This is a genomic window from Amycolatopsis sp. NPDC003676, from assembly GCF_053587275.1.
Map to the genome: position 1 here is coordinate 1 of NZ_JBSFNS010000043.1, position 57379 is coordinate 57379.

48 protein-coding genes (1 of these 48 cut by a window edge) are annotated in these 57379 nt (G+C 69.9%); 26 read left to right on the top strand and 22 right to left on the bottom strand.

Annotated elements, in window-relative coordinates:
- Positions 1–94: 94 nt before the first annotated feature.
- Genes ACWDNU_RS24195 through ACWDNU_RS24205 form a run of 3 tightly spaced genes read right to left on the bottom strand, consistent with a single transcriptional unit; the run spans position 95 to position 3054 of the window.
- Positions 95–901 carry a hypothetical protein gene (locus ACWDNU_RS24195; protein WP_449670559.1) on the bottom strand — a complete coding sequence of 269 codons (807 nt, stop codon included), beginning with the start codon at positions 899–901 and terminating at the stop codon, positions 95–97.
- Between the two features lie 15 nt (positions 902–916).
- A complete protein-coding gene (locus ACWDNU_RS24200) occupies positions 917–2671 on the bottom strand; it encodes a hypothetical protein (protein WP_449670560.1) in 1755 nt (584 codons plus the stop codon).
- A 41-nt stretch (positions 2672–2712) separates the two neighbouring features.
- Positions 2713–3054 (bottom strand): hypothetical protein, encoded by a 342-nt coding sequence (locus tag ACWDNU_RS24205; RefSeq protein WP_370939150.1) that lies wholly within the window; start codon positions 3052–3054, stop codon positions 2713–2715.
- Positions 3055–3450: 396 nt separating this feature from the next.
- Here ACWDNU_RS24205 and gltB point away from each other — a divergent pair, with 396 nt between their 5' ends.
- From gltB to ACWDNU_RS24220, 3 genes are all read left to right on the top strand, one after another.
- Positions 3451–7992 carry a glutamate synthase large subunit gene (gene gltB, locus ACWDNU_RS24210; RefSeq protein WP_449670561.1) on the top strand — a complete coding sequence of 1514 codons (4542 nt, stop codon included), beginning with the start codon at positions 3451–3453 and terminating at the stop codon, positions 7990–7992.
- Positions 7985–9493 carry a glutamate synthase subunit beta gene (locus ACWDNU_RS24215; RefSeq protein WP_449670562.1) on the top strand — a complete coding sequence of 503 codons (1509 nt, stop codon included), beginning with the start codon at positions 7985–7987 and terminating at the stop codon, positions 9491–9493. Before gltB ends, ACWDNU_RS24215 begins: the two co-directional genes overlap by 8 nt.
- Before the next feature lie 64 nt (positions 9494–9557).
- Positions 9558–9929, top strand: coding sequence for a MerR family transcriptional regulator (locus ACWDNU_RS24220; RefSeq protein ID WP_370939147.1), 372 nt, complete (start codon positions 9558–9560; stop codon positions 9927–9929).
- On the opposite strand, the gene ACWDNU_RS24225 is transcribed toward ACWDNU_RS24220, so the two are convergent.
- Positions 9926–10813 (bottom strand): NADP-dependent oxidoreductase, encoded by an 888-nt coding sequence (locus tag ACWDNU_RS24225; protein ID WP_449670563.1) that lies wholly within the window; start codon positions 10811–10813, stop codon positions 9926–9928. The genes ACWDNU_RS24220 and ACWDNU_RS24225 overlap by 4 nt on opposite strands.
- Positions 10814–11026: 213 nt before the next feature.
- Here ACWDNU_RS24225 and ACWDNU_RS24230 point away from each other — a divergent pair, with 213 nt between their 5' ends.
- Positions 11027–12418, top strand: a complete 1392-nt coding sequence (locus tag ACWDNU_RS24230) for a class II 3-deoxy-7-phosphoheptulonate synthase (protein WP_354747996.1) — start codon at positions 11027–11029, stop codon at positions 12416–12418.
- A 44-nt stretch (positions 12419–12462) separates the two neighbouring features.
- Here the strand turns inward: ACWDNU_RS24230 and ACWDNU_RS24235 are convergent, their stop codons facing one another.
- The 5 genes from ACWDNU_RS24235 to pknB all read right to left on the bottom strand — a co-directional run bounded on the left by ACWDNU_RS24235 (position 12463) and on the right by pknB (position 18319).
- Positions 12463–13743, bottom strand: a complete 1281-nt coding sequence (locus tag ACWDNU_RS24235) for a wax ester/triacylglycerol synthase domain-containing protein (protein WP_449670564.1) — start codon at positions 13741–13743, stop codon at positions 12463–12465.
- 117 nt (positions 13744–13860) lie between these two features.
- Positions 13861–14544: a hypothetical protein gene (locus ACWDNU_RS24240; protein ID WP_370939144.1), complete on the bottom strand. Its 684-nt coding sequence runs from the start codon at positions 14542–14544 to the stop codon at positions 13861–13863.
- On the bottom strand, positions 14544–16019 hold the full coding sequence (locus tag ACWDNU_RS24245) for an SPFH domain-containing protein (RefSeq protein ID WP_449670565.1): 1476 nt from the start codon (positions 16017–16019) through the stop codon (positions 14544–14546). The genes ACWDNU_RS24240 and ACWDNU_RS24245 overlap by 1 nt, the downstream gene beginning before the upstream one ends.
- A gap of 66 nt (positions 16020–16085) precedes the next feature.
- Positions 16086–16295 (bottom strand): hypothetical protein, encoded by a 210-nt coding sequence (locus ACWDNU_RS24250; protein WP_037809693.1) that lies wholly within the window; start codon positions 16293–16295, stop codon positions 16086–16088.
- The gene (gene pknB, locus ACWDNU_RS24255) at positions 16292–18319 is read right to left on the bottom strand and encodes a Stk1 family PASTA domain-containing Ser/Thr kinase (protein WP_449670566.1); all 2028 of its coding nucleotides are present in this window, start codon (positions 18317–18319) and stop codon (positions 16292–16294) included. Before pknB ends, ACWDNU_RS24250 begins: the two co-directional genes overlap by 4 nt.
- Before the next feature lie 92 nt (positions 18320–18411).
- Between pknB and ACWDNU_RS24260 the strand changes: the two genes are divergently transcribed.
- From ACWDNU_RS24260 to ACWDNU_RS24270, 3 genes are all read left to right on the top strand, one after another.
- Positions 18412–18780 carry an Rv2175c family DNA-binding protein gene (locus ACWDNU_RS24260; protein ID WP_370939139.1) on the top strand — a complete coding sequence of 123 codons (369 nt, stop codon included), beginning with the start codon at positions 18412–18414 and terminating at the stop codon, positions 18778–18780.
- A gap of 152 nt (positions 18781–18932) precedes the next feature.
- The gene (locus ACWDNU_RS24265; RefSeq protein WP_449670567.1) at positions 18933–21101 is read left to right on the top strand and encodes a hypothetical protein; all 2169 of its coding nucleotides are present in this window, start codon (positions 18933–18935) and stop codon (positions 21099–21101) included.
- On the top strand, positions 21098–22213 hold the full coding sequence (locus ACWDNU_RS24270; RefSeq protein WP_449670568.1) for a S53 family peptidase: 1116 nt from the start codon (positions 21098–21100) through the stop codon (positions 22211–22213). Before ACWDNU_RS24265 ends, ACWDNU_RS24270 begins: the two co-directional genes overlap by 4 nt.
- Here the strand turns inward: ACWDNU_RS24270 and ACWDNU_RS24275 are convergent.
- On the bottom strand, positions 22191–23342 hold the full coding sequence (locus ACWDNU_RS24275; RefSeq protein WP_449670569.1) for an MFS transporter: 1152 nt from the start codon (positions 23340–23342) through the stop codon (positions 22191–22193). The genes ACWDNU_RS24270 and ACWDNU_RS24275 overlap by 23 nt on opposite strands.
- Positions 23343–23364: 22 nt before the next feature.
- Here ACWDNU_RS24275 and ACWDNU_RS24280 point away from each other — a divergent pair, with 22 nt between their 5' ends.
- Together ACWDNU_RS24280 and ACWDNU_RS24285 are read left to right on the top strand one after the other, a co-directional pair.
- Complete coding sequence (locus ACWDNU_RS24280) at positions 23365–23913, top strand: CGNR zinc finger domain-containing protein (RefSeq protein WP_449670570.1); 549 nt, start codon at positions 23365–23367, stop codon at positions 23911–23913.
- 5 nt (positions 23914–23918) lie between these two features.
- Entirely contained in the window at positions 23919–24338 is a 420-nt protein-coding gene (locus tag ACWDNU_RS24285; RefSeq protein ID WP_449670571.1) for a pyridoxamine 5'-phosphate oxidase family protein, read from the top strand.
- Here the strand turns inward: ACWDNU_RS24285 and ACWDNU_RS24290 are convergent.
- The 4 genes from ACWDNU_RS24290 to merB form a co-directional block, all read right to left on the bottom strand.
- Positions 24319–25236 (bottom strand): phytoene/squalene synthase family protein, encoded by a 918-nt coding sequence (locus tag ACWDNU_RS24290; protein WP_449670572.1) that lies wholly within the window; start codon positions 25234–25236, stop codon positions 24319–24321. The two genes, ACWDNU_RS24285 and ACWDNU_RS24290, sit on opposite strands and share 20 nt — an antisense overlap.
- Positions 25233–26708 carry a phytoene desaturase family protein gene (gene crtI / locus ACWDNU_RS24295; protein ID WP_449670573.1) on the bottom strand — a complete coding sequence of 492 codons (1476 nt, stop codon included), beginning with the start codon at positions 26706–26708 and terminating at the stop codon, positions 25233–25235. Before crtI ends, ACWDNU_RS24290 begins: the two co-directional genes overlap by 4 nt.
- Positions 26708–27799 carry a polyprenyl synthetase family protein gene (locus ACWDNU_RS24300; protein WP_370939131.1) on the bottom strand — a complete coding sequence of 364 codons (1092 nt, stop codon included), beginning with the start codon at positions 27797–27799 and terminating at the stop codon, positions 26708–26710. Before ACWDNU_RS24300 ends, crtI begins: the two co-directional genes overlap by 1 nt.
- Positions 27800–27870: 71 nt before the next feature.
- Positions 27871–28515 (bottom strand): organomercurial lyase, encoded by a 645-nt coding sequence (merB, locus tag ACWDNU_RS24305; RefSeq protein ID WP_370939130.1) that lies wholly within the window; start codon positions 28513–28515, stop codon positions 27871–27873.
- Positions 28516–28619: 104 nt separating this feature from the next.
- Here merB and ACWDNU_RS24310 point away from each other — a divergent pair, with 104 nt between their 5' ends.
- The 5 genes from ACWDNU_RS24310 (at position 28620) to ACWDNU_RS24330 (ending at position 33942) form a co-directional block, all read left to right on the top strand.
- Positions 28620–29504 (top strand): methylenetetrahydrofolate reductase, encoded by an 885-nt coding sequence (locus ACWDNU_RS24310; RefSeq protein WP_370939129.1) that lies wholly within the window; start codon positions 28620–28622, stop codon positions 29502–29504.
- A gap of 42 nt (positions 29505–29546) precedes the next feature.
- Positions 29547–31226, top strand: a complete 1680-nt coding sequence (locus ACWDNU_RS24315; RefSeq protein ID WP_449670574.1) for a DUF885 domain-containing protein — start codon at positions 29547–29549, stop codon at positions 31224–31226.
- 52 nt (positions 31227–31278) lie between these two features.
- On the top strand, positions 31279–31794 hold the full coding sequence (locus tag ACWDNU_RS24320) for a GNAT family N-acetyltransferase (RefSeq protein WP_449670575.1): 516 nt from the start codon (positions 31279–31281) through the stop codon (positions 31792–31794).
- Positions 31795–31974: 180 nt separating this feature from the next.
- Positions 31975–32871, top strand: coding sequence for a DMT family transporter (locus tag ACWDNU_RS24325; RefSeq protein ID WP_370939126.1), 897 nt, complete (start codon positions 31975–31977; stop codon positions 32869–32871).
- Positions 32872–32946: 75 nt separating this feature from the next.
- Complete coding sequence (locus ACWDNU_RS24330; protein ID WP_449670576.1) at positions 32947–33942, top strand: DUF3558 family protein; 996 nt, start codon at positions 32947–32949, stop codon at positions 33940–33942.
- A gap of 86 nt (positions 33943–34028) precedes the next feature.
- On the opposite strand, the gene ACWDNU_RS24335 is transcribed toward ACWDNU_RS24330, so the two are convergent.
- Positions 34029–34604 (bottom strand): GNAT family N-acetyltransferase, encoded by a 576-nt coding sequence (locus ACWDNU_RS24335; protein WP_370939123.1) that lies wholly within the window; start codon positions 34602–34604, stop codon positions 34029–34031.
- Positions 34601–35125: a YbaK/EbsC family protein gene (locus tag ACWDNU_RS24340; protein WP_449670577.1), complete on the bottom strand. Its 525-nt coding sequence runs from the start codon at positions 35123–35125 to the stop codon at positions 34601–34603. The genes ACWDNU_RS24335 and ACWDNU_RS24340 overlap by 4 nt, the downstream gene beginning before the upstream one ends.
- A gap of 1291 nt (positions 35126–36416) precedes the next feature.
- On the opposite strand from ACWDNU_RS24340, the gene ACWDNU_RS24345 reads away from it, so the two are divergent.
- From ACWDNU_RS24345 to ACWDNU_RS24355, 3 genes are all read left to right on the top strand, one after another.
- Complete coding sequence (locus tag ACWDNU_RS24345; RefSeq protein WP_449670578.1) at positions 36417–36830, top strand: SAV_6107 family HEPN domain-containing protein; 414 nt, start codon at positions 36417–36419, stop codon at positions 36828–36830.
- Positions 36820–37584 carry a maleylpyruvate isomerase family mycothiol-dependent enzyme gene (locus tag ACWDNU_RS24350; protein WP_449670579.1) on the top strand — a complete coding sequence of 255 codons (765 nt, stop codon included), beginning with the start codon at positions 36820–36822 and terminating at the stop codon, positions 37582–37584. Before ACWDNU_RS24345 ends, ACWDNU_RS24350 begins: the two co-directional genes overlap by 11 nt.
- 168 nt (positions 37585–37752) lie before the next feature.
- Complete coding sequence (locus ACWDNU_RS24355) at positions 37753–38454, top strand: VOC family protein (protein ID WP_449670580.1); 702 nt, start codon at positions 37753–37755, stop codon at positions 38452–38454.
- 287 nt (positions 38455–38741) lie between these two features.
- On the opposite strand, the gene ACWDNU_RS24360 is transcribed toward ACWDNU_RS24355, so the two are convergent.
- Entirely contained in the window at positions 38742–39095 is a 354-nt protein-coding gene (locus ACWDNU_RS24360) for a hypothetical protein (RefSeq protein WP_449670581.1), read from the bottom strand.
- Between the two features lie 549 nt (positions 39096–39644).
- Between ACWDNU_RS24360 and ACWDNU_RS24365 the strand changes: the two genes are divergently transcribed.
- Complete coding sequence (locus ACWDNU_RS24365; RefSeq protein WP_449670582.1) at positions 39645–40442, top strand: N-acetyltransferase family protein; 798 nt, start codon at positions 39645–39647, stop codon at positions 40440–40442.
- Here the strand turns inward: ACWDNU_RS24365 and def are convergent.
- The 3 genes from def to ACWDNU_RS24380 form a co-directional block, all read right to left on the bottom strand.
- Positions 40375–40875, bottom strand: coding sequence for a peptide deformylase (gene def / locus ACWDNU_RS24370; RefSeq protein WP_370939116.1), 501 nt, complete (start codon positions 40873–40875; stop codon positions 40375–40377). The genes ACWDNU_RS24365 and def overlap by 68 nt on opposite strands.
- 190 nt (positions 40876–41065) lie before the next feature.
- Entirely contained in the window at positions 41066–45727 is a 4662-nt protein-coding gene (locus ACWDNU_RS24375) for an ATP-dependent helicase (protein WP_449670583.1), read from the bottom strand.
- Between the two features lie 78 nt (positions 45728–45805).
- Positions 45806–47014 (bottom strand): hypothetical protein, encoded by a 1209-nt coding sequence (locus ACWDNU_RS24380; RefSeq protein ID WP_449670584.1) that lies wholly within the window; start codon positions 47012–47014, stop codon positions 45806–45808.
- 141 nt (positions 47015–47155) lie between these two features.
- On the opposite strand from ACWDNU_RS24380, the gene ACWDNU_RS24385 reads away from it, so the two are divergent.
- From ACWDNU_RS24385 to ACWDNU_RS24400, 4 genes are all read left to right on the top strand, one after another.
- Entirely contained in the window at positions 47156–48985 is a 1830-nt protein-coding gene (locus ACWDNU_RS24385; protein WP_370939114.1) for an Hsp70 family protein, read from the top strand.
- Between the two features lie 34 nt (positions 48986–49019).
- Positions 49020–49214: a DUF3046 domain-containing protein gene (locus tag ACWDNU_RS24390; RefSeq protein WP_370939113.1), complete on the top strand. Its 195-nt coding sequence runs from the start codon at positions 49020–49022 to the stop codon at positions 49212–49214.
- Between the two features lie 250 nt (positions 49215–49464).
- Positions 49465–50508: a recombinase RecA gene (recA, locus tag ACWDNU_RS24395; protein ID WP_344268023.1), complete on the top strand. Its 1044-nt coding sequence runs from the start codon at positions 49465–49467 to the stop codon at positions 50506–50508.
- Positions 50509–51095: 587 nt separating this feature from the next.
- The gene (locus tag ACWDNU_RS24400; RefSeq protein ID WP_370939112.1) at positions 51096–51614 is read left to right on the top strand and encodes a regulatory protein RecX; all 519 of its coding nucleotides are present in this window, start codon (positions 51096–51098) and stop codon (positions 51612–51614) included.
- Between the two features lie 64 nt (positions 51615–51678).
- On the opposite strand, the gene eda is transcribed toward ACWDNU_RS24400, so the two are convergent.
- Positions 51679–52302, bottom strand: a complete 624-nt coding sequence (gene eda, locus ACWDNU_RS24405; RefSeq protein ID WP_449670585.1) for a bifunctional 4-hydroxy-2-oxoglutarate aldolase/2-dehydro-3-deoxy-phosphogluconate aldolase — start codon at positions 52300–52302, stop codon at positions 51679–51681.
- The gene (gene edd / locus ACWDNU_RS24410) at positions 52299–54239 is read right to left on the bottom strand and encodes a phosphogluconate dehydratase (protein ID WP_449670586.1); all 1941 of its coding nucleotides are present in this window, start codon (positions 54237–54239) and stop codon (positions 52299–52301) included. The genes eda and edd overlap by 4 nt, the downstream gene beginning before the upstream one ends.
- Before the next feature lie 338 nt (positions 54240–54577).
- On the opposite strand from edd, the gene ACWDNU_RS24415 reads away from it, so the two are divergent.
- The 4 genes from ACWDNU_RS24415 to ACWDNU_RS24430 all read left to right on the top strand — a co-directional run.
- Positions 54578–55477, top strand: coding sequence for a helix-turn-helix domain-containing protein (locus ACWDNU_RS24415; protein WP_449670587.1), 900 nt, complete (start codon positions 54578–54580; stop codon positions 55475–55477).
- 290 nt (positions 55478–55767) lie between these two features.
- Complete coding sequence (locus tag ACWDNU_RS24420; RefSeq protein WP_037809740.1) at positions 55768–56055, top strand: hypothetical protein; 288 nt, start codon at positions 55768–55770, stop codon at positions 56053–56055.
- The gene (locus ACWDNU_RS24425; protein ID WP_449670588.1) at positions 56052–56882 is read left to right on the top strand and encodes a hypothetical protein; all 831 of its coding nucleotides are present in this window, start codon (positions 56052–56054) and stop codon (positions 56880–56882) included. The genes ACWDNU_RS24420 and ACWDNU_RS24425 overlap by 4 nt, the downstream gene beginning before the upstream one ends.
- 58 nt (positions 56883–56940) lie before the next feature.
- Positions 56941–57379: the 5' end (the start) of a fumarate reductase/succinate dehydrogenase flavoprotein subunit gene (locus ACWDNU_RS24430; protein WP_449670589.1), read on the top strand. The gene runs 1478 nt beyond the window's last position; 439 of the gene's 1917 nt are visible here — the first part of the coding sequence; the start codon lies at positions 56941–56943; its stop codon lies off the right edge, out of view.

A 57379-nucleotide genomic window follows, 5' to 3' on the forward strand; every position in this document is an offset into this window, starting at 1 on the left:
GGCGCGGATGGGACCGGAAGACGCGGCTGGGCTGGGGCGGCGGACGGCTGGGCAGATTCCCTCAGGGTTCCCCTCACGTACTTCGGAGCGGGGCTCAGCTGAGGAACGAGCCGCCGAAGTAGTCGTCGTCATCGCCGGAGTCCTGACGCCGGGCACGGCGGCCCGGCGACGGCGGCGGCTGGGGCGCGGACCGCTTCGGCCGGTCGCCCCGGTCGGCGAGGGGATCGGCGAAATCGTCCTCCGGCTGCGGTTCCGGCGCGCGATGCCGAGGCGGAGCGGGAGGAGCGGGCGGTTCTTCCTTCGGCGGAGCCGGGGGAGGAGGCGGAGTCCGGTCGGCGAGCGGATTCTCGTTCGAGTACTCCGCAGGCCCCGGCGAGGGCGCGGGTGGGGCCGGGGGCTGCGGGCGGCCGCTGCTCGCCAGCGGGTCCTCGGCGGAGAACCCGGCGGGCTTGTCCGGCGTGTCCGGATAGGTCGCGCGACCGGTGTCCGACAACGGGTTCCCGGCGCCGCCGGTGCGTGCCTCGAGGATCTCCTCGGGGGACTGGCCCTCCTCCAGCTCCTCGAGGATGTCCTTGGCCTCGCTGAGCTTTTCGTCGGCGAGCGCGCGGACCTCGGGGTCGGCGAAGGCCCGGCCCGCGGCGACGTCTTCCCAGGTGAATTCGCCCGCGTCGACCTTCCGCTTCACCAGCCGCAGCTGGGCGGGCGCGTCCGGACGCGAGGCGGCCTTCTTGATCGCCTCGATCCGTTCCGGAGTGTCGGTTTTCGGCAGCGGGCGGAGCTTGATCTTCTCCAGGTCCTTCAGCAGCTGCTGGGACTTGCGGACCGTCCGGTCGAGCGCGGCCTCGGCCTCCCGCAGCTCGGGCGTCTTCCACGAATCGTCCGCGGTGACGGGCTGGGACATCTCGGCAGTTCCTCCTTAGTCGATGCGGCCGTGGATCCGGCCACTTGCCGGGCGCCGGGGCGGATGGGACGGCGGATGGTTCGCGGGCGGGTGGTTCGGCTGGGACGGCGGGTGATTCGGTTGCTGGGGCGGCTGGTGGTTCGGCTGGTTCTGCGGGGGCTGGTGCTGCGGACCGTCCGGTTGGGACCGCTGGTCCTGCCCGCGTTCGCCGGAACCCTGCGACCGGTCGCCCTCGTCGCCGGAGCGGCGGTTGCCGTTCTCGCCGGAATTGCCGTCGCCGGACGTGTGGTCGCCTTCCTCGCCGCCTTCGCGCGAGCGCCGGTTCTCCGCGTGCGCCTCGCGCGACTCGTTGACGCCGTCCTTGCCCGCTTGCACGGCGTCCTTGGCGTCCTGGCCGATGCCCTTGGCGTTCTCCTTGATGTCGCCGACGTCCCCGCCGATGTTCTTCGCGATGTCGACGAGATCGCCGATGCTGCCGACGTCCTTGATCTTCTGCAGCTGCGACCCGATGTCCTTGATCGAGTTCCAGATGTCCTGGACCTTCGTGATGATGTCCTGGATCATCTCGATGATCGAGATCAGCGCGTTGATCAGCGGCAGCAGTTCGCTGAACGCGGTGATCGCGTCGGCGATCCAGCCCGCGATCGGGACGCACGCCTCCGCGGCCATCACCAGCAGCCGGTCGATCAGGCTCTTCAGCAGGTCCAGGGCCTTGGCCGCGAGCTTCTTCGACGTGTCCGCCAGCAGGTCGAAACCCTTGGCGATCAGCGACGCGATCCCGGCCTCGGCGGCGAGCCCGGCCCGCCATCCGGCCTGCACGTAAGCCTTGTGCTCCAAGGAAGCCATGCCGTGCCAGGAATCGCTGACGGTCTTCTCGTTGGCGACCATCACCTCGGAGAACGCCTTCATCGCCTCGGAGATGTTGCGCCACGCCTCGGCGTCGGCCGACATCTTCGAGAAGTCGCCGGTGAGCGGTTCGATGAACTGCTGGGTCAGCGTCGTGCCGGTGAACTTCTGATACACCCACTCGACGGCCATCACCTCGACGCCGGCGTCCTTCACCAGCGCCTGGACGTCCTCGCCGGAGGTGTCTTCCGGCGGCTGCAGCAATTCGACGATCGAGTCGCCGCGGTCGAAGTCGCCGGTGCCGCCGGGAACTCCGCCGGGGTCTCCGCCCGAACCCCCGGTGTTGCCCTCGCCGCCGTTGCCGCCGCCTTCGCCGCCCTCGCTGCCTTCGCTGCCGGAGCCGCCTTCGCCGCCCCCGTCGCCGCCTTCACTGCCGGAGCCGCCCTCTTCGCCGCCCCGGCCGCCGCCTTCGTCGCCGCCCTCGTTGCCGCGATCGCGACCCCGGCCGTCGCCGCCTTCTTCGCCGCCGTCCTGGCCATCGCGACCGTCACGGCCGTCTCGGCCGTCCCGACCATCGCGGCCGTCTCGACCATCCCGACCATCCCGACCATCCCGGCCGTTGCCGTCGTTGCCGGAGTTTCCCCCGGTGCCGCTCGGATGCGTCTGGTCGTCCCCGCCGGAGGGACGACGCCCGTCCGGACCGGTGCCGCCCGGATGATTCCCGCCCGGATGGCCGGGCTGATTCCCGCCCGGGTGATTCCCGCCGGGCGGCGGCTGATTGCCGGGATGCGGCTGATTGCCCCCGGGGTGCGGCTGGTTGCCGCCGGGGTGCGGTTGGTTGCCGCCGGGGCGGGACGGCGGATGCGTCGTCCCCGTTCCCCCGGGGTGGTGGCCGCCGCCGTGCCCGCCGCCGTGCCGTGCCATGTCTTGTCCCCCTCGTCAGAACCGTGTGGTGCGGATGCGCATCAGGCCGCGCCGCGGCCGGAGTCGATGCCGTCGAACTGGTCGATGAACTTCTGGAGCAGCTGCGCGGAATTCGCGTCGTGGTGCGCGTAGGCCTGCGCCGCCTGCTTGACCCCGTCGGACAGCGAGGTCAGCCGCGAGTGGCCGAAATCGAGCGTGCCGCCGTAGAGGTTCCCGACCAGCTGCACCACCGGCTGCAGCACCATGAACAGACCGGTGAAACCGGACGTGTCGCACGCGGTGGAGCGCATGTAGTCGTTGATCTTGCTGATCTTCTCGTGGAGGCTGTCGAGCACCTCGGCGTACTGGTTCATCGTCTCGACGTCGACTTCTATGCCGGACATGAAAGAAACCGCCCTCCCCGTGAGCTGTTGGTTGCCGAACACTATGGCAACCGACGATCACCGAGTGTGGGCGGTTCCCGGAAATTTGTGCGATTACCTGGGAAGATCGGGCGAAGGGGACGAAGCGGGCGCATCGACTTCGTCACGCGACAGGTGCGCGAGGCCGCTCCGGGGCTTATGCTTCGCGGACCGAAGCATCGGGAACCCATCCGGAACTACGTCGTTCCGCGCTGCCGGATCGTTACCGTTCTTCCCCGTTCGGGGAGCTCCGAGGCGCTGCTGGGGTGTTTCCCAGGTGTTAAAGTCGCGCTAACAAGCGGGCCATCGTCGTCCCGTGCGCTCCCCGCGGCCGGTTCGCCGGCCACCGCACGAAACGACGAAGGAGGTCCCTTTTCCATGATCTTCTCCGCCATCCCCGGCAAGCAGGGTCTGTACGACCCGGACACCGAGCAGGATTCCTGCGGCGTCGCCATGGTCGCCGACGTCCAGGGCCGCCGCACGCACGGGATCGTCACCGACGGTCTCGCCGCGCTCACGAATCTCGACCACCGCGGAGCCGCGGGAGCCGAGCCGACGAGCGGCGACGGCGCCGGGATCCTGCTGCAGCTGCCCGACGAACTGCTGCGCGCCGAGGCGGGATTCCCGTTGCCCGCCGGCGGCGGATACGCCGCCGGGATCGCGTTCCTTCCCGCCGAGGACGAGCAGCGCCGCAAGGCGATCGGGCTCACCGAACGGATCGCGGCCGAAGAAGGGCTCACCGTCCTTGGCTGGCGCGAGGTTCCGGTGGACACCGACGGCGCGGAGATCGGCCCCACCGCGCGTTCGGTGATGCCGCATTTCGCGATGCTGTTCGTGTCGTCCCCGCACGGCGAAACCGGCCTGGAGCTGGACCGGCTGGCCTTCTGCCTGCGCAAGCGCGTCGAGCACGAAAGCCTCGCTTCCGGCTGCGGCACGTACTTCCCTTCGCTGTCCGCGCGCACGATCGTCTACAAAGGCATGCTCACGCCCGAGCAGCTGCCGCGGTTCTTCCCGGATCTGCGCGATTCCCGGCTCGCCAGCGCGATCGCGCTCGTGCACTCCCGGTTCTCCACCAACACTTTCCCGTCGTGGCCGCTCGCGCACCCGTTCCGGTTCGTGGCGCACAACGGCGAGATCAACACGATCCGCGGCAACCGCAACCGCATGCGCGCCCGCGAAGCACTGCTCGAATCGGACCTGCTTCCCGGCGATCTTTCGCGGCTGTACCCGATCTGCTCGGCCGACGCGTCGGACTCGGCGTCCTTCGACGAGGTGCTGGAGCTGCTCCATCTCGCGGGCCGCTCGCTGCCGCACGCGGTGCTGATGATGATCCCGGAGGTGTGGGAGAACCACACCTCGATGGATCCGGAACGGCGGGCTTTTTACCAGTTCCACGCCAGTTTGATGGAACCGTGGGACGGCCCGGCGTGCGTCACCTTCACCGACGGCACGCTCGTCGGCGCGGTGCTCGACCGCAACGGCCTGCGCCCGGCGCGCTGGTGGCACACCGCCGACGGCCGCGTCGTTCTGGCGAGCGAGGCCGGAGTCCTTGACGTAGCACCGGAAAACGTCGTCGCGAAGGGCCGGCTGCAGCCCGGCCGGATGTTCCTCGTGGACACCGCGGCGGGCCGGATCGTGGACGACGAAGAGGTCAAGTCCGCGCTGGCGCGCAAGCAGCAGTACAGCGACTGGCTGCACGCCGGGCTGCTCAAGATCGCCGAGCTGCCCGACCGCGACCACGTGGTGCAGAGCCACGATTCCGTGCTGCGCCGCCAGCTCGCTTTCGGCTACACCGAAGAAGAACTGAAGATCCTGCTCGCGCCGATGGCCGCCAACGGGGCCGAGCCGATCGGGTCGATGGGGTCGGACACCCCGGTCGCCGTGCTGTCCAAGCGGTCCCGGCTGCTGTACGACTATTTCAAGCAGAACTTCGCGCAGGTGACCAACCCGCCGCTGGACGCGATCCGCGAGGAGCTCGTCACGTCGATGAGCCGGATCATGGGGCCGGAGCGCAATCTGCTCGCTCCCGGACCCGCGTCGTGCCGGCACCTGAACCTGCCGTACCCGGTGATCGACAACGACGAGCTGGCCAAGCTCATCCACATCAACGACGACGGCGATCTGCCCGGTTTCGCCTGCAGTGTCCTTTCCGGACTGTACGAAGTGGACGGCGGGGCAGAAGCGCTGGCGGCGGCGATCGAGCGGGTGCGGCGCGACGCGTCCGAGGCGATCGCGGCGGGCGCGCGCACGCTCGTGCTGTCCGATCGCGATTCCGACCACCGGATGGCGCCGATCCCGTCGCTGCTGCTGGTTTCCGCGGTGCACCACCATCTGGTGCGCACCAAGGAACGGCTGCGCGTCGCGCTGGTCGTGGAGACCGGCGACGCCCGCGAGGTGCACCACATCGCGCTGCTGCTGGGCTACGGCGCGGCGGCGGTGAACCCGTATCTGGCCTTCGAAACCATCGAAGACATGATCAGCCAAGGCGCGATCACCGGCATCGAACCGGCGAAGGCGATCCGCAGCTACGTGCAGGCGCTCGTCAAGGGCGTCCTGAAGATCATGTCCAAAATGGGCATTTCCACGGTCGGCGCGTACACCGCGGCGCAGGTGTTCGAATCCCTTGGCCTGAGCCAGGAACTGCTCGACGAGTACTTCACCGGAACGTCGTCGAAGCTCGGCGGCGTCGGCATGGAGGTGCTCGCCGAAGAGGTCGCGGTGCGGCACCGCCGGGCGTACCCGGACAACCCGACCGATCGGGTCCACCGTGGACTCGAGACCGGCGGCGAATACGCGTACCGCCGCGAGGGCGAGCTGCACCTGTTCACGCCGGAGACGGTGTTCCTGCTGCAGCACGCGTCGAAGACCGGCCGCGACGAGGTGTACCGCCAGTACACCGAAGAGGTGCACCGGCTTTACCGCGAGGGCGGCACGCTGCGCGGGCTGTTCAAGTTCCGCGACGGCGCGCGCGAGCCGATCCCGCTGGACGAGGTCGAGCCCGCGTCGGCGATCCTGCGCCGGTTCAACACCGGGGCGATGTCGTACGGCTCGATTTCGGCCGAGGCGCACGAAACTCTCGCCATCGCGATGAACCGCATCGGCGGCCGGTCCAACACCGGCGAGGGCGGCGAAGACCCGGAACGGCTGTACGACCCGCAGCGGCGCAGCGCGATCAAGCAGGTCGCGTCGGGCCGGTTCGGGGTCACCAGCGAGTATCTGGTGAACGCGGACGACATCCAGATCAAGATGGCGCAGGGCGCGAAGCCGGGCGAAGGCGGGCAGCTGCCGCCGAACAAGGTGTACCCGTGGATCGCGCGCACGCGGCATTCGACGCCGGGCGTCGGGCTGATTTCCCCGCCGCCGCACCACGACATCTATTCCATTGAGGACCTGGCGCAGCTGATCCACGACCTCAAGAACGCCAACGAGAAGGCCCGCATCCACGTGAAGCTGGTGTCCTCGCTGGGTGTCGGCACGGTCGCGGCGGGCGTGTCCAAGGCGCACGCGGACGTCGTGCTGATTTCCGGGCACGACGGCGGAACCGGCGCGTCGCCGATGAACTCGCTCAAGCACGCCGGAACGCCGTGGGAGATCGGGCTCGCCGAAACGCAGCAGACGTTGCTGCTCAACGGTTTGCGCGACCGGATCACGGTGCAGGTGGACGGTGCGATGAAGACCGGCCGCGACGTCGTGATCGCGGCGCTGCTCGGTGCCGAGGAATACGGCTTCGCGACGGCGCCGCTGGTGGTCGCGGGCTGCATCATGATGCGCGTCTGTCACCTCGACACGTGTCCGGTCGGCGTCGCGACGCAGAGCCCGGAGCTGCGCAAGCGCTACACCGGACAGGCCGACCACGTGGTGCGGTATTTCGAGTTCGTCGCCGAAGAAGTGCGGGAAACCTTGGCACAGCTGGGATTCCGCACGCTCGACGAGGCGATCGGGCACGCCGAGATGCTCGACACCGACGAGGCCGTGCAGCACTGGAAGGCCTCCGGGCTCGACCTCGGCCCGGTCTTCGACATGCCCGCGGAAACGCCGTACGGCGGCTCGAAGCGGCGCGTGCGCGAGCAGGACCACGGCTTGGCGCACGCACTCGACCGCACGCTCATCCAGCTCGCCGAGGCGGCGCTGGAAGACGCGCACCCGGTGCGCCTGGAACTGCCGGTGCGCAACGTGAACCGCACCGTCGGCACGCTGCTGGGCTCGGAAATCACGCGCCGCTACGGCGGCGAGGGCCTGCCGGACGGCACGATCCACGTGCTGCTCACCGGTTCGGCCGGGCAGTCGCTCGGCGCGTTCCTGCCGCGCGGCATCACGCTGGAAATGGTCGGCGACGCCAACGACTACGTCGGCAAGGGCCTGTCCGGCGGCCGGATCGTGGTCCGCCCGCATCCGGACGCGAGCTTCGCCGCCGAACAGCAGACGATCGCGGGCAACACGCTGGCCTACGGCGCGACGTCCGGCGAACTGTTCCTGCGCGGGCAGGTCGGCGAACGGTTCTGCGTCCGCAACTCCGGCGCGACGGTCGTGGCCGAGGGCGTGGGAGACCACGCGTTCGAGTACATGACCGGCGGCCGCGCGGTGGTGCTCGGCCCGACCGGGCGGAACCTGGCGGCCGGGATGTCCGGCGGCAGCGCGTTCGTGCTCGATCTGGACCGCGCGAAGGTCAACCAGGACATGGTGGACCTGCTTCGGCCGGACCCGGAGGATCTGGCCTGGCTCAAGCAGATCGTGCAGCAGCACCACGACCTCACCCGCTCGGCCGTGGCCGCGTCGCTCCTGGGCGACTGGACCCGGCGCTCGGCGGCGTTCACCAAGGTGATGCCGCGCGACTACCAGCGGGTCCTCGATGCGGCGAAGGCGGCGCGTGCTGCCGGCCGCGATGTCGACGAAGCGATCATGGAGGCAGCTCGTGGCTGACCCCACCGGTTTTCTGAAGCACGAACGGCAAGAGCCGAAGAAAAAGTCTTACGAGGAACGGCTTTCCTCGTGGGGCGAGGTCTATGCGGACGTCTCGCCGGAAGAGCGCAACGAGCAGGTGCGCACGCAGGCGTCGCGATGCATGGACTGCGGCATCCCGTTCTGCCATTCCGGCGGCTCCGGTTGTCCGCTGGGCAATTTGATTCCGGAATGGAACGACCTCGTCCGCCGCGGCGACTGGGCGGCGGCCAGCGATCGCTTGCACGCCACCAACAATTTCCCGGAATTCACCGGGAAATTGTGCCCGGCGCCGTGCGAGGCGGGCTGCGTGCTGTCGATCTCGCCGCTGTCCGGCGGGCCGGTCGCGATCAAGCGCGTCGAAGAGACGATCGCGACGCAGTCGTGGGAAGCCGGATACGTGCAGCCGCAGGTGGCCGAGGTGTCCTCGGGCCGCAAGGTGGCCGTCGTCGGCTCGGGTCCGGCCGGGCTCGCCGCGGCGCAGCAGCTGACCCGCGCGGGCCACGAGGTCACCGTGTTCGAGCGGGACGACCGGCTCGGCGGCCTGCTTCGGTACGGAATTCCCGAGTTCAAAATGGAGAAGAAGGTCCTCGACCGGCGCCTGGCGCAGCTGCGCAAGGAGGGCACGAAGTTCGTCACCGGCTGCGAGGTCGGCGTCGACCTGTCGGTGGAAGACCTGCGCGCGCAGTACGACGCGGTCGTGCTCGCCGTCGGTGCCCTGCGCGGCCGCGACGACCGCACCACGCCGGGCCGTTCGCTCGACGGGATCCACCTGGCGATGGAACATCTGGTGCCGGCCAACAAGTTCGTGGAAGGCGACGGCCCGTCCCCGGTCGACGCGAACGGCAAGCACGTCGTGATCATCGGCGGCGGCGACACCGGCGCGGACTCCTACGGCACCGCCACCCGCCAGGGCGCGCTGTCGGTCACCCAGCTCGACCAGTACCCGACGCCGCCGCAAACCCGCGACGACGAACGGTCCCCGTGGCCGACCTGGCCGTACATCCTGCGCACCTATCCCGCGCACGAGGAAGCGGGCGAGCGGAAGTTCGCCGTGGCGGTCAAGCGGTTCGTCGACGACGGCAACGGCCGCGTGAAAGCCGTGGAACTGCAGGAAGTCCGCGTGCAGAAGGACCCGGAAACCGGCCGCCGCGAGGTGCTCCCGGTGAACGACGAGGTCGAAACGCTGCCCGCGGACCTGGTCCTGCTGGCGATCGGCTTCGAAGGCGTCGAGGAAATGCCGCTGCTGGAAGGCCTGGACCTGACCCTGACCCGCCGGGGCACCCTGTCGTGCGGCTCGGACTGGCAAACGGAAACCCCAGGAGTCTTCGTCTGCGGAGACGCCCACCGCGGCGCCTCGCTGGTCGTGTGGGCCATCGCGGAAGGCCGCTCGGTCGCGGCTGCCGTGGACACCTTCCTGACGGGCGCTTCGGATCTTCCTGCTCCCGTGCACCCGACCGCATTGCCGCTCGCGGTGGTGTGATCGAACCCTGGCTCGGGCCCCGGCGCAACGGCGCGCCGGGGCCCGTTTCTTTAAGCTGGGTTCTGTGCGGATTGGCGAATTAGCCCGGAAGACCGGAGTCAGCGCCCGCTCGCTGCGGTACTACGAGCAGCAGGGCCTGGTGCAGAGCACCCGGTCCGCGGGCGGACAGCGGCACTACCTCGCGACGGAGGTCGAACGGATCGAACTGATCCGCCGGCTGTTCGACGCAGGCTTGAACAGCAAGGTGATCGCCCGGCTGCTGCCCTGCGTACACAGCGACGACGAGGGCGTGATCGAAGACGCTTTCACCACGATGGTGGGGGAGCGGGACCGGCTGACCGCCGACATGGCCCGCCTCGCCGAGGCCCGGGATGCCCTGGACGTGTTGATCGAGGCGAACACGCGATACCGGCAGGGCGCGGGGAGTTCGTGCTAGACGCTGATGACCAGCTTGCCTTTTGCGTGACGGGACTCGACAAGCGCCAGTGCTTCCTGCGCTCGCGCGAGCGGGTAGGTCCCGGTGATGTGCGGATCGAGCCGCCCTTCGACCATCAGCTCCGCGACCCTCTCCAGACTTGCCCGATCGAGGCGACGATGGACGAACTCGCCGCCGAGTTCGGTCACTGAGGGGTCTCCGACCGCGATGAGCTTCTTTCCCAATGGCGCGACTTCGCGCAGGGACTGACCGCCGACCGTGTCGACTACGGCGTCGAAGTTGCCCACGACGCTGCCCGCCGTGTAGTCGACGAAAGCCGCGCCGTACTTCGTCGCGAGATCGCGCTTGGCTGTGCTGCCCGTACCCGTCACGACGAGCCCGCGATCCCGCGCGAGCTGCGCCACCGCGATCCCGACTCCGCCGCCGATCCCGTTCACCAGCAGCGACGCGCCCTTCGGCAGGTCGAGCTGGTCGAGCACGTCGAGCGCGGTGGTGCCCGCGACGGGGATAGTCGCCGCCCAGGCCCACGGCAGCGAGTCGGGGATCCGGGCGGTGGATTCGCCGAGGAGCAGCGTGGTTTCCGCGTAAGTGCCCGCCCCGGTCAACGCGAACCCGGTGACCCGGTCGCCGATCTCGAGCCCGGTCACGTCTTTCCCCGTTTTGAGCACGGTTCCCGCTGCTTCCATCCCGATGACCTGAGGAAACGGCAGATGGCCGTTCAGATCGGGGACCTGTCCGGCCCGCAGGAGATGATCGAGCGGATTCACTCCCGCGGCCGCCACCCGGACCAGAACTTCCGCGGGACCGGGCGTCGGATCCGGCCGTTCGAAGAACTCCTGGACCTCGGCCGCGCCGAACGATCGGTATCCCAAGGCTGTGCTCATCTGCCGGTTCCTCCCGCATCTCGGTCTGTCCGAAACCGACGCTATTCGTTGACACCGATGTCAACTTCCAGCCGATGTGACCCGGCCGACACGGTTCGCGGGAAACTGGAGCCGCCGACCGATTCGGCACCCGCTCCCGCCAAGACTCCCCGGACGCGTGACCCTCGACGCCCACCGCCCCGGGCAAAGGCGGCAGACCCTATCCTGAGACGCGTGAACTGGACAGTCGACGTTCCCGTAGACACTCTCCCCGAGCTGCCGCCCCTGCCTCCTGAGCTGCGGGACCGCCTCGACACCGCCTTGTCGCTGCCTGCCGCGCAGCAGCCGGAGTGGCCCGACGTCGCGCTGGCCAAGCGGGTGCGCGGCGTGCTGGAGAGCGTGCCGCCGATCACCGTGCCCGCGGAGATCGACCGGTTGAAGAGCCGGCTCGCCATGGTGGCTCGCGGGGAGGCCTTCCTGCTGCAGGGCGGCGACTGCGCGGAGACGTTCGAGTCCAACACCGAACCGCACATCCGGGCCAATCTGCGCACGCTGCTGCAGATGGCCGTCGTGCTCACCTACGGGGCCAGCCTGCCGGTGGTGAAGGTCGGGCGGATCGCGGGCCAGTACGCGAAGCCGCGTTCGTCGGGCACCGACGCGCTCGGGCTGCCTGTCTACCGGGGCGACATCATCAACTCGCTCGTCGCCAAGCCGGAGCTGCGGGTTCCGGACCCGGGCCGGATGATCCGCGCCTACGCGAACGCCGGCGCGGCGATGAACCTCGTCCGGGCGCTCACCGGGGCGGGCATGGCCGACCTGCACCAGGTGCACGACTGGAACAAGGACTTCGTGTCCTCGTCGCCGGCGGGGGAGCGGTACGAGGCGCTCGCCGCCGAGATCGACCGCGGGCTGCGGTTCATGAACGCCTGCGGCGTCACCGACACCTCGCTGCAGTACACCGAGATCTTCGCCAGCCACGAGGCGCTGCTGCTCGACTACGAGCGCGCGATGCTGCGGCTGGACCAGGCCGACGCGGCGAACCCGAAGCTGTACAACCTGTCCTCGCACTTCCTGTGGATCGGCGAGCGCACCCGGCAGCTCGACGGCGCGCACATCGCGTTCGCCGAGCTGCTGTCGAACCCGATCGGGCTCAAGATCGGCCCGACGACCACGCCCGAGCAGGCGCTCGAGTACGTCGAGCGGCTCGACCCGCGCAACGAACCGGGACGGCTCACGCTCATCTCCCGGATGGGCAACGGCAAGGTCCGCGAGGTGCTGCCGGCGATCGTGGAGAAGGTCGAATCGTCCGGGCACAAGGTCATCTGGCAGTGCGACCCGATGCACGGGAACACGCACGAGTCGTCCACCGGCTACAAGACCCGGCACTTCGACCGCATCGTCGACGAGGTCCAGGGCTTCTTCGAGGTGCACCACAAGCTCGGCACCTACCCCGGCGGCATCCACGTCGAGCTGACCGGCGAGGACGTCACCGAATGCCTCGGCGGGGCGCAGGAAATCTCCGACGTCGACCTCTCCGGCCGCTACGAGACCGCGTGCGACCCCCGGCTCAACACCCAGCAGTCGCTGGAGCTGGCCTTCCTGGTCGCGGAGATGCTGCGCGGCTGAGACAGCTCGTGAGTGTTTATCCCGGTTCTAACCGGGATAAACACTCACGAGGCGTCCAGCAGTTCCGCCGCCGATTTGGCCACCGCGTCGCGCAGCGAACCGAGATCGGCAACCGCGTCCGCGTTCGCCTGCAGTCCGATGTGGACACTGTCGCGATAAGGCGCCACCGCGATGCCCACCGCCTGATGCGGGGCCAGCGGCACGAACGGGTAGACCTCCGTCAGAGGTGCTCCGGCCAGCGCGTGCCGGGCGGGCGGCACCGGAACGGTCGTCACCACCAGGTCGAACAGCAGCGGCGCGGCCAGCCCGGCGGTTCGCGTGCCCAGCCAGTGCAGCGCGGCGGGCATCCGGTCGGCCAGCAGCGGGAAAGCGCCGGCGCCGCGGGAAGGCCCGGCGGCTTTGTTGCGCGTCATCTCGGCGCGCACTTCGGCCAGCCGCCGCACCGGATCGTCCATTCCGATCGGCAAATCGCACAAATAGCCAGAAAGCTTGTTCCCGCCCCATTGCTCGGCCGCTCTCCCGCGCACGCTCACGGGAATCAGCGCGCGCACGGAACGTCCCGCCGCGCGAATGCCGCGATTGATCAGCCATTCGCGCAACGCGCCGGACAACACCGCGAGCACGACGTCATTCGTGGTCCCGCCGTGCGTTCGCCGGATCCGGCGAAGATCGGCTGAGGCCAGCCGGGCGAAACCGAGGCGCCGTTCGGCGGTGGCGGGTGCGGCCAGCGGCAGGCACGGCGGACGGGCCGCGCGGACCACCGACGACGCGATTCCCGCTGTCTCCAACGTATCCCGCACCGCGTCCATCGGCGAGCGCGGCTGCGGGACCGCCGGCGCGGGCTCGGGAAGCGGCAATCCGTCTAGGAGTCCTACCGTGACGGCGTACGCGCCCGCGCCGTCGGTGAGCGCGTGGTGGAGTTTTAGCAAGATCGCGAAGGTTCCGTCCGGAAAACCTGTCACCACAGTGAGTTCCCACAACGGACGGTGCGGGTCGAGCGGTTCGGCGATCCACCTCGCCGCGAACTCCGGGAGCGGGTCCGGGTCGTACAGCGTGGTCAGCCGGTGGTGGTGAATGTGTTTCACTGCCCGGAAATCCGGGTCGTCCACCCAGGTCGCGGAGCCGGGCGGGAACAGCCCGGCGCGGATTTTCCGGCGCAGCGGCGGAATCTCCGCCGCCCGGCGGGCGAGCAGCGCGGCCAGCCGGTCCGGATCGATCGGCTCCTCCGGCGCGAAGACCAGGGCCACGCCCATCTGCATCGGCGCGGTTTCCCTGGAGAGGCAAAGAAAAGCGACATCGAGCGAGCTGAGCGAAGCAGCTGCCATGGTCCACCTTCCAACGTCCGGCGTCGAGTGCGAATGTCGAGGGCGAATGTCACGACACTACTCGGGTATGACCGGCGGACGGCCGTTATGTTTCGGGGACGCTAATTCCCCGGGATTTCACTCGCCCGGGGCACGCCGCGGCTGCCGCTGCGGCAGGCCGGGCCCGGCGGAGTCGTTGACCTCGGCAGCGATCTGGCGCATCGCGACGCCGTTGCCCGGCCGCTTCGGCAGCCCCGGCCACAGTTCGCTGGCTTCGTGCGCCGCGGCGCGCAGCCGTCCGCCGTCGAGTTTGGTGTGCGTTTCCGGGATCTCGCGGTCGAGCCACTGCACGATCAGCTTCACCGGACCGGCGCTGGGCAGCGGCCACACGAAGACCGGGTGCTCGTAGCGGAACTCCGACCCGCTGCCGTCCTCGACGCGCAGCACCGGTTCGTGCGGTTCGCCCGCGCTCGGCACCGAAACGGTTTCGGAGCTGGCCCGGCCGCCGTCCGGGAACAGCACGCCGACCAGCAGCGAGTTGTAGTCCGGGATCCGCCGGTGGCCGATCAGCGGCGCGCCGTCCATGCGGTCGCGCGAGTACACCGCGATCCGCAGCGTCATCGCCTCCGGCCACACCTCGATCGCGCGCAGCGCCACGATGGTGCGCTCGGACCGGCCCAGCGGCGTCGGCCACGGCACCAGCGCGGGCACGATGTGGTCGGCGGGCGGGCCCGTCCACGGACGGCCCTCGTAGCCGAACAGTTCCTGCTCCCGGACCGGGAACAGGGGTCGCTCGCGAGGACCGTCCGTGAAGAAGCTCATCAGTCCTCGCGAGGGGCGAGACTGCCGTCGGAACCGGACTGCTTGGTGCCCATGGCGTCCATCAGCTGGCGGGCGAGGCCGAGGCCCGTGCCGCCGAGGGAGAGCGCCTTGGTGAACATGTCCGACATCCCGTCCGCGCCGTTCAGGACCACCATGTGGTCGACATTGCTGAAGGCCTGCGCGCCGGCTTCGACGATCTCCGGCCAGCGCTCGGCCAGCTGTTGTGCTACCACAGCCTCCTGGTTCTCCGCCAGTGCGGCCGCGCGCGCCTTGATCGCCTCGGCCTCGGCGAGCCCCTTCGCTTTCGCCGCTTCGGCTTCGGCCAGACCCTTGGCCTTCGCCGCCTCCGCGTCCGCGAGGCCCTTCGCCTTGGCCGCGGCCGCTTCGGCCTCACCAGTGGCCTTCGTCGCGCTCGCGCTGGCTTCCGCGCGGGCCTTCGTCGCCTGCGCTTCGGCGTCCGCCGCGGTCTTGACCCGGGTCGCGTCCGCGCCCGCCCGCAGCTCGGTTTCCTTCGCCTGTGCCTGCGCGCGGGCGATTTGCGCGTCGCGTTCCGCGTCGGCCGTGGTGCGCGTTTCGTACGCCTTCGCGTCGGCCGGTTTGCGGACTTGCGACTGCAGCCGCTGCTCGGACAGCGCCGCTTCCAGCTCCGCGGCCCTGGTCTCCTGGACCACGACCTCCTGGCGCGCGGTCGCCTCGGCCAGCGGACCGGACTGGCTCGCCTTCGCCTTGGCCTGGTCCACCTCGGCCTGGTAACCGGCCTGCTGGATCTGGCTTTCCCGGATCGCGCCCGCCTTGCGCGCGGCGGAGATCTGCTCGGCCTCGGTGGCCTCCTGGTCGCGCTGCGCCTCGGCGATCCGCGCCGCGGCGGCGATCGCGGCCGCGTGCGGTTTGCCGAGGTTGACGATGTAGCCGGACTCGTCGTCGATCTCCTGGATCTGCAGCGAGTCCACGATCAGCCCGAGCTTGATCATCTCGGTCGCCGACGACTGGCGGACCTCGCCGGTCAGCGCGTCGCGGTTGTGGATCATCTCCTCGATGGTCAGCCCGCCCACGATCGAGCGCAGATGCCCGGAGAACAGCTCGTGGATGGTGTCGTTCATGCCCTTCTGCTGGTCGAGGAACCGGCGGGCGGCGTTCGCGATCGAGGCGAAATCGTCGCCGACCTTGTAGATCACGACCGCGCGCACGGTGACCGGAAGACCCTGTTTCGTCACGCACGAGACCTGCAGGTTCACCCCTCGGGTGTCCAGCGACAGCCTGCGCGCGGTCTGGAAGCCCGGCAGCACGTTCACGCCGCGGCCGGTGATGATCTTGAACCCGAGGCTGTCGGCCGTTTCGGTGCGCTCGACCCGGACGCCCCAGCCGGAGATGATGAGCGCCTCGTTCGGCTCCGCCACCTTGTACAGGATCCGCAGGAGCCCGAACAGCAGGATCACGGCCACGACCGCGATCACCACGATGACCCAGATTTCCATAGCCCTCGCCGCACTTTCCGTATTCAGCTGGCACGGCGCTCAGGCGCCGTCAGCACTGCGACGCGGTCAAGCGCGCAACGGTTGCCACCTTTCCACGTAGACCGTGCGCGGAGGCTCGAAATCGACCACCAGAACGGGTGTGCCGACGGCGAAGGTGGTGTCCGGCTCGGCCGGGTAGGCGTAAAAGGCCTCGGTGCCGCCGCGGACGCTGAGCAGCACCTCGCCGATCAGCCCGGGCCCGACGGTGCCGGTGACCCGGCCGCGGCTGCCGATCATCCGCCGATCCCCCGGATCTTGACCTTGGTGCCCTTGGGCACGAACGAGCCGGGGGCCGGGTCCTGCTCCAGGACGAAGTTGAAGCCACCGCCGCCGTGCCCGTGGCCGTTGCCGTCGCCGCCCTTGCGGTCGACGTCGAGCCCGGCCTGCTTGAGCAGGTCCGCGGCCTGGTCGAAGGTGCGGTACCGGACGTCCGGGACCTGCACCGCGTTCGAGACGTAGACCTTGACCTTCTTGGTCCCCGCCGAGCCCGCGCCCGGGTCGGTGCGGGTGACCGCGCCCGCGGGCACGCTCTGCGAGAACTCCTCGCCGCCGTCCTGCGGCTGGAATCCGGCCTGCTGGAGGATCTGGAACGCCTCGGCCTTGGACCGCCCGGTGACGTCCGGGACCGGCGGAAGCGGCTCCGGGCCCTTGGACAGCACCAGCGTCACCTGGCCGCCGATGTCCACCGGGGTGCCCGCCGCCGGGCTCACGCTCACGACGGTGCCCTGCGGCGCGGTGTCGCTGTACTCCGGAGTGCCCTGGACGACGGTGAGCTTCTGCTCCTGGATCGCCTTCGTGGCGGTGTCCAGCGCGGTGCCGACCTGGATGTTCGGCACCTTCGGCTTGCCCTTCGACACGACCACGGACACGGTGGCGTCCTGGTCGAGCGTGGTGCCCGGCGCCGGATCCACCTTGATGACCTTGTTGGCGTCGACGGTGTTGTCGAATTCCTGGCTGTAGCGCGGGTTCAGCTTCGCCGCGCGCAGCTGGTCGCCCGCCTCGGCCTGGGTCAGCCCGGCGAGCTTCGGCACGGTCGTGGTCGTGACCTTGGAATCGCTGAGGATGAACGCGAACGCGCCGATCAGCCCGCCGAGCACCAGCACCCCGGCGATCGCCAGCGCGATCAGTTTGCGCTTGTCACGGGGTTTCCGCGGCTCCTCCGGAGCTGGGACTGGCGGCCCGGCGTGCGGCGGCCCGGCCGGGGGAGGCGCGGCGGGCACGGCGCGGGTCATGGCGCGCGTGCCACGCGGCCCGGAGACCGGCATGGTCTGCTGGCCCAGCGGGACGTTCTGCTGGACCGCCGGGATGTTCGGGAGCGTGCGTTCGACGTCCGACACCCGGTCGCCGTCCGGCGGCGGGGGCACCGGCACCGCGACCGGCTGCAGCCCCAGTTCGGCGCGCGCGGCCTGCAGCTGCGCCAGGAACTCGCCGGCGTCGGCCGGGCGCTGCTCCGGGTCGCGGCGGGTGGCGCGCAGGATCAGGTCGTCGAGCACCGGCGGCAGGTCCGGGCGCAGTTCGCTCGGGCGGGGCACGTCGTCGTTCACGTGCCGGTAGGCGACCGAGATCGCGGTGTCGCCGGTGTAGGGCAGGCGGCCGGTGAGCATCTCGTACAGCAGGATGCCCGCCGAATAGACGTCGCTGCGGGCCGTGGTGTCGCCGGTGGCGACCTGTTCGGGGGCCAGGTAGCCCACGGTGCCGAGGATGACGCTCGAGCTCGTGGTGCCCGCGCTGGCCACCGCGCGGACCAGGCCGAAGTCGCCGACCTTCACGACGCCGCCCGCCAGCTGCCCGCTGCGGCCGATGAGCACGTTCTCGGGCTTGACGTCGCGGTGGACCAGCCCGGCGGCGTGTGCGGCGGCCAGCGCGGCCAGCACCGGCTCCGCGACGCTCAGCGCGAGCGAGACGTCCAGCTGGCCCTGCTCGTCCAGCAGGTCGCGCAGCGTGCCGCCGTTGACCAGCTCCATCACCAGGAAGGCGAGGCCGGTGTCCTGGCCCGCCGGGGTGTCGAAGCCCTGGTCGTGCACGGCGACCACGTTCGGGTGATGCAGCTGGGCGGCCGAACGCGCTTCGCGCACGAACCGGTCGACGAACGACCGGTCGTCGGCGAAGCGCGGATCCATGATCTTGATCGCCACCGCCCGGTCGAGGCGGGTGTCGAGGCCCCGGTAGACGGCCGACATCCCGCCCCTGGCCAGCAGCTGGTCAACGCGGTACCGGCGTTCGAGCAGGGTGCCGACGAGGCTGGGCTGGGTGCGCGTCACGGTGGGCAATCGTACGGAAGGACCCGCGCGGCGGGGCGGGTCACCCGTGCGTAGCAGTGGGCCGGACGGGGGAATGTGGCACAGTGTCACGTGTGAGTGGGATTCCTGTCGCCGACGACATCCTCGACACCGAGGTCGCGGTCAAGCCGTTGCCGGAGGTGGCGGCCGCATTGGGGGTGTCGGCCAACAAGGTCCGCCAGATGCTGCGGGACGGCGAGCTGATCGCTGTCCGGCGCGAGGGCGAACTCTGCGTGCCCGCCGCCTTCTTCGTGAAGGACGGCATCGTCAAGGGGCTGGGCGGCACGATCACCGTGCTCGCCGACTCCGGGTTCAGCCGCACCGAGATGCTCCGCTGGCTCTTCACCGCCGACGACACGCTCCCGGGCAGCACGCCGATCAACGCGCTGCGCACCAGCCACGGGACCGAGGTCAAGCGGCGCGCGCAGGCGATGGCGTTCTAGACCCTTCCCGCGTTGCTCGCCGAAGGGCTGACAACAATCGCCCTTCCGGACAGAAATCGCGGTTGTCGTTGACGCGGTCAATTGGTCCAGTCCATCCTCGGGAACCGTCCTGAAAATCCTGCTCTGCCGCATGCTGGAGAGGAGCATCGGGCATGGGAGGACGGGTTTCCGGAAGACGCCGCGCGATCGCGTCGATCGCGCTGGTGCTGGGCAGTTCCGCGGTGGCAGCACCATCCGCGGCGGCCGCGCCCTTCGCGGCAGCGGCACCGCAAGCGCGGGAAGTGGCTTTGCCGACGGGGGACCGGCTGACGGTTTTCCCGGGACCGAACGGCGGTACGAATTACGCTTTTTCGTCGCCGCCGCGCACCGCTTTTCAGTCGTATCAAAGCGACGGCGGCGACCGGTATGTCATTCCGGGCGAGGCCGTTCCGTTTCTCGGACGGCTGGACAAATCGCTCTTCGACGTCACCGCGCTGGCCCGGCTGCAGCCCGGGAAGACGCCCCTTGAGCTGACGTTCCCCGCTGGCTCGGCTCCCACGACACTGCCCGGCATCACGCTCACCTCGTCCGCCGGGAACACCGCGACCGGCTACCTCGCTTCGGCCGCGGAATTCACCGCTGACCTGCACCGACGCCTCGCCGACGACGCCGCCGCCGGACGTCCGGCAGGCAGCAGCGCGCTGCCCGCGACCATCCGGCTGGCCGGCGCGCCCCGCGAACAGCAGCCGCGGTATCCGATGAAGATCCTCGAACTCCGCCTGCTCGACCTGCAGGGCCGATCGGTCAACGGCATCGTGTCGCTGATCAACACCGATTCCGCGGCCAAGCTGCTGCGGCACGTCGACGTCGACGGCGTCACCCGGATCGCGGTTCCCGAGGGGCATTACGCCGCGTCCGCGACCTTCTCCGACTTCGACAACGCGGGCAGCGTGATCGCCACGCGGACTTCGTGGGTCGAGGGGTTCTCAGTCGGCGATTCGCCGGATCTGCAGACCCTGACCGTGGAAGAGAAGTACGCGACCGCCGAGGTCAAGGTGGCCCCGTCGAAGTCGACCACGCAGGCTTCGCTCACCACCAACTTCTTCCGCGAGGACGCGACCGGCCGCGGATTCGCCGTCGGCATCTCGGGCAGCACGACCAAGCAGTACGTGCGGCCGGTGCCGAAGCCGGCCCAGGGCTTGCTGCACTACGTCGTGCAGTGGGCAGGCAAACCGCCCAAGCCCGAGGACCGGTACCGCGTCGATCTTTCGTTCGCCAGCGACGGCATCGCCGAGAACCAGTCATTTTCCACAAAGGACAGTGAACTCGCGACGGTCCGGGATCGGATGTACGCCGATCCCGCGGACAAGATGCCGGTCGCGATCGACAGCGGCCCGGTGGACCCGGTGATCCTGCGGCACGGCCTCGGCGCGAGCGGCTTCTTCATTCCCGCCCCCGGCGTTCTGACCGACTATCTCGGCACCACGCACACCGCGGAATGGGTGCAGTACGAGCAAAAAGGCTCGTCCTACACGCTCATGACCGCCGATCCGCGCACCTACCGGCCGGGCAGCACCACGACCGTCGACTGGTCGCGCGGTCCGTTGACCGCCGGTCTCGGGCAGTGGAAGCGGGACCGGTTGTGCGAGGCCTGCTATTCCGGCGGCACGGTGTCGGTCGCCATCCCGGAATTGCGCGACAGCGAACCGGACCACACCGCGATCCCGTTGTTCTACGCACCGCAGCTGCATTTCTCCTTGTACCGCAACGATCAGCAAGTGTTCGATCAGGACGGTGCCTACGGTGCGTCAGTCGAGGTGCCGAAGACGCCAGCCACTTTCCGAGGCGTGCTGGACGTCGACCGGACCGCGATCCCCGGCGTCGGCCAGGCCGGGAAACTGCGCACCGAGCTGACCCTGCAATACGACCCGGCTGCGGCTGATGCTGCGCTCCCTCCGCCGCATCGTTGCCAGGCAGCCGATCCGACACAGCCGTGCCGGATCCTCGGCGCGCTGACAGTGGACTACCGGCTGGATTCCGATCTCTCCACGACGTCGTCCTCGCCGCTGCAGGTACTTGAATTGCACGTCGGTCACGCCGCTTACAGCGGTGCCGGATCGCATTCGCCGATCACCTCGGCGACCGTTTCGGTGTCGGTCGACAACGGAGCCACCTGGCAGCCCGCGCAGGTCTTCGGATTGTTCGGCGAATACGTCGCGATGTGGCGGAATCCGCCAGCCGGGACGTCACCGTCGCTGAAGGTGACCGCGCGGGATCTGGCGGGCAATGCGATCACGCAGACGATCAGCAACGCCTACACCGTCGGGAAGGCCGAGCGATGAAACGCATCCTGGCTGTGCTGCTTCTCCTCGGCGCGCTCATCCCGTCCGTCGCGTCCGCCGCCCCGCGAGACATCTGCGGCCCCGCCGCTCCGGGCTTCGCTCGCTGTTACGCCAAAGTGGACAGTCGCGCTGCCTTGCGCGCCACCGGCTACAGCCCCGCTGAACTGCGTTCTGCCTACCGCCTGCCTGATACCGGCGGCGCGAACGAGACGATCGCCATCGTCGACGCAGGGGACGCTCCGACCGCCGAAGCAGACCTGGCGGTATATCGACAAACCTACGGCCTCCCGCCCTGCACGACGGCGAACGGCTGCTTCCGCAAAGTCAACCAGAACGGCGATGCCACTCCGCTTCCGCCACGGCAGGGCGACTGGCCAGTGGAGATCGCTCTGGACCTGGACATGGCGTCCGCCGCCTGCTCCCAGTGCAAGATCCTGCTGGTGGAAGGCGACGACGCGTCCTTCGACGCACTCGGCACTTCGGTGGACACGGCCGTGAAACTCGGCGCGACGATCGTGTCGAACAGCTACGGCGCACCGGAAAGCCATTGGTCCGGCGATTTCGCCGCGCACTACCGGCATCCCGGCGTGGCGATCATCGCGTCGAGCGGTGACGGCGGATTCGCTGTGCCGAGCGCGCCCGCGGTGTACGCGAGCGTCGTCGCGGTCGGTGGGACGTCATTGTCCAAAGCGGACAATGCGCGCGGCTGGACCGAATCGGTGTGGAAGGGCGCGTCGAGCGGATGTTCAGCCTGGGTCCCGAAACCCGCGTGGCAGAAGGATCCGAACTGCCCCGGCCGGACGGTCGCCGATGTGGCCGCGGTAGCCGATCCCGCCACCGGACCCGCCGTGTACGAGACCACAGTCCTCCACGGCTGGACGGTAGTCGGCGGCACCAGCGCTTCTGCCCCGTTCATCGCCGGAGTCATCGCTTTGGCCGGACACCATGAGCAGTATCCGGACGCCTCGCGGCTGTACGCGGGGAAACTCAACGACGTCGTTGGCGGAGACAATGTCGTATTCGAGGAATGCGGCGACTACCTCTGCACCGGCGTCCCGGGATACGACGGCCCGACTGGCAACGGAACGCCTAATGGACTAGCTGCTTTCTGACCGTCCACAACGGATGCGCGACCGCCGCGACCACCTGCATCCCCGCTGCCGCAACCAACCCGACGGCGGGGGAGTAGGCGGCCAACGGCCCGGCTACGGCGTTCCCCAGCGCTATCCCGGCGATCTTGATGCTGGCCGCGGTGGTGAACACCTGCGCCCGCATTTCCGGCGGCGCTTCCCGATGCCGAACCGCGAACAACGACGCCAGTTGCGGCCCTTCGCCAATCCCAGTGAGCGCCACCGCAAGCACCAATAGCGGCGCGTTCGGCGCCACCGCCGCCCCCGCGAGCCCAATCCCAATCGCGACAGTGCTCAACTGCACCGCGCGATCCGGCGAATACGACCGTCGCGAGAGAACCGCGTTCGCCAGCAGCGAGGCGACCGACAAGCCGACGAGCAACAACGTCCCGTACCCCGCGCTGCCAAGCCGCTGCTCGCCGATCAACGGATAGCAGACGAACGCCATCCCGATCCCGACGCACGACAATGTCGAGGTCGCAGTCGACTGTCGCAACGCAGGATTGCGGGCAAGAACCGTTGCCGCTTCAAAGGATCTCGGCCGTTGCTCTTCACGGTTGCGGGGGAGCCGCCACGCGAACGGCACCGCGATCAACGTCAGCGCTCCGGCCACGACCATCGCAACCGGTGCCCCCGCCGCCGTAGCGAGCACTCCCGCGAGCCCCGGCCCGACGAGCGCCGCCGCGGTGAACGTCATCGCGTCGAGCGTGCTCGCCCTGCCGAGTTTCTGCGCGGGTACCAATGCGGGGACTTGCGCCGTCCACCCGCCCCCGATCGCCGGTGCCAGCAACCCGGTCACCACGGCAATCCCGACCACCAGCGCAAACGGCACTTCCCCGAAGAGCGCAGTGATCGCAGCCAACCCCACCGCGTACCCGATCAGCCCCACCGCGAGGATCCGGCCAGGCGTGCGCGACCGGTCCAGGACCGCGCCCAGCACCGGCCCGCCCACCGCCGCCGCGACAGTGAGCCCGGCCAGCAGCGTCGACCCCGCGACCGCCCCGGAAGCGCCCACGCCGAGCAGCAGCACCGCCGGACCGGACAGTTCGTCACCAGTGCGCGCGGCCGTCGCCCCGGCGAGATACGCCGCGAATCTGTAACGGCTTGTCACCGGTGAGATGTTACAGTGGCTTATGCCTGGAACGCAGCCGGATTTCGCGGGCCGCTCCGCCCGAGACGCGGTCCGCCGCGCCGTAGCGCTGCTCGACGTGCTGCTGACGGCGGATCCTTCGCCGGATTCGGTAGCTGCAGTGCTGGTCGAGCACGGCGAACCGCAACTCCAGCTTTCCGTCCGCGAGGTCGCCGAGTTACGTGCCGCCGCGCTCTCTCTGCGGGAAGTCTTCGCCGCCCCCGACGCCGCTTCGGCCGCCGATGTGCTGAACGCCCTGTTCGCCGCTCACGCCGGGCCCCCGCGCCTGACCGCACACGACGCCGACTTCGGCTGGCACCTGCACGTCGACTCGTCCGACGACGGCCCGTGGGGAGCCTGGCTGATCACGTCCTCCGCGCTGGCCCTGGCCACCCTGCTGGCCGACCGCCAGGATGTCCCCGGCGGCCTGTGCGCGTCGCCGTCGTGCGGTAAACCCTTCGCGCACCTAGGGGGAGGAAGCCCGCGCCGGTACTGCTCTTCGCGTTGCGCCACAAGGGAACGCGTCGCCGCCCACCGCGCCCGGCTAACCTGACCGTCATGGAGACTCTGACCCTGGCGGCGTTCACCAGCTTCGTCCGCGCCAACCCGCTGGGCGTCGTCGCCACCACCGCCGCGAACGGCCACCCCGAAGCAGCGCTGGTCAGCTTCGCCATTACCTCGGACGGGTCGTTGTTGTTCAACGCCCACCTCACCGCGCGCAAAGTCGCCAACCTCCGCGCCAACCCACGCGCCGCCGCGGTAATCGGCTGCACCGGGACCCTTTCGATCCAGGCGGAAGGCCCAGTAGTCATCGAATCCGGTGCGGCCCGCCGAGACGCTGGCGAGGTCTATCTGGAGCAGTTCCCGGGCTCCCGCGCCCTAGCCGAGGATTTCGCCCTCATCCGGCTGACCCCGGATTGGCTGCGCTCCTACGACGCCAGCGCCGAACCGGCCCGCGTTATCGAGACCTGGAAGTAACCGCCCGCCGCACCAAGGCTGGCAACGCGACCGCCAGCCGCCGTCCCTTGCCGACGACCGCGCGTCGGTTCAGCACGGCGTAGTCCATCGCCTCGATCTCGTCCAAAATACCTTCGTACAACGTGACCGCCGTCCGCACACAAGGCCGAGATTCGGGCCGCAGCAACGGAATCCCCGCCTCAGCCCGCCGATACACCGCCCGTGTCCGCGACACCGCCACCGCAAGCGCCGCCCGCACCCGAGGATCCGGACGCCCGCTCCGCCGCGCGTCCAGCAACACCGTCCGGTCCACCCCGAACGCCGCCAACTCGGAGGTAGGCAGATACAACCGCCCACGATCGAGATCCTCGCCGACATCGCGCAGGAAATTCGTCAGCTGAAACGCTTCCCCCAACGCCGCCGCACTGGGCGAAGCCTCCTCCAGCGGCACGACAGTCCCGAACACCGGCAACATCTGCAGCCCGATCACACAAGCCGAACCGTAGATGTACTCGCCGAGATCGGCGTAAGTCGCGTACTCGGAAACCGTCAAATCCATCCGCATGGAATGCAGGAACGCATCCACCAAATCACGCCGGATGTCGTAGCGAGACACCGTATCCGCGAGCGCGGCCAGCACCGGATCAGTCGGCACCCGACCGTCGTAAACCTCGTCGACAAGCCCGGTCACCTTGTCCAGCGCGACCGCCGGATCGGTGCCGGGCTCGGGGTTGTCGACCAGTTCGTCGGCCATCCGCGCGAAGCCGTACAGCGCGTGCGCGGCGGGCCGGGCCCGTGCCGGAAGCAGCCGCGTGGCAAGGAAAAACGTGCGGCCGTGATAAGCGTTGATGCGCCGACATTCCGTATAAGCAGCACGCAGCGCGGGCTCGGCGATGCCAGCCGCGTCGAGTTCGCTCACCGGCCGGTGATCCTTTCCGCGGCGAGCCGTCCGGAGATCAGCACCGGCGGGATGCCGACGCCCGGCGTCGTCCCGCATCCGGCGAGCACCACGTTTTCCGCCGCCCGCACCAGGTTCGCGGGCCGGAACGGGCCGGTCTGCGGGAAGGTGTGCGCGAGCGAGAACGGTGTCCCGGCAGCCAAACCGCGCGCCGCCCAGTCGGTCGGAGTCAGCTGTTCGTCCACAATGTAGGTTTCGCGGAACCCGGTGAGCCCGCGCGATTCCAGCGTACGCAACAGTTCTTCGCGATAAGCCGGGCCGACGCGCGCCCAGTCGATCGGGCCGGTGTTCAGGTTCGGGGCCGGAGCGAGCACGGAGACGATCTCGCCGCCGTCGCCAGCGAGCGACGGCTCGGTCGCGGTCGGGCGCGTGACCAGCAGCGACGGATCGCTCATCAGCTTGCCCTCGCGGACGATCTCGGCGAAGGTCCGTTCCCACGCTTGACCGAAGAAGATCGTGTGGTGATCCAATTCCGGCCACGAACGGTCCGCGTGCCCGTGCAGCACGAAAGCCGACGGCGAGTACTTCAACGGCAGCACGCGTCGCGGCCGCGCGCCAATCAGCCGGTACGCCGCCGAAAGCTCTGTCGCGAGCACCACGGCGTCACACTCAATACGCTCGCCCGAACGTGTGCGTACAGCGCGTACGCGCGACGACACCCGTTCAAGCCACGCGGCTTCCGTACCGAACCGCAGTTCGGCTCCAGCGCGCGTCGCAGCGTCGGACATCGCGCGGGCGATCGCGCCCATGCCACCGCTCGGGTAGTAGACGCCGCCGACAGTGTCCATGTACGCGATGACGCCGTACGCGCCGAGCGCACGCGTCGGGTCGAGACCTGCGTACAGCGCCTGAAACGAGAAGAGCCGCTGTACGCGCTCGTCGCGCAAGAAGCTGGCGACGCGCGGCCCTAACCGGCCGAAGCCGCCCAGAGCGGCGAGCTTCACGAGTTCCGGCCGGACCAGATCCAGCGGCGAATCGAAGTTCGCGCCGATGAAGTGGTCCTTCTGCGCCGCGTACAGGTCGGTGAGCCACCGTCGCAGCCGCCGGTAACCATCCGCCTCGGCCGGACCGGCGAACGACCGGATCTCGGCTTCCATCGCGTCGCCGTCGGTGTGCACGGCGAGCGTGCTGCCGTCGGCGAAACGCGCCCGGTACGCCGGATCGAGCCTGGTCAGGGGCACCGTGCCGGCCAGCGATTCGCCGACCGCGTGCAGCGCTTCGTCCACCAGTTCCGGCATGGTCAGCACGCTGGCCCCGGTGTCGACCGCGTTCGCGCCGAAGTCCTGCTGCCCGGCCCGGCCGCCGGGCATCTTCTGCTGTTCCAGCAGCGTCACCCGCCGTCCCGCGCCGAGCAGGTGCAGCGTCGCCGACAGCCCGGCCAGCCCCGCGCCGACGACCACCACGTGGTCGGCGTGCCCGTTCACCGTCCGCATCAGAAGTTCCGCTGGGTAGCCAGCCGGATCAGTCCGGCGAGCGCCGACGGGGCGGGCTCGGCCAGGTGCGCGCGCTCCAGCGCGGCGTTCGCGGAGGCGGTCAGCTCGTCGATCTGGCGCTCCACCGCGGCGACCGCGCCGACCGAGGTCAGCGCCTCGCGCACCTGGTCCACGGTGCCGTTGGTCAGGTCGGCGGCCCCGATCGCGTCGGCGATCACCTTGGCCGCGGCGTGGTCGCCCTTCTCCTCGGCCAACTGCAGGCCCAGCGCCACGAGCAGGGTGCGCTTGCCCTCGCGCAGGTCGTCGCCGGCGGGCTTGCCGGTCACCGACGGGTCGCCGAACACGCCGAGCAGGTCGTCGCGCAGCTGGAACGCCACGCCGACGTCGCCGCCGAACTCCAGCAGCGTGGCGATCAGCCGCTCGTCCGCCCCGGCGAGCGAGGCGCCGAGGTGCAGCGGCCGCTGGACGGTGTACGCGGCGGTCTTGAGCCGGTCGATCCGCAGCGCGGCCTCGGGCGAAGCGTCGCCCACTGCCTGCGTACGGACGTCGAGGTACTGCCCGGCGAGGACTTCCGTACGCATCGCGCGCCAAGCCGGGCGGGCCGCCGCGATCGTGGCCGCGGGCAGCGGGGCCTCGGCGAACATGTCGTCGGCCCAGGCCAGCGCCAGGTCGCCCACCAGCACCGCGCTGGCCAGCCCGAACACCGACGGCGAACCGAGCCAGCCGCGGTCGGCGTGCAGCTTCTCGGCGGCCACGTGCACGGTCGGCCTGCCGCGGCGCGAGTCGGAGGAGTCGATGAGGTCGTCGTGGATCAGCGCGCACGCCTGGATCAGCTCCAGGCTCGCGACCGCCTGCAGCGCGCCCTCGGCGAGCGGACCGGAGGCCGCGCCGCCCGCGCCGCGCCAGCCCCACCAGGCGAAGGTCGGGCGGATCCGCTTGCCGCCGCCCAGCACGAAACCGGACAGCGCCTCGATCCCGGCCGCGACGCTCGGCTCGGTGCGCAGGATCTCGGTCCCCGCCCGGCCGAGGAAATCGGCCAGCGCACGCTCCACGTGCACGGGGAGATCGGCGTCGAATCCGGGCGCGTCCATGCCTTCATCCTCCGGGACGAGGGCGGCCGGGGTCACGCCGGGCGCCCCCGGATGTGGCGCACCAGACGCGCTCAGCCGCTCCGGAACGCGTCAGGACGCCTGCTCGCCGCGAAGTACTCCGCCGCCTCGGCGGGTCCGCGCGGCCGCCAGCCGGGTTCCAGGCAGCCCGCGTACCAGTCCTTCGCGAGATGCCACAGCGCGTCGAGCCCGAGCACCTCGCCCGGACTGTCCACACAGGACTCGGCGCAGTACAGCCGCTGCTTGCCCCGGTCGCCCGCGAGCTGGTCGGGCGAGGCCGGGAAGTACGCGACCTGCGCGCCCGCAGGCGGCCGGTCCCGCCGCACGACCAGCGCGGACGGCTCGCCGCAGCCGGGACAGCGCGTCGCCACCAGCACTTCGGGCTCGCCGGAGACGAGGTGCGGGATCGCGAACGAATCCCACGCGCAGCCGCCCCACCACATGGTGTGCTCGCCCATCACCGCGAACCCGAGCGGGACCGCCGCGAACGGCGCGGCCAGCGCCACGTGCTCGCATTCGTCGAGCCACAGCCATCTCGGGTCGGCCATCCGGTGCAGCGCCTGTTTCGCCACCGCGAGCGACCCGTGCGCGGCGTCGGCCAGTTCGGGCGCCGTCGGCGGGCGGCCGCGCGAGGCGAACGCGCGGTAGACGGCCACGCGCACGTCTTCGTCCCAGGCCAGATCGTCTTCACTGCTCATGGGCTCGCCTCCCCGGAGGGTTCGCCCCTGACGGTACGCGGGGGTGGCCAAGGCCACCCGTCAGCTCTGCCGGGGCTCGAGCCGAGCCACTACCATTTCACTCCATGACGTCGGTGATCGAAAGGCTGCGGGGGGACGGGCCCGCGTTCTCCGTCGAGTTCTTCCCGCCCCGCGACGAGGCCGACGAGGCCGTCCTGTGGAAGGCCATCCGCGAGCTGGAACCGCTGGACCCGGCGTACATGTCGATCACCTACGGCGCGGGCGGTTCGAGCCGCGACGGCACCATCCGCAGCATCGCCCGCGTCGCCACCGAAACCACGCTCTGCCCGATGGCGCACCTGACGGCGGTCGACCATTCGGTGTCCGAACTGCGGAACGTGATCGGCTGGTACGCGGCGGTCGGCGTCCGCAACATCCTCGCCCTGCGCGGCGACCCGCCCGGCGACGTCTACGGCGACTGGGTTCCGCACCCCGAAGGCCTCACCTACGCCGAGGAACTGGTCGAGCTGGTCCGCTCGCTCGGCGACTTCTGCGTCGGCGTCTCGGCGTTCCCGTACGGCCACCCGCGCTCGGCGGACCTGGAATCGGACACGAAGCACCTGGTCCGCAAGTTCCGCGCGGGAGCCGATTTCGCGATCGCGCAGCTGTTTTTCGAGGCAGAGGACTTCCTGCGGCTGCGCGACCGGGTCGCCGCCGCGGGCTGCGACGCGCTCGTGCTGCCCGGCATCATGCCGCTGACCACCCTGCGGACGCTGCACACCACGATCAAGCTCTCCGGGGCTCCCGCGTCGCAGCGTCTGCTCGACCGGCTCGAACCGTTCTCCGAGGACCCCAAGGCGTTCCGCGCCGCAGGCATTGACTGGGTCACCGAACTGTGCGAGAAACTGATCGCCGAAGGCGTGCCCGACCTGCACTTCTACACCTTCAACCGGTCCAAGGCGACGCGCGAGGTGGTGACCCGGCTCGGACTGGTGCCCGCCCGCGCGTAACTCCGTGGGCTCTGGGTGCCTCCGGCCGGTAGCGTGCCGGACATGGCTTCCACCGAACAGAGCGTTCCGGAGATCTGCGACCGGTACGTCGACGATTACGTGGCCGTGGACCCGGTCGCGGCCACCATGCTCGGCGTCGCGGGCTACGACGACCAGCTGACCGACTATTCGCCCGCCGGCCACGACGCCCGCGCGGAGCTGGCGCGGCGCGCGCTGGCCGCGGTGACCGCCGCGGAACCGGCGGACGCGGGGGAGCGGGTCGCGAAGGCCGTGTTCAGCGAACGGATCGGCCTCGAACTGGAGATCCACGACGCAGGTCTCGACGCCGCTTCGCTCAACGTGATCGAAAGCCCGGTGCATAGCCTGCGGATGGTTTTCGACCTGATGCCGACCGACACCGCGGACGACTGGGCGAACGTCGCGGCCCGGCTGCCGAAGGTGCCTGAGGCGCTGGCCGGGCTTCGCGCGTCGCTGCTGGCTTCGGCCGACAAGGGACGGGTTTCGGCGCTGCGGCAGGTCTCGAAGGTCGCCGAGCAGTGCGACACGTGGGCAGGGCTCAAGGACGGCCCCGGGTTCTTCGCCAGCATGGTCGCCGACGCGGGGGTCGATTCGCTGAAGTCCGACCTGGCCGCGGGCGCGCGGGCCGCGGACGAGGCGTTCGCGGAGTTCGCCGGATTCCTGCGCGCCGAACTCGCCCCGAAGGCCCCGGTGAAGGACGCCGTCGGCGAGGACACCTACCGGCTGTGGTCGCGCTACTTCATCGGCGCGGAGCTGGACCTGCGCGAGGCGTACGAGTGGGGCTGGCACGAATTCTCGCGGCTGGAAACGGAAATGCGCGCGGTCGCGAACCGCATCAAGCCCGGCTCGACGCCCGCCGAGGCCGCCGCGGTGCTCGATGCCGACCCGCGCTATCGCGTGCAGGGCCGCCCGCAGTTCGAAGCGTGGATGCAGCAGCTGTCCGACGACGCGCTGAAGTCGTTGCGCGGCAAGCACTTCGACATCCCGGACCGGCTGATGGCGCTGGAGTGCAAGATCGCCCCGCCCGGCGGCGGAGTCGGCGCGTACTACACCGGACCGAGCGAGGACTTCAGCCGTCCCGGCCGGATGTGGTGGTCGCTTCCCGCGGACCGCAACGAATTCACGACCTGGCGCGAGGTTTCGACGGTCTACCACGAGGGCGTCCCGGGCCACCACCTGCAGATCGCGACCGCGGTCAACCAGGCCGAGACGCTCACGAAGTACCAGCGGCTCATGACGTTCATCTCGGCGCACGGCGAAGGCTGGGCGCTGTACGCGGAACGCCTGATGGAGGAGCTCGGCTACCTTTCGGACGACGGCAACCTGCTCGGCATGCTGTCCGAGCAGCTGTTCCGCGCCGCCCGCGTCGTGGTCGACCTCGGCATGCACCTGGAGCTGGAAATCCCGGCGGGCACCGGATTCCACGAGGGTTCGCGGTGGACGCCGGACCTCGGCCTGGAGTTCATGCTGACCCGCACGATCACCGACCAGGCGCACATCCGCGACGAGATCGACCGCTACCTCGGCTGGCCCGGCCAGGCCCCCTCGTACAAACTGGGCGAACGCCTGTGGCTCGCCGCCCGCGACGACGCCCGTGCGCGGCAGGGTTCGGCGTTCGACATCAAGCAGTTCCACACCAAGGCCCTGCAGATGGGCGGCATGGGACTGGACACGCTGCGCGAGCAGCTGGCGCAGCTGGACTGAGACTGCTTTCCCGGGCCGGTGTTTCCCGCACCGGCCCGGGTGTCTTCCTCGCATGGTTACCGCTCAGCTCATCGAAACCGCCCGGTTGGACCTGCTGCCGCTGTCCGTCTCGCATGCCGAGGAGATGGCGTCAGTGCTGTTCGATCCGGCCTTGCACACCTACATCGGCGGCGCTCCGGACTCCTTGCCAGCTCTCCGCTCGCGCTACCGTCGGATGACCGCGGGCTCGCCCGATCCGGCGGTGTGCTGGCTGAACTGGGTGATCCAGCTTCGCGATTCCGGCCTCGTGGGCACTGTCCAAGCGACGGTCAGCGGTGCTGTCGCCGAAATCGCCTGGGTGGTGGGAACTCCGTGGCAGGGCCGGGGCATCGCCACCGAAGCCGCGCGAGCGCTGGTCGGCTGGCTGGTCCAGCAGCCGGTGGACGCGGTCATCGCCCACATCCACCCGGAAAACCAGGCCTCCGCCGCCGTCGCCGCCGCGATCGGGCTCACCGCGACCGACCAGTGGCAGGACGGCGAAATCCGCTGGGCCACAAACCCGTTGATCGCCGCCCCGGCCGCTGGTTAAGCTCCCGTCCGTGCAGTGGCTCCTCGTCGTCATCCCACCACCAGCCTCCTGAGCGGGGCAGTTTTCGCCGCGTGCGCCCGAAACCGGCCCGCGGCCACCGGATGACGTCCTGAACCGGCCCATGCACGCTGCCCCGCGTCGTCGATTTCCGATTCCTTCGACGCAGGAGCCCACTTCCCAATGTCTGTCCTCGTACCTTCGCGCGCCCGTTCGTCGGCCGCCCTCGTCGTAGCCGGTGTGCTCTGGGGAACCGGCGGCCTGTCCGGCTCGCTGCTCGCCCAGCAAGCCGGCCTGCACCCGCTGGCCGTCGCCACCTATCGCCTGCTCATCGGCGGTGCCGCGAGCGCGGTCTACGTCGCCCTCACCGGCGGACTTCGCCTCCCCGCCAAGCAAAACTGGCGCCGTCTCCTTCTCATCGGCGCGCTCTTCGCCCTCTTCCAAGCCAGCTACTTCGCCGCCGTCGCGCTTAGCTCAGTCAGCACGGCGACAATGACCACGATCGGTGCCGCACCCGTTGTCCTCACGGTGTTTTCCGCGGTGCGGCGGCGTCGCGCGCCTCAACTGTGGACGCTTGTGTCCGTCGGCGGCGCCGTCGCGGGGCTGGTGCTGCTGCGCTGGTCGCCGGAAACCGCGACGTCACCTGCCCGGCTGGCCGGAGGCCTCGGCTTCGCGCTGCTCGCGGCGACCGGGTTCGCCGTGCTCACGCTCGTCACGGCGAAGCCCGTCGACGGCCTCGATCCGTTGGCTACCACGGCATTCGGCTGCCTGACCGGCGGTTTGCTGCTGACGCCCGCCGCGCTGTGGCTCGGCATGGGCCTGCCCGCCAGCGCCGACGTGCTGCTGCTGGCCGTGTACTTCGGGGTGGTCCCGACAGCCGTCGCGTATGCCGCCTACTTCCGCGGCCTCGGCGGCGCCCACCCGGTGCTGGGCGCGCTGTCCGCGCTGCTGGAACCACTTACCGCGTCTGTACTTTCGGTCGTTTTCCTGCACGAACGGCTGAGCGCGTTCGCGTGGGGCGGCGCGGTGCTGCTCGTCGCGGCGCTCGCGGTCGGCTATTGGCGGCCCGAACCCCGGTGAGCATCATTCACGGACTGTCCGCATTCTTGGAGATTTCGCCACGAACGGGTGACGAACTCGGCTACGGTACCGCGCATGATCACCGAAAATCGAATATTCCGGGCATCGGCGCTGGTCGCGGGGGTGGCGCTGCTGGCCGCCCTCGCGGGCTGCGGCGGCTCGACCGCGGGCACCGCCGCCGCGGGTTCTCCCACCTCCGAAGCGAAGCCCCCGATCACCGACTCCGCCGTGCAGGCGGCGGCCCTGCGCACCGTGGATCCGTGCGCGCTGCTGGACAGCAAGACCCTCGGCGGAGTCGGCGCCCCGGACCAGTCGAGCATTTCCTCCTCCGAATGGGGCGAGTGCCGCGTCGACGTCAAGGACTCCGGCGGCAAGACCGTCGAATTGGTGCTGCGCGTCGGCGACCAGCTGATCATGTCGAAGGACCCGGTCGAGAAGCTCGAAGGCCTTCCGCTGGTCGTCGACGGCGACAAGCCAGGGTCGTGCTGGGTCTCCGTCGTGACGTCGTTCGAACAGTCGCTGGGGATCACCTTCCAGACCAAGTCCGCCGGCGACGCCTGCGCGCCCGGCCGCGCGGCGCTGACCAAGGTGGTGCAGGCCCTGCACAACTCCCCGCCGCAGTACAAGCAGGTGCCCGGCTCCGTGCTGACGACCGATCCGTGCGCGGTGGCGGGCAAGCAGGCCGTGGAGACCGCGCTGGGACAGAAGTCTTTCGTGGAGCCGAAGAGCCTGCACGAATGCGACTTCTGGTCCGGCGACGGCACCCACTACCCGCAGGTGTCGGTGCACCTGCACCAGGGGCTGCCCGCCGACGCCGGAGACGGCCAGCCCGCCGACCTCGGCAATGGCGTCACGGCCATCCAGAAGAAGGACGCGGACAGCAGCGTGGTCAGCTGCGACGCGACCTGGCGCAAGGTCGAGACCCCGAAGGAAGACGAGGCGCACGGGTACGGCGAGATCGTCTCCGTGGAGTTCAGCGGCGAACCCGAAAGCGGCCTCGACACCGCCACCGCCTGCACGAAGGCGGTCGCCGTGGCCAAGACGGTGGCACCGTCGCTCGGTCACGCCTGATCGCTGGCGCGCACGGCCTCTGGGGGCCGTTTCTTGCGGTAGCTGAGCGCGCCGCACGCCCAGTCCGGCACCGGGCGTGCGGCGTCCTACGCCTCTTCGAGCGGCAGCGACCGCCCGAGAATCGCGAACGGCCGCGGATCGCCGGTGAACTGGTAGTCGCGCAGAACGTCGACGAACCCCATGCGCCGGTACAGCTTCCACGCCCGGCTCGTGCCCTCCGGCGTCGAGAGCAGGACGTTCGCGCTGGGGACGCCGTCGAGCAGCCGGCGCAGCAGGTCCTCGCCGATTTGCTTGCCCTGGTTCTCCGGGCGCACGTGGATCTCGGTGAGCTCGAAGTAGTCCGTCAGCCAGCGCTCGGCTTCCTCCGTACCCGCGCGGCGGGTGAGGCCGTGCCGGACCTGCTCGTGCCACCACTGTCCCGCGCGGCCCTTGTACCCGTACGCGACTCCGAGCAGCACGCCGTTGTCGTCGAGGGCGGCCATGCAGCGCCAGCCCTCGCGCAGCGCGTGGGTGAGCCACATCGGTGCGCGCTGCTCGGCCGTGCCCTCGGGGTAGCGCATCGCGTTCACGTAGATCGCCAGCGCTTCCGGCAGCCGGGAGCGGAACTCGTCGGCGGAGAGTTGCACGTACCGGGAACACCCGGAGGAGGACATGGCGGTCACAGTCGACCATCCTCCCCTTCGCCCGCCAGCTCGCCCGGGGTGCCCCCGGTGAGCGTGACGAGTGCGTCGAAGGTGGTCGGGAAGACCGATTTCGGATGCCCCGCCGCGGCCCACACCTCGGGATAGTCGCGCAACGCCGTGTCCACGAGCGTCACGAGCCGCTCCGGATGCCCGACCGGAGCGACGCCTCCGATCGGCTGTCCCGTGTGCTCCCGGACGAACGCCGCGTCCGCCTTGCCGACCTCCGCGACCCCCGCGAGTTCCGCCAGCCGGGACTCCTTCGCCCGATGCGCCCCGGAGGTAAGGGCAAGCAACGCGACCTCGACCCCGTCGCTCGTGCGCCCCCGGAAAACCAGACTGTTGGCGATAGCGCCCACCGGCACGCCGAGCGCCTCCGCGGCCTGCGCGGCAGTGCGCACCTCGGCGGGCAGCACCCGCACTCCGTCAGCGGCGGCGTGCTGTCCGGCCTCGCCCAGCGCGGCGGTGACCTTGGCGACAGCGGGATGGTCGTGGGTGCTCACTCCGTTATGAGACCACGCCGGTGCGGCCGTGTCCCGCACCACGTGCCCCGATTCCACCGGCGGGGTTGAGCGGAGTGGCCGGCGCGGCTACTCTGGAAACAGATCGAACAGACGTTCGATACCCGGTGGGAGCGCACCGGCCGGTCCCGGGGTGGGGGAAGCACCTCGGGCCCCCGGCCGGGCCCACCCGAGCAGGAGGAGGGTCGCCATGTCCGTCTCGGTCGTGTCCCCCGCGGACCGTGCCTTGGAGGGCACCCCAGACCGACCTGGCGCGGTTGGCGAACAGCTGACGTTCGGCGCGGCTGTGCAGCCGGGGAGCGCTTCGGAGAGTGCCGAGGGTGGTTCTGCCTCGGCTGCTTCCGCCGCGGCCGCTTCTGCGGTCATCCCCTCGGACAGTGCTGCTCAACCGGCGGCTTCTGGCACTGCGTCTGCTTCGGCTCCGTCGTCGGCGTCAGCGTCGGCTTCGGCGGCTGGCTCTGCTCGGCGTGCTGCTCCGGCGACTGACCCTGTGCTGCCCTTTGCGTCGGAGGACATCTCCACCGCGCCATCCGCCGCAGCGGCCAATCCCGCACTTCAGCCTGAGCGCACCCCGGCGAGTTCCCCCGCATCCAAGCGGGCGGAGAACCGCTCTACTGCACTGCCTGCTGTAGCTGGCGGTCTCCTGTATCAGCCCGAGCTCCTTCCCGCAGTTTCTCCGACCTCCAAGCCGTCGGAGAGCATCTCTGCCGCGGCGGCCCTTCCCACTACCCAGCCTGGGCGCGCTCCGGCGGGTTCCCTGGTCTCGCGGTCGTCGGAGAATCGCTCCGCTGAACCGTCTGTCACTGTGGCCGACCCTGCTCCTCGGCCTGGGCGCGCTCCGGCGGGTTCCCTCGTCTCGCGGTCGTCGGAGAATCGGTCCGCTGAACCGTCTGTCACTGTGGCCAACCCTGCTCCTCGGCCTGGGCGCACTCCGGCGGGTTCCCCCGTCTCGCGGTCGTCGGAGAGCATCTCCACCGCGGCGGCCAATCCCGCTCTCCAACCGGAGCGCGCCGCAGCAGGTTCCCCGGTCTCGAGGTCGTCGGAGAACCGCTCCGCCGCACCGTCAGCCCCAGCGGCCAACCCCGCTCCCCAGCCCGAGCGCACCCCAGCGGGCGCTCCAACCTCCAGGCCAACCGTGCACCACGTCCCCGAACCCGCCCTGCCCAGTTCTCCGCCCCCGAGGCAGGTAGTCCACCGCAGCCGAGCCGCCGTCCGGCCCTCCGCCGAATCGGCCGCCCACCGCTCCGGCGCTCCGGGCCAGCCGCAACTCCCGTTGTCCCTGCGCCCGCCGGTCGCACCCGAGGCGGTCACCCTCCTCGCCCAGGCCAATCGCGGCCTCGACAACGCGGAAAACGAACGCGACCCAGCCGAACGCTTCATCGGCGCCTACCTCGCCGCCTTGCGCGGCGCGGGTGCGGTGCTCGCCGTCCGGGGCCGTCCGCGCCGTGGCCGGGGCCGTCCCGCCAGCGGCTGGGTGCTGCTCGACGCCGTCGCTCCCGAACTGCGCGAATGGTCGGCCTTCTTCGCCGACCATTCCGAAACCCGGGCCGCCGCCGAAGCGGGCATCACCGGTCGCGTCACCGCCGAACTGGCCGCGAGCCTCCTGCAGGCGACCGCCCAGTTCCTCGAATTGGTCCGCCGGGTCGAGCACGGCCTGCCGATGTCCGGGGAAGCTCATGTCGCGTGAACTCGGCACGGTCGACCACGGCCGGTTGCTCGAGGCGTTCTCCGCGGAGGCGCAACTGCTGGGGGAGGTGGCGCACTCGGCGTCGCCCGATTCGCCGGTGCCCACCGCCCCGGGCTGGACGTTGAACGAGCTGCTCAAGCACGTCGGCGCCGTGTACTGGCAGGTGCTCGGCTGGCTCCGCGAAGGCCGCCGCCCCGAGCTGTGGCGCGAGCCCCTGCCCGGCCAGCCGGTCGTCGACTTCTACTCCGCCGCCCGCACCGAACTCGAGATAGAACTGGCCGACCACGACCCGGCCTCCCGAGCCGCCACCTGGTGGTCCGCCGACCCGACCCACGGTTTCTGGCGCCGTCGCATGCTCCACGAAACCCTCGTGCACCGAGTGGACGCCGAAAACGCGGCCGGCACCGGAGACTCGACAGTCCCGGACGACTTGGCCGCCGACGGCGTCGACGAGGCCCTCACCCTCTACTTCGGACACAAGCTCACCACCATGGGCATCTCGGGAACCCGAAACGGCACAGTGGGTTTCCACACCGGAGGCCACAGCTGGATCGCGAGAGCAGGCCCCGGCGAAACAGAAGCCTGGCGCTGCTCTCCCAGGGAAGCCGACGCCGCGGACGCGATAGTCACCGGCTCGCCCGAGAACGTGTACCTCTGGCTCTGGGGAAGAGTTCCGGTGACCATGGTCCACACCGACGGCGACCACGAGCTGTCCGCCCAAACCTGGGCCCTGCTGCGACTGGCCACCAGGTGACCGCCTAGAACCGAAAGTGGGGAAGCTTCCCGGTTTCTTAAGGCCGCCTGGCGATCCAGCTGTGCCGGCAAGCGCGATACCCCCGCGCTTGCCGGCACAGTTCTTTCACCCGGTCTCGCTGGCGCACGATCCGCCGTTTTTGTCGGTCCTCCCCGTTACCGTGGCAAGATGGCACCCCGTCTGGTCCACCTGGCCATCGCCGCCGAACAACCAGCCCGCCTAGCCCGGTTCTGGTCCGACCTCCTCGCCTGGCACACCACGGCGGAATCCCCCGACGAGGTCCAGCCCGCAGCGAACGACGGCTGCGACCTCAACCTGGTCTTCACCCGGTCGTCCCGCCCGAAGACCACCAAAAACCGGCTGCACCTAGACCTCTCCAGCACCTCTGCTGAGAATCAGCGCGAAACCGTCGCCCGAGCCGTTTCCCTAGGCGCACGCCCGATCGACATCGGTCAGCGCGACGTCCCGTGGATCGTCCTGGCAGACCCCGAAGACAACGAGTTCTGCGTCCTGGAACCCCGCCAGGAATACGCCAATTCCGGTGCCCTGGCAGCGATCGTCGTGGACGCGGCGGACCCCGCACGCCTAGCCCGCTTCTGGTCCCCGCTCACAGCCTGGCCGATCACCGCCGACGAGCCCTCGATCACCACCCTCCGCAACCCCACCGGCCGCGGCCCCACCCTCGAATTCCTCCGCGCGAAAACCCCAAAGCACGACCGAAACCGCCTCCACCTGGAACTAGCCCCGGCCCGCCACGACGACCACGCCGCCGAAATCCGCCGTCTCCAAGCCGCCGGTGCCCACCTGCTCGGCCAGACCGACTTCGCAGACCCGGAAGACAACGAATTCCGCCTGCTCACCCCACGCTGATCCGCGCCACGTTTCTCACAGATCACGCATTCCCGGCCGCTCTCTGACAAACCCGAAACACCACAGGACGCCGACGGTTACGTGCGTCAGGAACGGTAAGTCCCATGGACATGCCTTCGACGCCCCGCAGCCTCCTCACGAACGCCGTTGCCGACGAGCCGGCACACCCCTCTCGCCCCGAGTCCAACCCGAGCCATGCCAAGGAAAACCGCCCCCCGGCCCGAGCCTGGCGAGTACGCGTGCGCTCCGACGACCACCCCGGAACGCTGGCCCGCTTCGCCATCCGACTAGCCGACCTCGAATGCCGCATCATCGGCCTCACCAGACACCCGGTACCCGGCGGCGTCCTGGACGAGTTCGTGCTGCGCCCGGCAACCGGCCTGCCGCAACACCTCCTGATAGACGCCCTCCGCGACGAAGGCGGCGATTGCCTGGGGATGACCGAAACCACCATCCCCGAACTCCGCTCTCCAGCCGCCGAGCCTGCCGCCGAGGATTCCATCGCAGAGGCCGCCGCCCGGGAGCTCCTCACCCCGATCACGGACGCCCCAGCCACCGACCGGACGACGGCCTCTGGCCCTGATGCCGGGAAGCGCGGTGTTCCCGATGCAACCGCGTTCCTCGCCGACAGGAAGATGCACGCTGAGGTTGCTGCGTGCGAACGCGACGCTTCGTCAGTGGCGTCGGCGGCCGACCAGCCGACCGGCTCTGAATCCGATGCCAGCGAACGCTCTGCGGCAAATCCGCTCCCCGTTGCGGAGAAGCCGCCTGCTGATTCCGTCGTCCGAGAATTGCTTGGCCCTGAAGCAAATTCTCCCACTGCTGATCGAGAGACTGCCTCCGGCACCGCCCGGAACCCCTCTGCTCCTTCCACAACTCAACCTCTCGCGCTGAGGAAGACCTATGGCGATGCCACAATCCGGGAATCGCCTGCCTCAGCGGGGGATGTATTCGCTGCCACTCAAGATGCGGCTGGAGCCGGTCCTGCGGAACGCCGTGCGGCAACTGCATTCCCCGTCGCAGAGGAATTTTGCATCGGGGCCGAGGAGTTGCGAGCCCCGACGGCACCCGTCCGTGGCGTCGCGCGGGATTCGGTTGTCGAAACCAGTGCTGGCGGACTTCGCGACTCGACCGCGACTGCTCTCAGCGCCGCACGGCGGGCGATCGCTGATCCCGGGTGTCGTGCTCCGATGCTGCGGTCGGTCCTAGCCGCCGACCTCGTCACGCTCGTTCCGGCGAGCGAGGCCAACCCGGGACGTACGGAGGGCGGGCACCGGGCGGTCTTTCCCTTCAGCGACGGGACAGCATTCGTCGCGCGGCGGCGGTGGGTGGCGTTCGCTGAATCAGAACTCGCTCAGGCTGCGGCTTTCCTGGAACTACTCGCCGCGGCGGAGCAGAATCTGGCTGGGCCGGTGGTGCTCGACCGTCCGGACGGTGCCGCGGTCGTTCTGCGGATTGGTACTCCGCGCGACATCGACGCGATCGGCGCGGTGCATCTTCGTTGTTCGGCGAAGACGTTGTTCAACCGCTACCACACTGGGCTGCGCACGGTTCCCCGCAAATGGCTGCACCGCTTGCTCATGCCACCGCGCGGAACGAGTTTGCTCGCGGTGTGCGGCCGGGACGTGATCGGGTTCGGGCAGCTGATTTCTCAGCGTGACGGCACGGCTGAGGTATCGCTGCTCGTCGAGGATGCTTGGCAGCGACGGGGAATCGGCACGGCGCTGCTTGCTCGGCTGGTCGCCCTCGCCGGGGCGGACGGGATCACGGAACTGACCGCGGTCCGTCTTCCGAGCAACGACGCCATGACCCGGACTGCTGCGCGCGCCGGGCTGTACGTCGAGACCAGTCCGGACGACGGCACGGTGCTCCGGCTTTTCGCAGCCCGGACGCCCCAGCTGCCCGGGACGCCGCAGACGGTCAGCGGTTCCAGAACCAGTCTTTGCCCCGCGCCTCGCGCAGCGCCTGCTTCTTCCGCTCGGGAGTGAGCCGGTCGAGGTAGAGCTTTCCGTCGAGGTGGTCGGTTTCGTGCTGGAGGCACTGAGCCAGCACGTCGACGCCCTCGACCTCGATCGGCTCGTTGCGCAGGTCGACGCCGCGCACGACGGCGTGCTTCGCGCGGACTGTCGGGAACCACAGTTCCGGCACGGACAGGCAGCCCTCGCCGATTTCGTGCGTCTCCTCGGAGAGGTGGGCGATCTCCGGGTTGATGACGTACCCGGTCAGCCCGCCGACGTCGTAGCTGAACACCCGCAGCCCGACCCCGATCTGCGGTGCCGCGAGCCCGGCCCGGCCCTCCGGCTGCACGCTGTCGAGGAGGTCCTTCACCAGCGCCTCGATCTTGCTGTCGAACGTGGTCACCGGGTCGCACACGGACTTGAGCACCGGGTCACCGAAGTAGCGCAACTCGCGCATCGCCATGATCGAACGTCCTTTTGTCCACCGAGGGGCCACGAGAAGTCTAGTGACGCCACCTGCTTCCCCGACGCGGGTCCGCCGACCACGCCCGCTTGCCGCGCGACGGGGCTGGCCAGTCCGCGGAAGCCATGGGTCGGACGCGCTCGCCTTCCTGGCTTGGCCGCGCGCCAGCCCGAGACGGACCGAGGCAGTGTCAAGCTCTCAAACGGAGTCCCTTCGGCGTCGCGCGGAAGCCGGCTTCCTGCAGGATCTCGGCCAGCTCCGAGGTCAGCGCGTGCTCTCCGTCCGCGCGCTGGACGGCCAGCTGACCCAGCCAGCCCTCCCGGACCGCGGTCGACAAGGCGGCCGCGGCGGCTTGCAGCGAACCGCGTTCCTCGGTGAAGCTCAGCAACGAGCGGCCGCCGCGTTCGACGTACAGGGCCGGGATCCCGTCGACCAGCACCGCGAGCGCTCCGGCTTTGCGCGCTGGCCGGTGTTTCGTGTCGCCAGTCGCGGCAGGCCAGGACAGCGCAGCGCCGTACGGCTGTGCTGGGTCCGCGGCGGCGAGAACTACGGCACGAGCGCTGTCGTTGCGGCTCGCAGTTGCGGGCGCGGTGCTGGAGAGGGCGCGCAGCCGGTCGACTGCGCCCTTCGCAGCGAACTGCGCGGCGCCGAGACCTTCGACGACGTAGCCGCGAATGACCTGCCCGGTGTCCTCCATGCCGCGCAACACCTTGTAGATCCCGGAAAAACCGCCGGTGACCCGTTCGGTGTCGAGCGCACCCCGGGTGAGGACGCCGTGCCGTTCCAGAAACGCCTCGGTGCGGGCATGCGCACGCCGAGTCGGCTCGGTTTCCCGAAGTGGGGTCAGTGCCCATCGGCCGGCTGCGGTTGGCGGTCCGGTGCGTGAGGGCATCGCCGGACGCCCAGCGCGCATGCGGGCATATCGGCCGCGTGGTGCTTGCCGCCGCGGCTTGTGTGCGCCATGGCCTGCGACCTGCGCACGTAGCGGCGCGAGTGTGTCGCCGGTGACCAGCCCGGCCCACACCAGATCCCACAACGCGGATACCACGGCGCCGTCGTCCGGCGGTTGCTCCAGGCCCGGCGTGACCCGGTCGACAAGCTGCCGGAAGAACAAAGCTCCGCCTTCCAGCGCCGTCACGATCGCTTCGTGCAGCGGGCTGGTCGGCGGATTCTCCTCGACCTCGGGCAGCAGCAGATCCGCGACGTCGGACGGTGCCAGCGCCAGCCAGCCGTCTCCACCGGAGAGCGCGCCGCAGCCCGCCCAGGTGACCTCGCCCGCGGTGGTGAGCTCGTCGAGCAGCGCGGGGGAGTAGCCCGGCAGCCGGCTGGGCAGGATCAGCGACTCCACCGCGCTCGCCGGCAGAGGCGCACCGGCCAGCTGCTCGACCACCGACAGCACGTCGTCGGCCGTCGGCGCGGACCGCAGCCGCGCGCCGATTCCGTGCCACGCGGGCAAGAACCGGCCCAGCGCCGCCGGTTCCACGGGCTCGACCTCCGCCCGCAGCCGGGCAAGCGACGCGCGCCGCAACCGGCGGAGTACGGTCGCGTCGCAGTATTCGACGCCCACGCCATGGGTTTCCGGATGCCCGACCGGACTCAGCTCGCCGCGGACCAGCCTGCCTTCACCGGTGAGCCGGTCGAGCACTCCGGTGACAACGGCTGTTCCTAGCCCGAACCGATCTGCCGCAGCTGTCGCGGAGAACGGACCGTGAGTCCGCGCGTAGCGGCCGAGCAGATCGCCCACCGGATCCGCCACCGGCTCGGTGAACGCCTCGGGCACGCCGACCGGAAGCGCGACGCCCAGCGCGTCTCGCACCCGCCCGGCGTCCTCGATGGCCAGATACCGCTCTTCGCCGCCGATGCGCACCTGGATCGCACGCCGGGCCGAGGCGAGTTCTGCCAGCCATTCCGGCTGGATCCCGCGCTCTGCGGCTTCCGGGATGGACAGATCGCCGAGAAACCGCAACAAGTCCGCCGCGTCCTCTGCCGACCTTGCGTGCCGGTCTGGATCGAGCCGCTGCAACGACCGTTCGACCTCGGCCACGGCCTCGGGGTCGAGCAGCTCGCGAATCGCTTCCGTGCCCAGCAATTCAGCCAGCAGCGCGGAATCCAGCGACAGCGCCGCGGCCCGCCGTTCGGCCAGCGGGGCGTCTGTCTCGTACAGGAACATCCCGACGTAACCGAACAACAGACTCCGCGCGAACGGCGACGCGGCCGGCGTCTCCACCTCGACCAGCCGCACCTTGCGCGCCCGGACGTCCGACATCAGCTCCCGCAGTCCGCCGACGTCGTAGACGTCCTGCAGGACCTCGCGCATGGCCTCCAGCACCACCGGGAACCGCTCGTACTTCGCCGCCACCGACAACAGCTGCGACGCCCGTTGCCGTTGCTGCCACAACGGAGTACGCCGCCGCGGATCACGCCGCGGCAGAAGCAGCGAGCGTGCCGCACACTCCCGGAACCGCGCCGCGAAGACCGCCGAACCGCCGACCTCCGCCACGATCAGCTGCTCGACCTCCTCCGGGTCCAGCAGGACGTCGTCGGCGCCGATGGTGACTTCGCCGCCGTCGGCGTCGAGCGCGTCGGGCAGCCGCAGCACGATGCCGTCGTCGGAGTGCGCCACCTGGGCGTCGACGCCGCGGTTTTCCCGCAGCCGGGCGGCGATCGCGAGCGCCCACGGAGCGTTGACCTGCGCGCCGAACGGCGAGTGCAGCACGATCCGCCAGTCGCCCAGCTCGTCGCGGTAGCGTTCGAGCAGGATGACCCGGTCATTGGGCACGTGCCGGGTGGCCGACTTCTGTTCTTCCAGATACGCCAGCAGGTTGTCGCAGGCGCGCTGGTCGAGACCGGCCGCGGCGGCCCGGTCCCTCGCCGCCGGAGTGTCCGAAGTGGACAGTTCGCGGACGAACGCGCCGAGCGCCCGCCCCAGTTCCAGCGGCCGTCCGGCGGCGTCGCCCTTCCAGAACGGCATCCGGGCGGGCTGGCCCGGGGCGGGCACGACGATCACCCGGTCATGGGTGATGTCAGTGATCCGCCACGACGAGGTGCCGAGCAGAATCGTGTCGCCGACCCGCGATTCGTACACCATCTCCTCGTCGAACTCGCCCACGCGCGAGCCGGGTTTGCCTTCGTCGCCTGGTGTCATCACGGTGAACAGCCCGCGATCGGGGATGGTGCCGCCGGACGTGACGGCCAGCCGCTGCGAACCCGGCCGTCCGCGCAGTTCGCCGCCGACCCGGTCCCACGTGATCCGTGCCCGCAGCTCGCCGAACTCCTCGCTCGGGTAGCGGCCGGCGAGCATGTCGAGCACCGCGTGCAGCGCGTCGTCCGGCAGCGAGCTGAACGGCGCCGCCCGCCGGACGAGCGCCGCCAGCTCCGGCACCGTCCACGGTTCGAGCGCCACCATCGCCACGACGTGCTGAGCCAGCACGTCGAGCGGGTTGCGCGGGTACCGCACCGCCTCGATCGCCCCGGTCGCCATCCGTTCCGCGACCACCGCGCACGACACCAGGTCGCCGCGGAACTTCGGGAACATCACGCCGGACGACACCGCTCCGACCTGGTGCCCGGCACGGCCGACGCGCTGCAGCCCGGACGCCACGGTGGGCGGAGCCTCGATCTGCACGACCAGATCCACCGCGCCCATGTCGATGCCGAGTTCGAGCGACGACGTGGCCACGACGCACGGCAGCCGCCCGGACTTCAGTTCCTCTTCGACATGGGTGCGCTGCTCGCGGGACATCGACCCGTGGTGTGCCCGCGCGATGACCGGCTCCGCACCCGACGTGACCCCGGACTGCCCGACCGCCTCCGCCGGGAACGCGTCGCTCTGAGACAGACCGGTTTGCTCGGACGCGAGTTCGTTGAGCCGCGCGGTGAGCCGTTCGGTGAGCCGCCGCGAGTTGCCGAACACAATGGTGGAGCGGTGCGCGCGGATCAGCTCCAGCACACGTTCCTCGACCGCGGGCCAGATCGACGGCCGCTTCACCGCCGCGCCGGCCACCTCTTCCTGGGTGCCGATCCCGCCCTCCGACGGCAATTGCGACAGCGACGTGAGGTCGTCGAGCCGCTCCATTGGCGACGGGGCCGGGCCGTCGAGGTTCGCCATGTCCTCGACCGGCACCTCCACCCGCACCTGGATCGTCTTCGCCAGCTTCGGCTGCACGACCGTGACCGGGCGGCCGCCGGCGAGGAACGCGCTCACCTCGTCGACCGGCCGCACGGTGGCCGACAGCCCGATGCGCTGGGCTGGCTTGGGCAGCAACGCGTCCAGCCGTTCCAGCGACAACGCCAGGTGTGCGCCGCGTTTGCCGCCCGCGACGGCGTGCACCTCGTCGACGATCACCGTCTCGACGCCCTTCAGCGACTCCCGCGCCGAGGACGTGAGGATGAGAAACAGCGACTCCGGCGTGGTGACCAGCACATCCGGCGGGGTTTTCCCGAACGACCGGCGCTCCGCCGCCGTGGTGTCGCCGGTGCGCATGCCGACCTCGATCTCCGGCGCGGGCTGGCCGAGCCGGTGCGCGGCCTGCGAGATGCCGGCCAGCGGCGCGCGCAGATTGCGCTGCACGTCGACCGCCAGCGCTTTCAACGGCGAGACATAGAGGATCCGGCACCGCTCGCGCGGATTCGCCGGCGGAGGTTCCGCCGCCAGCCGGTCCAGTGCCCACAGGAACGCGGACAGCGTCTTGCCGGACCCGGTGGGCGCCACGACCAGGGCGTGCTGCCCGGCGTGTGCGGCCCGCCAGGCCCCTTCCTGCGCTGCCGTCGGGGCGGCGAAGGCTCCGGCGAACCAGGTGCTGGTCGCCGGGGAGAAGAGGTCGAGGACGTCGTTTGCCACGGGATCCATCATGCGCGGCGCCACCGACAATTTCCGGGGCCCGGGCAGTGCGGTCCGGGCCGGATCCGCTCGTGTGGGTGACCGATCGGCTTAGATCGCGTACTTCCACACGGTCAGCGAATAGGCCGAATACCAGGCCCCGACCAGCACGAAGACGGTCGTCGCGGCGATCATCGTGGATTTCTTGCGACCGGCCAGCCCCATCGCGACGGGCAGCAGGAGCGCGAAGTCCGGAAGCAGGAACCTCGACTTCAGGGCAGGCAGCCCGGCACTGCACAGCACCAGCACCACGACCCCCGCCGCGTACGCCGCCAGCGGCCACGGAATCCGGCGGCCAGTCACGGAGACGACCGCGAGCGCGATCGCCGCGAGCGTCACCAACACGACGAGCGTCTCCCACGCATTGCCCGAGGTGAAGAGCGTCTGCGTGATCCACTTCCAGGCTTCGGCACCGGCGTCGAAACGCGTGTTCCAGCCGCGAAGCTCCACGTCCTGCCAGCCGGTCAAGCTGCCGGTCTGCACCGCGACGAACATCCAGTACCCGAGCAGCCCGAGCGGCGCGACGAAAACGCACACGAGCGCGTTCCACCGCTGTCTGTTCCGCCACACGTCGACGGCCGCGGCGATCACCACGACGGCGACCAGCACACAGGCGGTGGACCGGGTGAGTCCGGCGAACAGCGTCGCGGTAGCAGCGAGGTACCACTTGCGTTCGAGCACACCGACCAGCGCCCACGCGGCGAACGCGGTGAAGAGCGCCTCGGTCATCACCATGCTCTCGGCGATCGCCATCGGCGCGGCACCCCACAACACGGCGAGCAGCAGCCCCGCCCGCTGACTGTGGACGCGCTGGCCGATTCGGTACATCGCCGTCGCCGCCGCGATTCCGGCGAGCGTCGACAGGAGGATGCCCGCGCCGAAGTACGACACCCCGGGCAGCTTCTCGAGCATGCCGGTCAAGGCCGGGTACAGCGGGAAATAGCCGTACGCCGCGTCGGGATACGGCAGCCCGGCGGCGTCGAGAGGATTGCTTACGCCGGTGTAGCCGTGCTCCGCGATCTGCAGGTACCACCAGCCGTCCCAGGACTGCAGGCGGTCGCCCAACGGCAGGTCTCGGGGTGCGGCCATGGCGGCGAGCGCACCGAGGCCGACCAGCCGCACCACGAGGTACAGCACTGCCGCGTGCACGTAGCCGGAGCGGCCCCATTTGGCCGCCGCGACCCGCCACGGGTTCGCCGGACCGCCCGCCGCTGACTGTCCGAACTGGTCTCGGCGAGTCTTGTCCACTAGCTCTGTCATTGCCTCCCCGTCCTCGGAAGACGAGACGTTCCGTTGCCTTCCCGGGTTGCGCGCGCCGCGAGTTTCGCGGGTCCGCACGCACGGTGACCGGGCACGTGGCAGCATCTCCGCCAGCGCTGCTTGAGTCGAGGGGAAATTACTGTGCGGATCCTGTCGGTGGACCTCGGGACGTCCAACACCGTTGCCGTCCTTTCCGCGCACGGCAGGCCGCCTCGCGTCGTAGAGGTCGACGGGTCGGCCAACATGCCCTCCGCGGTGTTCGCCGGGGAAGACGGCACGCTCATGGTCGGCCGGGACGCCGAACGCCGCGCGCGCCTCGACCCGACACGGTTCGAGCCCAACCCTAAACGGCGCATCGACGAGCAGACGCTGCTGCTCGGCACAGACGTCGTGCCGGTCAACGAAGCGCTGGCCGCGATCCTGCGCCGGGTGCTCGACGAGACCACGCGCCAGCTCGGCGGCGAGCAGCCGGACGAGGTCCGGCTCACGCACCCCGCGCAGTGGGGCCCGGTGCGCCGCAACGTCCTGCTGAGCGCGGCGCGGCTCGCTGGCATTCGCGGAAACGTAGTCCTCGTGCCGGAGCCAGTCGCCGCCGCGGCGCACTTCGCGTCGTTCCCTGAGCGCGCGTTGGCTCCAGGTCAGGCTCTCGCGGTGTACGACCTCGGCGCGGGGACCTTCGACGTCGCCGTCGTCGGCGCGAACCAGAACGGCTACACAGTGCTCGCCGAGGACGGTCTGCCCGACCTCGGCGGTCTCGACGTCGACCAGGCGCTGATGGTCCACGTCGGACGTGAGGTGTCGCACTCGGACCCGCAGCGCTGGCAGCGGCTGCTTCGCCCTGAGTCCACTGCGGACCGGCGTACGCGACGCGCGCTGCAAGAAGACGTGAAGGCCGCGAAGGAAGCGCTGTCTCGGCATCCGCAGACAGAGGTGCCGATGCCGGAGCCGTTCAAGGACGTGCTCGTCACGCGCGGAGAGCTCGAAGGCTTGGTGCGTCCGGCAATGCTGCGCAGCGTGGAGCTGCTTTCGCGGACACTGCGTTCGGCTGGGCTGACCTCGGATCGTCTCGTCGGCATCTACCTCGTCGGCGGTTCGAGCCGGTTGCCGCTGGTCGGGTCGATGATCGCGGAGAAGCTCGGCGTCGTCCCCACGAGCCTCGACCAGCCGGAGACGGCCGTCGCGCTGGGTGCGCAGCACGTCGCTAAAGACGGACTGTCGATGCGTACGCAGAACGTCGAGGGCCAGGTGGCGTCCGGCGCGCCGTACGCGCCGCCTGCTCCGCCACAAGGCAACTACCCGGCGTACTCGCCGACGCAGCCACAGCCGATGCCGCCGTTCCAGCCTTCGCCGGCACCGTCCAACTTCCCGACGTACACGCCCGCTGCGCCGGAGAAGAAGAGCCGTACCAAGCTGTTGATCGGCATTGCGGCGGCTGTGGTGGTCGTGCTCGCGGCGGGGCTGACCGTGTTCCTGACAACACAAGGTTCGTCGGTGAAGACGTACACCGCTGACGAGTGCCGTACGCCGGGGCAAGCCGACTCGTCCGGACTGACCGGCTGCATGCGTCAGTTGGCAGGCAAGGTCGCTGACAACGGTGGCTGCGCTCCCGGCATGGGCAACGGACCGGCTGCGCCGGCGAAGAGCCTCGGTGCCGCGTCGACGTGCGCCGCGCCGGGACGCGCGGGCACTCAGGTGACGTACGTGCAGGGGCAGTCGGCAGCGGAGCTGAAGCAGTACACCGACGGACTTCTCTCCTCCGCGGGCGGCGACCGCACCGAAGCGGACTGGAAGGGCAATGCCCTCGAAGGCCACTACGCGTCGGCGGCCGGGCAGTCGTCGGCAGTCCTTGTGTTCACCGTGAAGGACCGGCCTCTCGTCGGGTTCCTCTATCAGGTGAATTCCGGCGGACAGGCCGCCACGCCGGGTGCGCTGGCCGACTACTTCGAACAGAACGTCCAGCCGGGGGAGTGATCCGCGGCGGAGCGGGAAAGCTAGCATTCGCCCGATGCGTATCACGGTGTTCCGACGGCTGATGGCCGAGGAGTTCGGGTCCGGACGCGCCGAGATGCTCGCCAAGGACCACGTGTTCAGCGGGCTCGGCGGGCGCACGGTCGAAGAGGCGCTGAGCTCGGGGACGCCGGCCAAGGAGATCTGGCGAGCGGTCTGCGTCGAGTTCGAGGTGCCGCCGGAACGGCGCTGACCTGGGGGTTCCGGTTCCGGAGGCGGCAGCGGGCGAAATCCTCGCCGGATGGGCGTGTCGCTGTAAACCTCGAACACCTGTTCGTCTATGGTGTTGTGCACAACGGGGCCAGCGATCCACAGATCAGTCGCCGCGCCTGGAATTGTCGGTCCCTCCCCGTAGCGTCGGACCGGACAGAGCTTGAACCCCCGGACGAGCTTGATCTGGACAACCGAACAGACACAGGCCCCAACCAGCGAGGTGGACTTCCATGCCAGCAGCACCCGACAAGGACAAGGCGCTCGAACTCGCCCTTGCGCAGATCGACAAGCAGTACGGCAAGGGCTCGGTGATGCGCCTCGGCGAGGACAACCGCCCGCCCGTCTCCGTGATCCCTACCGGCGCGATCGCCCTCGACGTCGCGCTCGGCATCGGCGGCCTGCCCCGCGGCCGTGTCATCGAGGTCTACGGCCCGGAATCCTCCGGTAAGACCACGGTCGCCCTGCACGCGGTGGCCAACGCGCAGCGCAACGGCGGCATCGCGGCGTTCATCGACGCGGAGCACGCGCTGGACCCGGAGTACGCCAGGAAGCTCGGCGTCGACACCGACGCGCTGCTCGTGTCCCAGCCGGACACCGGCGAGCAGGCGCTGGAGATCGCGGACATGCTGATCCGTTCCGGCGCGCTCGACATCCTGGTCATCGACTCCGTGGCCGCGCTCGTGCCGCGCGCCGAGATCGAGGGCGAGATGGGCGACTCGCACGTCGGCCTCCAGGCCCGCCTGATGAGCCAGGCGCTGCGCAAGATGACCGGTGCGATGAACAACTCCGGCACCACCGCGATCTTCATCAACCAGCTGCGCGAGAAGATCGGCGTCATGTTCGGCTCGCCGGAGACCACGACCGGTGGCAAGGCCCTCAAGTTCTACGCCTCGGTCCGGCTCGACGTCCGCCGCATCGAAACGCTCAAGGACGGCGGCGAGCCGGTCGGCAACCGCACCCGGGTCAAGGTCGTCAAGAACAAGATGGCCCCGCCCTTCAAGCAGGCCGAGTTCGACATCCTCTACGGCGTGGGCGTCTCCCGCGAGGGCTCGCTCATCGACATGGGCGTCGACCAGGGAATTCTGCGCAAGTCGGGTGCCTGGTACACGTACGAGGGCGACCAGCTCGGCCAGGGCAAGGAGAACGCGCGGAAGTTCCTGCGCGACAACCCGGACATCGCCAACGAGATAGAGAAACGCATCAAGGAGAAGCTCAACATCGGCCCGCAGGTCGACGCCGAAGCCGAGGCAGTGCCCGCGCCGGTCGACTTCTGATCCGGGGAGGGGAGGGGATCGGCAGGTTCCCTCCCCGGTGCTCGGGTCTGGTTCCGGGCCGTCGCTGAAGCCTGGGTTCCGGTGCGGTTTCGCCGCGGCGGGATCTTCAGGCGTGGCGGTGTTCCGGATGCGTCGGCGTCCTGCTGCCTGGTGGGGAGAGGATTCCTCGGGCCGGGCGCCGGGACGGCCGGGTGTCGTCGGCGGTTCGTGAGCGGTTGCGGCTGAGTGCAGTCGGCGGTTCGTGAGTTGATTGCGGCTGGGTCGGCCAGCGGATCGTGAGCTGACTGCGGCTGGACCGGTCAGCGGATCGTGAACCGATCGCGACTGGGGCCGGTCGGCGTGGTGTGCGCAGTCGGCCCGTGACGGCGGGCGCGCGGGCCTGGCGGTGCAGGAATTCGCTCGCGCGGAGGCTGGCCGCGTCCGGTCCGATGCGAGTTGCGTCGGCTGCGATCCGGCTGGCGGAGGCGAGACGGTGCTGAACCGGCGGTGTTCGGCACCGGGTGAGAAACGGTGTGGCGGTGCCGCCGTCGGAGGGCGGCACCAGGAACAAGGAGTGTGTCGTGGCCAGGGCGCCGAAGGTCGATCCGATGGAGTTGCCTCCGGAGGAGCGGGCCAAGAAGGCCAAGGAAATCTGCTTCGACCTCCTCGCCGCCCGGCCGCGGGCGGTCGAGGAGCTGCGGCAGACGTTGCAGCGCAAGGGTTTCGACAGCGAGACCACCGAAACCTTGCTCGGCAAGCTCGACCGGGCCGGTCTCGTCAACGACGCCGAGTTCGCCGAAGCCTGGGTCCGCGACCGGCACGCGAACCAGGGGCTGTCGCGCACGGCGTTGGTCGCGGAGTTGCGGCGCAAGGGCGTCGACGACGAGGTCGCCGCACTTGCGGCGGAGGAAGTCGACCGGGAAGCCGAGGAACAACGGGCTCGCGAGCTGGTGCGCAAACGGCTCAGGTCGCTCGGGAACGTCGACGAGCAGACCGCGATCCGCCGGCTGCTCGGGTTCCTCGCGCGCAAGGGCTATCCGCAAGGACTGGCGTACACGGTGATCCGCGACGAACTTCGCGAGTTCGGCGCGGAATCCAGCCTGCTGGACGACGCGACGATCGACTGATCGGGCCCGCGCCACCAAAAAACCCGCCGCCTCCAGCGTGAAGGCGACGGGTTTCCGGAAAGGCTCAGCGCAGCGCGGCGGCTTCGGCGGCCAGCTTCTCGACAGCGGCGAAGTCCTTGGCCGCCAACAGCTTCGGCGGCGTCAGCCACGATCCGCCGATGCAGCCGACGTTCGGCAGCGCCAGATACGACGGGGCCGACGACGCCGTGATCCCGCCGGTCGGGCAGAACTGCAGCTGCGGCAGCGGCCCGGCGATCGACTTCAAGAACGCCGCGCCCCCGCTGGCCTCCGCCGGGAAGAACTTCAGCGCGCTCAACCCGCGTTCGGCCAGCCGCATCGCCTCCGACACCGTGGCCGCGCCCGGCAGGAACGGCAGCCCGGTGGCGAAGGCGGCGTCCAGCACCGAGTCCGTGCAGCCCGGCGTCACCAGGAACTTCGCGCCCGCGTCGGCGGCCTGCTTCGCCTGCTCCGGCGAGGTCACCGTTCCGGCGCCCACGACGATGTCCGGCACCTCCGCGGCCACCCGCTCGATCGCGGCCAGTGCGACCGGCGTGCGCAGCGTCAGCTCGATCACCCCGATCCCGCCGGCGTGCAGGGCGCGGGCCGTCGGGACCGCGTCGTCGACGTCGTCGATCACTACGACGGGCATCACGGGGGACAGGGCGAGCAGGTCCGTGCCGGTGGTCACTGACCGACCTCCTGGGTCTGGAGAGCGTAGGGGGACGCGTCCATTGTCCCGCTTCCGAATGGCGGAACGCCCCGGGCGAGGTCCAGCTCCGGCGTAAGCGCCCCGAACACGCTCGCGCCCTGGTCAGCCGGGCCGATCGCGCGCCGCAGCGCCCCGAACAGCTCCCGCCCGGTCCCGCTCCACGCGGCCTCCGACGGCGGTGCGTCCGCGAGGTCGCGCCGCGCCAATTCGTCGTCCGCGATCAGTACGTCGAGGGATCCGGACCGGGCGTCGAACCGGATCATGTCGCCGTCGGCGATCCGGGCGATCGGCCCGCCCACCGCGGCCTCCGGCGTCACCTGAATCGCGGCCGGGACCTTGCCCGACGCACCCGACATCCGCCCGTCGGTGAGCAGCGCGACCCGGAATCCGCGGTCCATCAGCACGCCCAGCGCCGGGGTCAGTCCGTGCAGCTCCGGCATGCCGTTCGCCTGCGGACCCTGTTGCCGCAGCACCACGACCACGTCCCGGTCCAGTTCCCCGGCCTCGAACGCGACCTGGAACCCCTCCTGCGACGTGAACACTCGCGCCGGTGCCTCCACCACGCGGTGCTCGGGCGCGACCGCCGACACCTTCGTGACCGCCCGGCCCAAGTTGCCCTCCACCATCCGCAACCCGCCGTCCGGCGCGAACGGCCGCCACACCGGACGCAGCACCTCCTCGTCGAGGCTGCGCGTCGGCACGTCTCGCCACACCAGTTCGCCGTCAGACAAGATCGGCTCCTGCGTGTACCGGCGCAGACCCGGACCCGCGACGGTGCGCACATCCTCGTGCAGCAGCCCCGCGTCGAGTAGCGTGCCGACGAGGAACTGGATGCCGCCGGCCGCGTGGAAGTGGTTGATGTCCGCGCTGCCGTTCGGGTACACGCGCGCCAGCAGCGGCACGACCGCCGACAGGTCCGAGAAGTCGTCCCAGCTCAGCTGAATCCCGGCCGCCGCGGCGATCGCCACCAGGTGCATCGTGTGGTTCGTCGACCCGCCGGTCGCCAGCAGCGCGACGATGCCGTTCACGAACGCCTTTTCGTCCAGCACCTGCGAAATCGGCGTGTACGCCTCGCCTCGGGACAGTTCGACGACGCGTCGGCCAGCCTCTTCGGTGAGCGCCCGGCGCAACGGCGTATTCGGCGGCACGAAGCTCGCGCCCGGCAAGTGCAGGCCCATCACCTCGACGACCATCTGGTTCGAGTTGGCGGTGCCGTAAAACGTGCAGGTGCCAGCGGAGTGATACGACGCCGCTTCCGCGTCGAGCAGGTCTTCCCGCGTCGCGAGCCCCTCCGCGTACAGCTGGCGCACGCGGGCTTTTTCCTTATTGGGCAAGCCGGAATTCATCGGCCCGGCCGGCACGAGCACCGCAGGCAGATGCCCGAACGACAGCGCGCCGATCAACAACCCCGGCACGATCTTGTCGCAGACGCCGAGCAGCAAAGCCGCATCGAACATGTCGTGGGACAACGCGATCGCCGTCGACATCGCGATCACTTCGCGGCTGAACAGCGACAACTCCATGCCCGGCCGACCCTGCGTGATGCCGTCGCACATCGCGGGCACGCCACCGGCGAACTGCGCGACCCCGCCGGCTTCGCGGACCGATTTCTTCAGCCACGCCGGGTACTCCTGCATCGGCTGGTGCGCGGAGAGCATGTCGTTGTAGGAGGACACGATCGCGACGCCGGGCGCGCGCAGCTGGCGCAGCGCCTGCTTGTCGACGCCGTCCATCGCGGCGAAACCGTGCGCGAGGTTGCTGCAAGCGAGGCCGCGGCGGACCGGCCCCTCCTCGAAAGCGGCCGCGCTGCGGGCGAGGTACGCCGCCCGCGTGTCCGCACTGCGCTCGGCGATCCGGTCGGTGACGTCGGCGAGAACGCGGTGCACCGCGGCGGTCGGGTTCGGGCTGCTGCTCATCTCAAGCTCCCGGCTCGTGACGGGTTCGCGAGACGGCGGCGCTGGCGTCGCGGGAACGTGACGGTGCACACGGTAACCCGAAAACCCTCCGGAAACAAAATCGATTCAGAAGCCCTACGGGGTGACGCGCGGACCCCTGGATGGGGCGAGCGGCGATGCTCGGGGACATGCGGGTGGCGCCGCCGAGCCGAGTTGTTTCCGGATGTCGAGCCGGGTTGCGGGACTCCTGACGACGGGATTCAAGCCGTCTCGTCCCCGGCCCGCTGACACGGATCGGCGACATGCATAGGTGTTAGCAATGTGGAACAGGCACTATCCGCGGCCGGAGGTGACGGTGGATGCGAGATTCGGACACGCCCACTCCGCAGGAGCGCGTTTTGGGCAGGGCATTGCGGAATGCCCGGATCGAGGCGAGCTTCGGTCTGCGCGAGCTGGGACGCTGGGTCGGGGTGGATCCGGCGCTGCTGTCGAGCTGGGAGCTGGGCCAGGCGATTCCGACGCTGGAGGACGTGGCCGGGGTGCTGGGCGCACTCGGAGTGGTCGGCGAGAAGAAGACGCGGATCATGGAGCTGGCGCGCGAGCTGGCCGGAGCGAGCTGGATCATGCACGGATCGCAGGCGAACACGGCCCATTACGCGCTGGTGGCCGGGCACGAGCGGAACGCGACGTCGGTGACCGTGTGGGCCCCGCTGGAAATCCCGGAATTGCTGCAGATCCCCGATTACGCACGGCTGATGTTCGGCCCGAGCCTGTGGGACAACGAAATCCTGGAGCAAGTCGTCGAGAACCGATTGAGCCGCAAGAGGATTCTGTTCGGCGAGGGGGCGATCGAGACGCAGCTGTTCATCGGTACCGAAGCACTGCGGAACAACCTCGGAGATGCCGAGCTGATGCTGCGTCAGGTGCGGTACCTCGTCGAGATCGCGGCGTCGGTGAACATCCGCCTGGCCCCGAGCCAGGCTGTGACGGCAGGCGCATTCAGCTGGTACCGCCAGCAGGACACGACGGACGTCGTCTACTTCCCGCACCAGCGCGCGGGCGTCTTCCTGGCCGGTCGGGAAGCCGCGCCGTACGCGGGAACCATCGAGCAGTTGGGCGAGTCCGCGCTGTCTCCGGAAGATTCGCTGCATCGCCTGTCGACCGCGGCTGCCGGGTTCGAGGAGGAGGTGAAAGCCCAGCGGTTGGCGAACGAGGCAGGCTTCACGAAGCTCTTGGCGGGCGAGGACCCGGCGGAATAGCGACCTGTCGCGTGCGGTGACGGCCGGATGACTCTCCGTCCGCAGCAGCGTGTTCCGCTCATCGGCAGAACGCGCTGCGGCGGCTTGAGTTTGCGCGGAGGACGTCCCAGAGACGGCCCAAACCCCACTTTCGGCCCCTATCTGGCGAGAAATCCCCAGGTCAACCAGTACAACATGCCCCGCTCTGGTAAATGTGCTACTTGTCACAGTGCACCACGCGAGGCAGAGTCGTACCCGGCGACGTTGATCGTCACCCGAACTGCCGGCCCCACCATCCAGGGAGGCTTCCGATGTCCACCACAGAGATCGCCGAACTCCGGCGCACCATCGGCCAGTTGCGGCAGTGCGTGGGCGCATTGCGATCGCGCTACGGCGACGCGTCCGCGGTGCGCCGGCTGGCCAACGACGTCGAGCGGCTCGACATCGACACCGCTGATCTGGACGGGCACCCGCCCGCTGTGCCCGCGCAGGCGAAACCCGTCGAACGCGTTCCCGTCCCCGATACTCCCTACGATCCGGCGCTGTGGAGCGGCGCCGACGACGAAGGTGTCGGTGGCTACAAGCGCGACCAGCGGTGAGCGCCCCCGCTGACAACGACGTCAGCCGCGCCCCCACCGGCGTTCGAGCGCCGGGGCGGGCGCGGCTCGCCGCCCGGACACTGCGCACCGACCGGTGGTGGCTGTCGCCCCTGCTCACTGTGCTGGGGCTGGCCACCTTCGTCGTTTACGCGACTGTCCGGGCATTCGTGCGCACCGCCTATTGGGTGCCCGAATACCATTATCTGACGCCGTTTTACTCCCCGTGCGTGTCCACTTCCTGCGTCGACGGATCCAGCCACTTCGGGCACTGGTTTGGCGAAATGCCGTCCTGGTTGCCGCTCGGCGTGCTCGTGCTGCCGTTCCTGCTCGGGTTCCGGTTGACCTGCTACTACTACCGCAAGGCCTACTACCGCTCCGTATGGTTCTCCCCGCCTGCCTGCGCGGTCGCCGAACCGCACGCGCGCTACACCGGCGAGACGCGGCTGCCGTTGATCGTGCAGAACGTGCACCGGTACTTCTTCTACGTCGCGTGCGTCGTCTCGCTCGTCAACACCTACGACGCCATTGTCGCGTTCCAGAGTCCCACCGGGTTCGGCTTCGGGCTCGGCAACGTGATTCTCGTGCTGAACGTCGTGCTGCTGTGGGCGTACACGCTGTCCTGCCACTCGTGCCGGCACGTCACCGGCGGGCGGCTCAAGCATTTCTCGAAACATCCCGTCCGGTACTGGATCTGGACGCAGGTCACGAAACTCAACACGCGGCACATGGCCCTCGCGTGGACGACGCTCGGCACGCTCGTGCTGACCGACTTCTACGTGATGCTCGTGTCCAGCGGCGCGATCTCGGACCTGCGATTCGTGGGCTGAACCCCGGAAATCCAGCAGCGCAAGGCAGTTCTCCCCAGCTCGTGAGGTGGCTTATTCCATGACCGAGGTCGAACGGCACAGCTACGACGTGGTGGTGATCGGTGCCGGCGGCGCCGGTCTGCGCGCGGTGATCGAAGCGCGCGAACGCGGTTTCAGCGTCGCGGTGGTGTGCAAATCCCTGTTCGGCAAAGCGCACACGGTGATGGCCGAGGGCGGCTGCGCGGCGTCGATGGGCAACGCGAACTCGAACGACAACTGGCAGGTGCACTTCCGCGACACCATGCGCGGCGGGAAATTCCTCAACAACTGGCGGATGGCCGAGCTCCACGCCCGGGAAGCGCCGGACCGCGTCTGGGAACTCGAGACGTACGGCGCGCTTTTCGACCGTACCGCAGACGGGCGGATCAGCCAGCGCAACTTCGGCGGGCACACGTACCCGCGGCTCGCGCACGTCGGCGACCGCACCGGGCTCGAGCTGATCCGCACGATGCAGCAGA

Excerpts from the sequence above, each read along its gene's own strand:
- ACWDNU_RS24195 (WP_449670559.1), bottom strand. The coding sequence starts at position 901 with ATGTCCCAGCCCGTCACCGCGGACGATTCGTGGAAGACGCCCGAGCTG.
- ACWDNU_RS24200 (WP_449670560.1), bottom strand. The coding sequence starts at position 2,671 with ATGGCACGGCACGGCGGCGGGCACGGCGGCGGCCACCACCCCGGGGGA.
- ACWDNU_RS24205 (WP_370939150.1), bottom strand. The coding sequence starts at position 3,054 with ATGTCCGGCATAGAAGTCGACGTCGAGACGATGAACCAGTACGCCGAG.
- gltB (WP_449670561.1), top strand. The coding sequence starts at position 3,451 with ATGATCTTCTCCGCCATCCCCGGCAAGCAGGGTCTGTACGACCCGGAC.
- ACWDNU_RS24225 (WP_449670563.1), bottom strand. The coding sequence starts at position 10,813 with ATGAGCACAGCCTTGGGATACCGATCGTTCGGCGCGGCCGAGGTCCAG.
- ACWDNU_RS24235 (WP_449670564.1), bottom strand. The coding sequence starts at position 13,743 with ATGGCAGCTGCTTCGCTCAGCTCGCTCGATGTCGCTTTTCTTTGCCTC.
- ACWDNU_RS24240 (WP_370939144.1), bottom strand. The coding sequence starts at position 14,544 with ATGAGCTTCTTCACGGACGGTCCTCGCGAGCGACCCCTGTTCCCGGTC.
- ACWDNU_RS24245 (WP_449670565.1), bottom strand. The coding sequence starts at position 16,019 with ATGGAAATCTGGGTCATCGTGGTGATCGCGGTCGTGGCCGTGATCCTG.
- ACWDNU_RS24250 (WP_037809693.1), bottom strand. The coding sequence starts at position 16,295 with ATGATCGGCAGCCGCGGCCGGGTCACCGGCACCGTCGGGCCCGGGCTG.
- ACWDNU_RS24265 (WP_449670567.1), top strand. The coding sequence starts at position 18,933 with ATGGGAGGACGGGTTTCCGGAAGACGCCGCGCGATCGCGTCGATCGCG.
- ACWDNU_RS24270 (WP_449670568.1), top strand. The coding sequence starts at position 21,098 with ATGAAACGCATCCTGGCTGTGCTGCTTCTCCTCGGCGCGCTCATCCCG.
- ACWDNU_RS24280 (WP_449670570.1), top strand. The coding sequence starts at position 23,365 with ATGCCTGGAACGCAGCCGGATTTCGCGGGCCGCTCCGCCCGAGACGCG.
- ACWDNU_RS24285 (WP_449670571.1), top strand. The coding sequence starts at position 23,919 with ATGGAGACTCTGACCCTGGCGGCGTTCACCAGCTTCGTCCGCGCCAAC.
- crtI (WP_449670573.1), bottom strand. The coding sequence starts at position 26,708 with ATGCGGACGGTGAACGGGCACGCCGACCACGTGGTGGTCGTCGGCGCG.
- ACWDNU_RS24300 (WP_370939131.1), bottom strand. The coding sequence starts at position 27,799 with ATGGACGCGCCCGGATTCGACGCCGATCTCCCCGTGCACGTGGAGCGT.
- merB (WP_370939130.1), bottom strand. The coding sequence starts at position 28,515 with ATGAGCAGTGAAGACGATCTGGCCTGGGACGAAGACGTGCGCGTGGCC.
- ACWDNU_RS24310 (WP_370939129.1), top strand. The coding sequence starts at position 28,620 with ATGACGTCGGTGATCGAAAGGCTGCGGGGGGACGGGCCCGCGTTCTCC.
- ACWDNU_RS24315 (WP_449670574.1), top strand. The coding sequence starts at position 29,547 with ATGGCTTCCACCGAACAGAGCGTTCCGGAGATCTGCGACCGGTACGTC.
- ACWDNU_RS24320 (WP_449670575.1), top strand. The coding sequence starts at position 31,279 with ATGGTTACCGCTCAGCTCATCGAAACCGCCCGGTTGGACCTGCTGCCG.
- ACWDNU_RS24325 (WP_370939126.1), top strand. The coding sequence starts at position 31,975 with ATGTCTGTCCTCGTACCTTCGCGCGCCCGTTCGTCGGCCGCCCTCGTC.
- ACWDNU_RS24330 (WP_449670576.1), top strand. The coding sequence starts at position 32,947 with ATGATCACCGAAAATCGAATATTCCGGGCATCGGCGCTGGTCGCGGGG.
- ACWDNU_RS24350 (WP_449670579.1), top strand. The coding sequence starts at position 36,820 with ATGTCGCGTGAACTCGGCACGGTCGACCACGGCCGGTTGCTCGAGGCG.
- ACWDNU_RS24355 (WP_449670580.1), top strand. The coding sequence starts at position 37,753 with ATGGCACCCCGTCTGGTCCACCTGGCCATCGCCGCCGAACAACCAGCC.
- ACWDNU_RS24365 (WP_449670582.1), top strand. The coding sequence starts at position 39,645 with ATGCTGCGGTCGGTCCTAGCCGCCGACCTCGTCACGCTCGTTCCGGCG.
- def (WP_370939116.1), bottom strand. The coding sequence starts at position 40,875 with ATGGCGATGCGCGAGTTGCGCTACTTCGGTGACCCGGTGCTCAAGTCC.
- ACWDNU_RS24375 (WP_449670583.1), bottom strand. The coding sequence starts at position 45,727 with ATGATGGATCCCGTGGCAAACGACGTCCTCGACCTCTTCTCCCCGGCG.
- ACWDNU_RS24380 (WP_449670584.1), bottom strand. The coding sequence starts at position 47,014 with ATGACAGAGCTAGTGGACAAGACTCGCCGAGACCAGTTCGGACAGTCA.
- ACWDNU_RS24390 (WP_370939113.1), top strand. The coding sequence starts at position 49,020 with ATGCGTATCACGGTGTTCCGACGGCTGATGGCCGAGGAGTTCGGGTCC.
- recA (WP_344268023.1), top strand. The coding sequence starts at position 49,465 with ATGCCAGCAGCACCCGACAAGGACAAGGCGCTCGAACTCGCCCTTGCG.
- ACWDNU_RS24400 (WP_370939112.1), top strand. The coding sequence starts at position 51,096 with ATGGAGTTGCCTCCGGAGGAGCGGGCCAAGAAGGCCAAGGAAATCTGC.
- edd (WP_449670586.1), bottom strand. The coding sequence starts at position 54,239 with ATGAGCAGCAGCCCGAACCCGACCGCCGCGGTGCACCGCGTTCTCGCC.
- ACWDNU_RS24415 (WP_449670587.1), top strand. The coding sequence starts at position 54,578 with ATGCGAGATTCGGACACGCCCACTCCGCAGGAGCGCGTTTTGGGCAGG.
- ACWDNU_RS24420 (WP_037809740.1), top strand. The coding sequence starts at position 55,768 with ATGTCCACCACAGAGATCGCCGAACTCCGGCGCACCATCGGCCAGTTG.